The 51,638-nt window shown below is 64.7% G+C and carries 51 protein-coding genes; 21 read left to right on the top strand and 30 right to left on the bottom strand.

The features are described 5' to 3' along the window. Window positions 1-935 (bottom strand): TonB-dependent receptor (locus VIM95_RS09585; protein WP_331985014.1); only part of this gene is annotated, 935 nt, incomplete at its 3' end. Window positions 936-1,253: 318 nt separating this feature from the next. On the opposite strand from VIM95_RS09585, the gene VIM95_RS09580 reads away from it, so the two are divergent. Beyond that, a complete protein-coding gene (locus tag VIM95_RS09580) occupies window positions 1,254-2,042 on the top strand; it encodes a transporter substrate-binding domain-containing protein (protein ID WP_331985012.1) in 789 nt (262 codons plus the stop codon). Window positions 2,043-2,052: 10 nt separating this feature from the next. Here the strand turns inward: VIM95_RS09580 and VIM95_RS09575 are convergent, their stop codons facing one another. Next, the gene (locus tag VIM95_RS09575) at window positions 2,053-2,880 is read right to left on the bottom strand and encodes a transporter substrate-binding domain-containing protein (RefSeq protein ID WP_331985010.1); all 828 of its coding nucleotides are present in this window, start codon (window positions 2,878-2,880) and stop codon (window positions 2,053-2,055) included. Window positions 2,881-3,063: 183 nt separating this feature from the next. Here VIM95_RS09575 and VIM95_RS09570 point away from each other — a divergent pair, with 183 nt between their 5' ends. The 5 genes from VIM95_RS09570 to VIM95_RS09550 all read left to right on the top strand — a co-directional run bounded on the left by VIM95_RS09570 (window position 3,064) and on the right by VIM95_RS09550 (window position 6,541). After that, window positions 3,064-4,068, top strand: coding sequence for an MDR family oxidoreductase (locus VIM95_RS09570; protein WP_331985008.1), 1,005 nt, complete (start codon window positions 3,064-3,066; stop codon window positions 4,066-4,068). A gap of 54 nt (window positions 4,069-4,122) precedes the next feature. Then, entirely contained in the window at window positions 4,123-4,917 is a 795-nt protein-coding gene (locus tag VIM95_RS09565; protein WP_331985006.1) for a transporter substrate-binding domain-containing protein, read from the top strand. A gap of 241 nt (window positions 4,918-5,158) precedes the next feature. After that, window positions 5,159-5,308 (top strand): hypothetical protein, encoded by a 150-nt coding sequence (locus VIM95_RS09560; RefSeq protein ID WP_331985004.1) that lies wholly within the window; start codon window positions 5,159-5,161, stop codon window positions 5,306-5,308. An 18-nt stretch (window positions 5,309-5,326) separates the two neighbouring features. Beyond that, window positions 5,327-5,530 (top strand): hypothetical protein, encoded by a 204-nt coding sequence (locus tag VIM95_RS09555; RefSeq protein WP_331985002.1) that lies wholly within the window; start codon window positions 5,327-5,329, stop codon window positions 5,528-5,530. A 96-nt stretch (window positions 5,531-5,626) separates the two neighbouring features. Beyond that, window positions 5,627-6,541, top strand: coding sequence for a bifunctional helix-turn-helix transcriptional regulator/GNAT family N-acetyltransferase (locus tag VIM95_RS09550; protein ID WP_331985000.1), 915 nt, complete (start codon window positions 5,627-5,629; stop codon window positions 6,539-6,541). Window positions 6,542-6,577: 36 nt separating this feature from the next. Here VIM95_RS09550 and VIM95_RS09545 read toward each other — a convergent pair whose 3' ends face one another. Continuing rightward, a complete protein-coding gene (locus VIM95_RS09545; RefSeq protein ID WP_331984998.1) occupies window positions 6,578-10,294 on the bottom strand; it encodes an EAL domain-containing protein in 3,717 nt (1,238 codons plus the stop codon). A gap of 257 nt (window positions 10,295-10,551) precedes the next feature. Between VIM95_RS09545 and VIM95_RS09540 the strand changes: the two genes are divergently transcribed. Next, window positions 10,552-10,938, top strand: a complete 387-nt coding sequence (locus VIM95_RS09540) for a hypothetical protein (protein ID WP_331984996.1) — start codon at window positions 10,552-10,554, stop codon at window positions 10,936-10,938. A gap of 82 nt (window positions 10,939-11,020) precedes the next feature. Continuing rightward, entirely contained in the window at window positions 11,021-11,251 is a 231-nt protein-coding gene (locus VIM95_RS09535; RefSeq protein ID WP_331984994.1) for a hypothetical protein, read from the top strand. 28 nt (window positions 11,252-11,279) lie between these two features. Here VIM95_RS09535 and VIM95_RS09530 read toward each other — a convergent pair whose 3' ends face one another. From VIM95_RS09530 to VIM95_RS09500, 7 genes are all read right to left on the bottom strand, one after another. After that, window positions 11,280-11,438, bottom strand: a complete 159-nt coding sequence (locus VIM95_RS09530) for a hypothetical protein (RefSeq protein WP_331984992.1) — start codon at window positions 11,436-11,438, stop codon at window positions 11,280-11,282. 174 nt (window positions 11,439-11,612) lie between these two features. Further along, complete coding sequence (locus VIM95_RS09525; protein ID WP_331985018.1) at window positions 11,613-11,900, bottom strand: 3-alpha domain-containing protein; 288 nt, start codon at window positions 11,898-11,900, stop codon at window positions 11,613-11,615. Beyond that, window positions 11,842-12,540 (bottom strand): glutamine amidotransferase, encoded by a 699-nt coding sequence (locus tag VIM95_RS09520; RefSeq protein ID WP_331984990.1) that lies wholly within the window; start codon window positions 12,538-12,540, stop codon window positions 11,842-11,844. Before VIM95_RS09520 ends, VIM95_RS09525 begins: the two co-directional genes overlap by 59 nt. A gap of 80 nt (window positions 12,541-12,620) precedes the next feature. Beyond that, window positions 12,621-12,860, bottom strand: coding sequence for a hypothetical protein (locus tag VIM95_RS09515; protein WP_331984988.1), 240 nt, complete (start codon window positions 12,858-12,860; stop codon window positions 12,621-12,623). Window positions 12,861-13,057: 197 nt separating this feature from the next. After that, the gene (locus VIM95_RS09510) at window positions 13,058-13,753 is read right to left on the bottom strand and encodes a MarR family winged helix-turn-helix transcriptional regulator (RefSeq protein WP_331984986.1); all 696 of its coding nucleotides are present in this window, start codon (window positions 13,751-13,753) and stop codon (window positions 13,058-13,060) included. A 110-nt stretch (window positions 13,754-13,863) separates the two neighbouring features. Continuing rightward, window positions 13,864-15,489 carry a methyl-accepting chemotaxis protein gene (locus VIM95_RS09505; protein WP_331984984.1) on the bottom strand — a complete coding sequence of 542 codons (1,626 nt, stop codon included), beginning with the start codon at window positions 15,487-15,489 and terminating at the stop codon, window positions 13,864-13,866. Window positions 15,490-15,643: 154 nt separating this feature from the next. Then, window positions 15,644-16,834 carry an acyltransferase family protein gene (locus VIM95_RS09500; protein ID WP_331984982.1) on the bottom strand — a complete coding sequence of 397 codons (1,191 nt, stop codon included), beginning with the start codon at window positions 16,832-16,834 and terminating at the stop codon, window positions 15,644-15,646. Between the two features lie 144 nt (window positions 16,835-16,978). Between VIM95_RS09500 and VIM95_RS09495 the strand changes: the two genes are divergently transcribed. Then, window positions 16,979-17,851: a LytTR family DNA-binding domain-containing protein gene (locus VIM95_RS09495; protein WP_331984980.1), complete on the top strand. Its 873-nt coding sequence runs from the start codon at window positions 16,979-16,981 to the stop codon at window positions 17,849-17,851. A gap of 27 nt (window positions 17,852-17,878) precedes the next feature. Here VIM95_RS09495 and VIM95_RS09490 read toward each other — a convergent pair whose 3' ends face one another. After that, window positions 17,879-18,490, bottom strand: a complete 612-nt coding sequence (locus tag VIM95_RS09490; protein ID WP_331984978.1) for a LysE/ArgO family amino acid transporter — start codon at window positions 18,488-18,490, stop codon at window positions 17,879-17,881. Window positions 18,491-18,603: 113 nt separating this feature from the next. On the opposite strand from VIM95_RS09490, the gene VIM95_RS09485 reads away from it, so the two are divergent. Both VIM95_RS09485 and rhtA read left to right on the top strand, forming a co-directional pair. Then, complete coding sequence (locus tag VIM95_RS09485; protein ID WP_331984976.1) at window positions 18,604-19,503, top strand: LysR family transcriptional regulator ArgP; 900 nt, start codon at window positions 18,604-18,606, stop codon at window positions 19,501-19,503. Between the two features lie 82 nt (window positions 19,504-19,585). Further along, window positions 19,586-20,458, top strand: coding sequence for a threonine/homoserine exporter RhtA (gene rhtA, locus VIM95_RS09480; RefSeq protein WP_331984974.1), 873 nt, complete (start codon window positions 19,586-19,588; stop codon window positions 20,456-20,458). Between the two features lie 13 nt (window positions 20,459-20,471). On the opposite strand, the gene VIM95_RS09475 is transcribed toward rhtA, so the two are convergent. The 4 genes from VIM95_RS09475 to ada all read right to left on the bottom strand — a co-directional run bounded on the left by VIM95_RS09475 (window position 20,472) and on the right by ada (window position 23,480). Next, the gene (locus VIM95_RS09475) at window positions 20,472-20,885 is read right to left on the bottom strand and encodes a hypothetical protein (protein WP_331984971.1); all 414 of its coding nucleotides are present in this window, start codon (window positions 20,883-20,885) and stop codon (window positions 20,472-20,474) included. 81 nt (window positions 20,886-20,966) lie between these two features. Beyond that, complete coding sequence (gene alkB / locus VIM95_RS09470) at window positions 20,967-21,614, bottom strand: DNA oxidative demethylase AlkB (protein ID WP_331984969.1); 648 nt, start codon at window positions 21,612-21,614, stop codon at window positions 20,967-20,969. Between the two features lie 7 nt (window positions 21,615-21,621). Next, the gene (locus VIM95_RS09465) at window positions 21,622-22,395 is read right to left on the bottom strand and encodes a 2OG-Fe(II) oxygenase (protein WP_331985016.1); all 774 of its coding nucleotides are present in this window, start codon (window positions 22,393-22,395) and stop codon (window positions 21,622-21,624) included. Between the two features lie 5 nt (window positions 22,396-22,400). Then, entirely contained in the window at window positions 22,401-23,480 is a 1,080-nt protein-coding gene (ada, locus tag VIM95_RS09460) for a bifunctional DNA-binding transcriptional regulator/O6-methylguanine-DNA methyltransferase Ada (RefSeq protein ID WP_331984965.1), read from the bottom strand. Between the two features lie 182 nt (window positions 23,481-23,662). On the opposite strand from ada, the gene VIM95_RS09455 reads away from it, so the two are divergent. After that, window positions 23,663-24,337, top strand: coding sequence for a DNA-3-methyladenine glycosylase (locus VIM95_RS09455; RefSeq protein ID WP_331984963.1), 675 nt, complete (start codon window positions 23,663-23,665; stop codon window positions 24,335-24,337). Here the strand turns inward: VIM95_RS09455 and VIM95_RS09450 are convergent. Beyond that, window positions 24,334-24,759: a GNAT family N-acetyltransferase gene (locus VIM95_RS09450; RefSeq protein ID WP_331984961.1), complete on the bottom strand. Its 426-nt coding sequence runs from the start codon at window positions 24,757-24,759 to the stop codon at window positions 24,334-24,336. The genes VIM95_RS09455 and VIM95_RS09450 overlap by 4 nt on opposite strands. Window positions 24,760-25,126: 367 nt before the next feature. Here VIM95_RS09450 and VIM95_RS09445 point away from each other — a divergent pair, with 367 nt between their 5' ends. After that, the gene (locus VIM95_RS09445) at window positions 25,127-26,182 is read left to right on the top strand and encodes a diguanylate cyclase (protein WP_331984959.1); all 1,056 of its coding nucleotides are present in this window, start codon (window positions 25,127-25,129) and stop codon (window positions 26,180-26,182) included. Next, complete coding sequence (locus VIM95_RS09440; protein WP_331984957.1) at window positions 26,175-30,008, top strand: sensor histidine kinase; 3,834 nt, start codon at window positions 26,175-26,177, stop codon at window positions 30,006-30,008. The genes VIM95_RS09445 and VIM95_RS09440 overlap by 8 nt, the downstream gene beginning before the upstream one ends. On the opposite strand, the gene VIM95_RS09435 is transcribed toward VIM95_RS09440, so the two are convergent. The 4 genes from VIM95_RS09435 to VIM95_RS09420 form a co-directional block, all read right to left on the bottom strand. Beyond that, complete coding sequence (locus tag VIM95_RS09435; RefSeq protein WP_331984955.1) at window positions 29,989-30,651, bottom strand: general secretion pathway protein GspB; 663 nt, start codon at window positions 30,649-30,651, stop codon at window positions 29,989-29,991. The genes VIM95_RS09440 and VIM95_RS09435 overlap by 20 nt on opposite strands. Continuing rightward, window positions 30,651-32,324, bottom strand: coding sequence for an ExeA family protein (locus VIM95_RS09430; RefSeq protein WP_331984953.1), 1,674 nt, complete (start codon window positions 32,322-32,324; stop codon window positions 30,651-30,653). The genes VIM95_RS09435 and VIM95_RS09430 overlap by 1 nt, the downstream gene beginning before the upstream one ends. Window positions 32,325-32,628: 304 nt before the next feature. Continuing rightward, the gene (locus tag VIM95_RS09425) at window positions 32,629-33,432 is read right to left on the bottom strand and encodes an SDR family oxidoreductase (RefSeq protein WP_331984951.1); all 804 of its coding nucleotides are present in this window, start codon (window positions 33,430-33,432) and stop codon (window positions 32,629-32,631) included. A gap of 229 nt (window positions 33,433-33,661) precedes the next feature. Next, on the bottom strand, window positions 33,662-34,600 hold the full coding sequence (locus tag VIM95_RS09420) for a class I SAM-dependent methyltransferase (RefSeq protein ID WP_331984949.1): 939 nt from the start codon (window positions 34,598-34,600) through the stop codon (window positions 33,662-33,664). Between the two features lie 354 nt (window positions 34,601-34,954). Between VIM95_RS09420 and VIM95_RS09415 the strand changes: the two genes are divergently transcribed. Continuing rightward, window positions 34,955-35,923, top strand: a complete 969-nt coding sequence (locus VIM95_RS09415; protein WP_331984947.1) for a hypothetical protein — start codon at window positions 34,955-34,957, stop codon at window positions 35,921-35,923. 2 nt (window positions 35,924-35,925) lie between these two features. Here the strand turns inward: VIM95_RS09415 and VIM95_RS09410 are convergent, their stop codons facing one another. Next, window positions 35,926-36,834, bottom strand: a complete 909-nt coding sequence (locus tag VIM95_RS09410; protein ID WP_331984945.1) for a LysR family transcriptional regulator — start codon at window positions 36,832-36,834, stop codon at window positions 35,926-35,928. A 108-nt stretch (window positions 36,835-36,942) separates the two neighbouring features. Here VIM95_RS09410 and VIM95_RS09405 point away from each other — a divergent pair, with 108 nt between their 5' ends. After that, a complete protein-coding gene (locus tag VIM95_RS09405; RefSeq protein WP_331984943.1) occupies window positions 36,943-37,914 on the top strand; it encodes a bile acid:sodium symporter family protein in 972 nt (323 codons plus the stop codon). On the opposite strand, the gene VIM95_RS09400 is transcribed toward VIM95_RS09405, so the two are convergent. Further along, on the bottom strand, window positions 37,911-38,864 hold the full coding sequence (locus tag VIM95_RS09400; RefSeq protein WP_331984941.1) for a YafY family protein: 954 nt from the start codon (window positions 38,862-38,864) through the stop codon (window positions 37,911-37,913). The two genes, VIM95_RS09405 and VIM95_RS09400, sit on opposite strands and share 4 nt — an antisense overlap. Window positions 38,865-38,967: 103 nt before the next feature. Here VIM95_RS09400 and VIM95_RS09395 point away from each other — a divergent pair, with 103 nt between their 5' ends. Then, window positions 38,968-39,666, top strand: a complete 699-nt coding sequence (locus VIM95_RS09395; protein ID WP_331984939.1) for a LysE family translocator — start codon at window positions 38,968-38,970, stop codon at window positions 39,664-39,666. Then, entirely contained in the window at window positions 39,626-40,147 is a 522-nt protein-coding gene (locus VIM95_RS09390) for a hypothetical protein (RefSeq protein WP_331984937.1), read from the top strand. Before VIM95_RS09395 ends, VIM95_RS09390 begins: the two co-directional genes overlap by 41 nt. A 46-nt stretch (window positions 40,148-40,193) precedes the next feature. Here VIM95_RS09390 and VIM95_RS09385 read toward each other — a convergent pair whose 3' ends face one another. Continuing rightward, a complete protein-coding gene (locus VIM95_RS09385; RefSeq protein WP_414648507.1) occupies window positions 40,194-41,627 on the bottom strand; it encodes a catalase in 1,434 nt (477 codons plus the stop codon). A gap of 249 nt (window positions 41,628-41,876) precedes the next feature. On the opposite strand from VIM95_RS09385, the gene VIM95_RS09380 reads away from it, so the two are divergent. Further along, entirely contained in the window at window positions 41,877-44,207 is a 2,331-nt protein-coding gene (locus VIM95_RS09380; protein WP_331984935.1) for a putative bifunctional diguanylate cyclase/phosphodiesterase, read from the top strand. Here VIM95_RS09380 and VIM95_RS09375 read toward each other — a convergent pair. The 3 genes from VIM95_RS09375 to VIM95_RS09365 form a co-directional block, all read right to left on the bottom strand. Continuing rightward, window positions 44,204-44,590 (bottom strand): hypothetical protein, encoded by a 387-nt coding sequence (locus tag VIM95_RS09375; protein ID WP_331984933.1) that lies wholly within the window; start codon window positions 44,588-44,590, stop codon window positions 44,204-44,206. The two genes, VIM95_RS09380 and VIM95_RS09375, sit on opposite strands and share 4 nt — an antisense overlap. Then, window positions 44,583-45,272 (bottom strand): glutathione S-transferase, encoded by a 690-nt coding sequence (locus VIM95_RS09370; RefSeq protein ID WP_331984931.1) that lies wholly within the window; start codon window positions 45,270-45,272, stop codon window positions 44,583-44,585. Before VIM95_RS09370 ends, VIM95_RS09375 begins: the two co-directional genes overlap by 8 nt. Before the next feature lie 66 nt (window positions 45,273-45,338). Beyond that, window positions 45,339-46,199, bottom strand: coding sequence for a 1-acyl-sn-glycerol-3-phosphate acyltransferase (locus VIM95_RS09365; RefSeq protein ID WP_331984929.1), 861 nt, complete (start codon window positions 46,197-46,199; stop codon window positions 45,339-45,341). A gap of 230 nt (window positions 46,200-46,429) precedes the next feature. On the opposite strand from VIM95_RS09365, the gene soxR reads away from it, so the two are divergent. Further along, complete coding sequence (gene soxR, locus VIM95_RS09360) at window positions 46,430-46,975, top strand: redox-sensitive transcriptional activator SoxR (RefSeq protein WP_331984927.1); 546 nt, start codon at window positions 46,430-46,432, stop codon at window positions 46,973-46,975. A gap of 18 nt (window positions 46,976-46,993) precedes the next feature. Here soxR and VIM95_RS09355 read toward each other — a convergent pair whose 3' ends face one another. Continuing rightward, a complete protein-coding gene (locus VIM95_RS09355) occupies window positions 46,994-47,527 on the bottom strand; it encodes a chromate transporter (protein WP_331984925.1) in 534 nt (177 codons plus the stop codon). Further along, on the bottom strand, window positions 47,524-48,087 hold the full coding sequence (locus VIM95_RS09350) for a chromate transporter (protein ID WP_331984923.1): 564 nt from the start codon (window positions 48,085-48,087) through the stop codon (window positions 47,524-47,526). The genes VIM95_RS09355 and VIM95_RS09350 overlap by 4 nt, the downstream gene beginning before the upstream one ends. 134 nt (window positions 48,088-48,221) lie before the next feature. Here VIM95_RS09350 and VIM95_RS09345 point away from each other — a divergent pair, with 134 nt between their 5' ends. Then, window positions 48,222-49,604 carry a MipA/OmpV family protein gene (locus VIM95_RS09345; protein WP_331984921.1) on the top strand — a complete coding sequence of 461 codons (1,383 nt, stop codon included), beginning with the start codon at window positions 48,222-48,224 and terminating at the stop codon, window positions 49,602-49,604. Between the two features lie 6 nt (window positions 49,605-49,610). Here the strand turns inward: VIM95_RS09345 and VIM95_RS09340 are convergent, their stop codons facing one another. After that, window positions 49,611-49,958, bottom strand: a complete 348-nt coding sequence (locus tag VIM95_RS09340) for a nucleotide pyrophosphohydrolase (RefSeq protein ID WP_331984919.1) — start codon at window positions 49,956-49,958, stop codon at window positions 49,611-49,613. 69 nt (window positions 49,959-50,027) lie between these two features. Beyond that, window positions 50,028-51,638 (bottom strand): methyl-accepting chemotaxis protein (locus tag VIM95_RS09335; protein ID WP_331984917.1); only part of this gene is annotated, 1,611 nt, incomplete at its 5' end.

Raw genomic sequence — 51,638 nt, 5'->3', positions numbered from 1 at the left:
GCGTCCAGCGCAAAGACAAACCGGCCAACCACGTTGTCGTGCTTGGCCTTGGGCATGATGTCGATGAACTTCACATAGTCGGTGCCGCAAGAGGCCGGATCGCCGATATCGTGCAGGGCGAATTCTGGTGCCACGCAGTTCTTGTAGCGGTAGGGGTTGAGGCCGCTATAGGAATTGCCCTTGGTATCGGTGAAGTTGAGATTGGGTACCCCATTGCGGGTCGAGAACTGGTCCGCGCCCAGATCCGGACGGAAGCCCGTGGCGGCGAAGTCGCGATCCACCGCGCGCAGGCGCTGGTCATCCTCGTGGTAGGCGCTGACGAAGACATTGAAGCGGTCTTCGGCCAGATTGCCCCAACCGGCGGTCACGGTATAGGTGTGGACGTTGCCGCCACCCTTGTCCACATCGGTCTGGTAGGTCGCAGCCTCAAGGCCGGTGAAGTCCTTCTTGGTAATGAAGTTGATCACACCGGCCACGGCATCGGCACCGTAGATGGCCGAGGCACCGTCGCGCAGCACCTCGACCCGTTCGATCACCGCGAGCGGGATGGTATTGAGGTCGATCACCGAGTTACCGAAGGCATAGTCCGCAACCCTTCGGCCATTGAGCAGCACCAGGGTGTACTTGGCACCCAGGCTGCGCAGGTTGGCGGTAGATGCAGCACCTGGGTAGCCCACGTTGTTGGAGACGGTCGTGCCACCAAAGTTGGCAGGAATCAGGTTGACCAGGTCCTGGGCCGTGGTGGCACCGGTACGCTGGATGTCTTCCTTGCTGATGGTGGTCACCGGCAGCGCGCCCTCTTTTGCAAGGCGCTTGATGCTGGTACCGGTGATCTCAATCCGTTCCGACTTCTGCGGTTGATCTTCGGCATGGGCTGCCGTCATGCCCGCAATCCCGATCAAGCTGATCGCATAGGCCAGTTGCTTCACTTTCATGGTGCTTACCTCTCCAATTTCTAGTTTGAAGACGATGCGGGAATACACACAGCAGGCTGCTTTCGGGCACCTTTGTTATGACGTGATGGTGATAGGACCGCACCGGCCGGCTCTCCCCCGGGCCAGAATGCGGTCTACGACGACGATGCTTTATGATCTTTGGATATCGCCCTGCGGGCAGGCAACGTTTGTGCGACGATCTGCAACAAACTGTTAATGATTGTTGGCGGCCCGCAACACCTCTGTTGTGTTCTCCGGTTTGCCTGCCGGTGTCGCAACACCTTTAATGGGGAGCAGCCCCTAAACCGGACAGGGACCATGGCACTACCCACACCGATACGCCGCCTGCCAGCCATCCTGCTGGCGCTGAGTGCCACCGCCGCCTGGGCGCTGGACTGCCCGGCCCGCATACGCATGGCCTATATGGATGCGCCGGCAGAACCTTTCTTCCTGGGGCGAGGTACGGTCGGCGAGCCACCGGGCCTGTTCGTCGATTGGGCTTTGCAGGCCTTGGCCGCCACCGGCTGCAATAGCCGGGTGGAACTCGCACGGCTACCGGTAGCCCGGCTGGATAAGGCGCTGAGTGAGGGGGACCTCGATATCGTACTGGGCGTGGCCAGCACCTCGGAGCGCGAGCAGACGCAGGCCTTCCCCGGCCGCCATGGCAAGCGGTTGCTGTATGTCGCACGAGCCGACATCGCGCTCTACACGGCGCTGGGCGACCGCCTTGTGTGGTCGGGCCAGACTCGTGAACTCAAGGGCTACAAGGTGGGTGTGGCACGCGCCCAGATGCCGGCGAACCTGGCCGCGAGCCAAGGCTGGGCGTTGGAGCTGGCGCCGGACAACGCCAGTAATTTCCGCAAGCTGGAAAGCGGCAGGGTACAGGTACTGCTGGAAACCTCCATCCTGGCCGACCCCTACTTCCAGGCCCACCCGTTGCCAGGAATACGCAAGCTGAACCCGCCGCTGGCTACGCTGGAGTACTACGCACCTGCCAGTCGCAGCTTCCAGCGCGACTTCCCCGCCTTCACCGAGCAGTTCTGGTTACAGCTATGCCGCCAGTCTCGCACCGTGCTGCGTGAACTGCCGGCCTGTAATGCAGGCTGATGCGAACCCACTAATCCAGGACCACCCCATAGCGCCGTTGCAGCGCCTGGTAAGCCTTGCTGGCCAGCACCTTGCGCTGGGCCCGTTGCCAGCGCGCCAGTTGCTCGGGCGGGAAGTGCGGTGAAAACGCGTAGTAGTGGGCGAAACGCCCCTCCAGGCAACCGGCCTCGCGCACTGTCTCGCCAGCCTGCCCGGCCAGCCAGCGCATATTGTTGCGCTCAGCCAGCACGGCATCCACCCGACGGTTGAGCAGTTTCTGCAGATTGAGCGCACCCGGCTCCGCACCGCCGACCAGGTCCAAGCGACCTTCCGCCTTCATACGCTCGAAGGCTGCCTCCAGCGGCGAGCCGGCCTCGGCCACAGACTGATAGCCCAGCTCTCGCCCCAACCGAATGCTCGCCAACGCCGCTGGGCCATTGAAAGTCCAGTGCTCGCCAGGCAGGGTGTAGAAGCAGGCACGCAGGCTGAATACCGGCTCTGTCCCCTTGAGCGCACCCAGCCGGGTAACCAGTGGCAACATGTCATAGTGCCCCTGCTCGACATAAGCACGCCCACGCTTCAAGGGCATGGGCTCGAACCGCAGCTGCCAGCCCCCTTCCTTGGCGATCATGCGTGCCAAGGCCAGGCCAAAACCGCCTTCAGCCACCGGCTGGCAGATCATCGGACACCAGTCGTCGCTGGTGACGCGTAGCGTCTGCTGTGGCGCAGCGTGCACCGGCAAGAGCGCCAACAGGCATCCCAGGGCCAGTGACCCGCGGAACAAGATCGAGCGGAAATCCATGCGATAGACAGAATCTGGGGAACCCAGCAGGCCAGCCGCGGGGTCGAAGCGGTACATCGGACCGGCACCACCCAGGGGCGGTACCGAAATATATCAATCCCGACAGCATATGCCGTCGGGCGGATTCTACTGGCGATCAGCGGCTTGGCAAGCCAAAAACAGATATCTTCGGCCTACTCACCACAGGCCCTCGCCATGGGTCATGGCTTGCCGAAGATCGCCGTCATTCAGGAGAAGCACATGGGTTTCAAGGCCATCTGGCTGACCAAGGACGGCGATGCCGGGAGCACCGAGCTGAAAGAGCTGGACGAGTCGGCCTTTGATACTTACCCACAGGCCGCCGGTACGGTACGGGTCGCGATCAGCCACTCAACCCTCAACTACAAGGACGCCCTCGCCATCACCCATCGCAGCCCGGTGGTGCGCAGCTGGCCCATGATTCCCGGCATAGACGGCGCGGGCGTAGTCACCAGCAGCAGTGACCCGCGCTGGGGCATAGGCGACCCGGTGATGTTGAATGGTTGGGGAGCCGGGGAGCTGCACTGGGGCTGCCTGAGCCAGCGCATGCAGCTGCCAGGAGAATGGCTGCAACCGCTGCCGGCCGGCATGAGCGCCGCCCAGGCCATGGGCGTGGGTACCGCCGGCTATACCGCCATGCTCTGCGTCATGGCCCTGCAAGATGCCGGCCTGCCGCCGGGTCAGGGCGAGATCCTGGTCACCGGCGCCAGTGGCGGCGTGGGCAGCTATGCCATAGCCCTCTTGAGCAGCGCCGGTTATCGGGTGGTTGCCTCCAGCGGCAAGCCAGAAGAAGCCGACTACCTGCGTAGCCTGGGTGCCAGCGAAGTCATAGACCGCCAGGGCCTGAATGAGCCCGGTAAGCCCCTGCAGAAGGAGCGCTGGGCCGGGGTGGTGGACAGCGTAGGTTCCTACACTCTGGCCAACGCCCTGGCGCAGACCCAATATGGTGGTGCGGTTGCCGCCTGCGGGCTGGCGCAGGGCATGGAGCTGCCCGCCACGGTGGCACCGTTCATATTGCGTGGGGTCAGGCTCCTGGGCATCGATTCGGTCATGTGCCCCATGCCGCGCCGCAACGCGGCCTGGCGGAGGCTTGCGTCGGAGCTGGATCAGGCCAAGCTCGGCACCATTGCCCGCGCCATCGGCCTGGGCGACGCCATCGAAGCGGCACACTCGCTCTTGGCTAATCGCATCCGCGGCCGCCTATTGGTCGCCCTGCCGCCGGCTTGATCCGGCGGCCATGCCCCGGGACAGGGGTAGGCTAAGCAAGAGAGGGGAGGTTACATGCGGCACAGCCCGCTGCTATTGCTGGCTATCGCCAGCCTCTGGACCATCGCCAGCGACGCCGAGCCGCTCACGGCCGTTGCCTGCGGTCCGCACTACTATCCCCCCCTGGTCTGGGCCGACGGCGGCAGCCTGCGCGGTAGCTGCGTCGAGGTCGCCAAGCGCGCCTTTGCCAGTGTCGGGGTGCGTCTGCAATTCGATTACCTCGGCCCCTGGCGGCGCTGCCAGGACCTGTTGGAGCGCGGCGAGGCCCAGGTGGCAGTATGCGCCTCCCACAATCCGCAGCGAGATCGTTACCTGCAGTTCGGCAGCGTGCCGGTAGCCATGCAGCAGGTGGTGCCCTTCGTACATAAATCACAGCTGCATCGGGTGCAGTCCAGCGCCGACATCCGCGGCCTGAGGGTGGGGCTGACCCGCGGCGGCAGCTTTGGCAACGAACTGGACATGCTGTTGCAGACCGGCCGTCCCGATTACGCCTACGACGCCCGCGCCAATTTCGCCAAGCTGTACTTCCGCCGTATCGACCTGGTACCGCTGAACCGCGATACCGGGCAATTGATCATCGACAGCCTGGGCTACCGCGATACCCTGGTGCCGGCCCCCCTGGTGCTGCTGGAGTACCCGGTCTACTTCGCGGTCTCCCGCCACTCACCCGCCCTGCTTGCGCGCCTGCCCGGCGCCGAGGCCTTTCTGCAGCGGCGTGACTACCCCGCCGAGCAGGCCAGGCTGCAGGCCCAGGAGGCCGAAGCCTTTCTGCGCCCCCCGCTGCTTTCGGCCACGGGTAGCCCGCACTGAATGCCATAGCAACCCAAGTCCGCATTTCGTCGCACGCTACCGCGCTTGGTCGCCCCACCACCTGCGCTTGGCTACCGCTCCCGCACATTTCGTCGCGTAGGCCCCTGCATTTCATCGCGCAAAAACGCGATCCGCGCCGCCCGCACCGCAATCAGTCGCAATCCGGTACAAGCTGGCCAAGCGCTCCCCCATGATGGCCTCACTGCAACGCCACCCACGGCAGACAACGGAGAGGAAGATCATGAAAAAGCAAATCAACGAACTGTTCGAAGGCGCCCTGGTCATCGGTCTGGCCGCTTTCTTCGCCGCCGCCCTGATAAGCGCCGGCCAGCCGCAACAAGCCCAGGCGACACAATTGGCACAAGCCGGCCACACCGGCCAACACGCTTGATAGAACGGTGGACTGATCGTGTTCTCCTTATTCGTGATCGGCATCAAGACCGGCGGCAAGACCGCCACCCGCAGCGACAGCCCGGCCCCCACTGCCAACACGGTACGTGCCCAGGCAGCCTGTCCGGCCAACCTCGTCGACGTGGCGGTAGCCCGCATTCCCGTACCGGAACGCGCCCCCGCTGCCGCGCGCAAGGAAGCGCTCGCGGCACTGGCCCCCTGAACACCTGCTCCCTTGGTGGGCAGCCTGATGGTTGTCGTTGACAACCAAGAAGACGGGCGGTAGTTTTAGTTGTCACTGACAACCAGAATCCGCACCATGTCTGTCACCACACCGTCGGCCGGCGAGTTGCTACGCGAAGTCGCCCGTATCTACGTCCGCGCGCAACGCACCCAGGCGGCCTGCCGCGACGGCGCCTCTACGGTGCAGTGCCATGTGATGACCGAGCTGTTGCGGCAGGAACGGATGAGCCAGCAGGCCCTCTGCAGCCAGCTTGATCTCGACAAGGGTTGGATCAGCCGGGCGGTCGATGCCTTGGTCAGCGACGGCACAATCTGCAAGACCCCCAATGCCGACGATAAACGCAGCGCCTGGCTGAGCCTGAGCCCGACCGGTGTAGAACGTGCCCGTCGACTCAATGAAGACCTGAACACCCACGCCGACCAGGTACTGGCCAAGCTGCCGGCCGCCCAGCACGGCGTGATCCGCGAATCGCTGGCCCTGCTGCTGCAGAGCCTGCAATCGAGCCCGGCCGAGCAGCAGCCCCAGTCCCGCCCCTTTGACCCTCGCAAGGCCTTGCGCCTGCGTCCCGCACGCCCTGCAGACCAGGCCGCACTGACCGCCTTGCTGGCGGAGGCGGGTTTGGCGCCTCTCGATCTGACCAGTGGCACCGGCCTTTGCCTGCTCGCCAGCCAGGGCAAGACCTTGCTCGCCGCCGGCCAGCTTGCGCCTTGTGGTCCGGTAGGCCTGCTGGGCGCACTGGTGGTGGCGCCAAGCGCCACCGGCCAGGGTGTGGGTCAGCGCCTGCTGGAAGCCCTGCAAGTTCAGGCCGAGAACCTGGGTCTGAACAAACTCTACTTGCTCACTGACCGCGCCGATGGCTACTTTGCCCGCCATGGCTACACGGCCGTACCGGTCAAGGCGGTACCGGCAGGCGTCCGTGCGGCTGCCGCCTTTCATGCCAAGGGCACGCCGGCCGCGACCGCCATGGTCAAGGCTCTGCCCAGCCGATAGCTGGCCTGGTCAACATCACCGCACCCCACGCCTGCGCTAAACCCTTAGCGCCTCGGCAGGGACAGGCCGACCAAACAAATACCCCTGGAACTGGCGACAACCGCTGGCCAGCAGGAATTGCCGCTGCTCCTCCGTTTCCACGCCCTCGGCGATCACCGCTAGCCCCAGACTTTGGCCCAGGGTGACCACCGCCTGCACGATGGCCAGGTCATTGGCGTCGACGAAGATGTCGCGCACGAAAGACTGGTCGATCTTGAGCTGGGCCAGCGGCAAGCGCTTGAGGTAGGCCAGGGAGGAGTAGCCGGTCCCAAAGTCATCCAGCGAGAAGCTCACCCCGTCGGCCCGCAGCTGGTTCATCTTGTCGATCACACTGTCCAGGTCCTTGAGCAGCAGGCTCTCGGTCAGCTCCAGCTTGAGCCGGCGTGGGTCTGCGCCGCTCTGCGCCAGCGCTGAACGGACCTGCTCGACAAAGTGCACATCATGGAACTGGCGGGCCGAGATATTGACCGCCAGCGTCCAGCCCGCCCGGACCGGTTCGCCCGCCCAATCCTTGAGCTGTGCACAGGCCGCTTCCAGCACCCACTGCCCAAGCGGCAGGATCAAGCCAGTCTCTTCGGCCAGTGGAATAAAACTGGCCGGCGATACCATGCCGCGTTGCGGATGCTGCCAACGCACCAGCGCCTCGGCCCCCACGGCGCCCCCCTCTGCATCGACCTGCATCTGGTAGTGCAGCACAAACTGCCCTTCCGCCAAGGCGGTACGGATGTCGGCCTCCAGTGCGGCATGGGCGCTGACGGCGGCCTGCATGGCCGGGTCGAAGAAGCGGATGGTGTTACGCCCGGCAGCCTTGGCCTGGTACATGGCGAGGTCGGCCTGCTTGAGCAGCTCATCCACCGTCACCTCCTGCCCACGGAAAAAGCACACCCCTATGCTGGGCGTACTGTGATGGGCCATGCCGTCCAGGAGATAGGGTTGGTTGAGGGTGGTCAGGATCTTCTTGGCCACGCCCTCCACCTTGTCGATCGCCTCCTGCATCAGGTCCCCCACCTCTTCCAGCAACACCACGAACTCATCGCCCCCCAGACGGGCCACCGTGTCACCCTCACGCAGGCAACCGGCTATGCGCTGGGCCACCTGTTCCAGCAGCAGGTCGCCAATATCATGGCCACGGGTGTCATTGAGTTTCTTGAAGTTATCGAGGTCCACGAACAGCAGTGCACCACCGCTGTCGCTGCGCGCGCTCTTGGCCAGCGCCTGGCGCAGACGGTCCATCAAGAGGCGTCGGTTGGGCAGGTTGGTGAGCGGATCGTAGAAGGCCAGACTGCGAATTTCATCCTCGGCCAGCTTGCGCTCGGTAATGTCCACCAGTGCATAGACATAGTGGGTCACCTCGCCGGCGTCGGAGCGAACTGCACTGACCGCCAGCCAGAGCGGAAAATGATCGCCGTCCTTGCGGCGGGTCCAGATCTCGCCCTGCCACGTCCCCCCATTGGCAATGGCGGCATCGATAAACGTGGCCTGGTCCGCATCGTTGCGGCTGGACTGGAACATGGTCGGCAGCTCGCCCACCACTTCCTCGGCGCTATAGCCCGTGATCTTGGTAAAGGCGCTGTTGACGCGCAGGATGATGCGGGCGGCATCGGTGATCAGCATGCCCTCTTGCGACTCGAAAGCCGCCGCCGCCACCCGGAGCTCCTGCTCCTGGCTCGCGGTACGCGCCCGAGCCGCCTCCACCGCGCCGTAGGCGGCGGCATTGTCGAGCGCAATCGCGCCATAGGCGCACAGGGTGCGGAAGATCGAGCACTCCCGCTCGCCATAGGCGTGGGAACGCTGGGCCTGGATGGTCATGACCCCGAGCAGCCGTTTGCCGACCTCCAACGGCGCAAACAGCATACTCATGGTCTGGATGGTACCCGGCACCATCTTGACGTTGTATTGGGCCGAAGGCTGGTCGATCACAATCTCGCGCCGCTCGCGGGCGCAGCGGGCGGTCATGGCCGTGGTGCTGCTCAGCGGTACCCGGTTGTAGGGATGGGATTGCCCGTTTTCCAGGCCAAAGGCGGTGACCAGTTCGGTCCCTGCTTCGTCAAGCAGATAGATCACGAAGGAATCGTTGTCGAGCAGGCGATCCACATGCCGGTACAGCGCCTCGAACACGGCATTGGCGTCAAGGCTGGCGGTGATCTCCCGCCCGATCAGGCCCAGAGTCTCCAGTGTGGCATTGGTCTCCTGCAGCGCAGCGGCCAATTGTCGGTGGCGCTCGGTATCGGCACGAGCCCGGTCTATCTCCTGGCGGATCTGCATGGCCAGCGCGCGCTTCTGGGCCTCTTCGATACGGGTACGGTTACGGGCCGCGGTGGCGGCCAGATTGGTTTCATAGGCAGCGCGATAATCGCCCTGGCTCGCGTAGGCGCTGGCCAGCTGGTTCAGTACCTCGGCCGGCACCGCATAGCCACTCACTCCTTCGGCAATGCGGATGGCTTCCTGCAGATAGTGCAAGCTGGCCGCGGCTGGGGCCAGTCCGCTCGGTGTGGCCAGCACATGGTCGCGGTGCAGCTCGGCCAGCACGCCCAGCGTCTTGATCTGTTCATCGGCATTGGCCTTGCTGTGTGCCAGTTCCAACGCCTGATGGGCCTTGCGGCTGGCCTGCGCGGGCCGGCCGAGCCGCGACAACGCAGTAGCCTGGCCGCGCAAGGCCTTCATCAGGAGGTCAGGCTCGCTACGCGCCGAAAGACCATTCTCCAACTGCTCGAACCAGGCCAGCGACTCTTCATCGTCGCCCATATCACTGGCCAACTGGCCCAGGTTGCCGATCACCTGCTCCTGGTTGCGCGAGCCGGCCAAGGCCTCCATCACCACCAACGCCTCGCGCAGAAAGGTACGGGCCTCATCATGGCGGGCCAGCTGGCGCAGCACGTCACCCGCCTGCATCAGGCATACGCCCACCCCGCCCGGCCAACCGGTGGCACGAGCCAGCGACAATGCCCGCTCGCTCCACTCCAGCGCGGCATCGAGGTCGCCCAAGGTACCGAAACCCTCGGCCGCGTTGACAGCGCAGACCAGTGCCTGGCGGATCTGCCCGGTATTGGAGGCTGCCTGGTAGGCCTTGAGATCGTACTTGATCGCCTCGCCGGGGTCGTTGGTCAGGCCGGCCACATTGGCATAGGCAACCGCCACCCAGGTGGAGATCGCCTCATGCCGGTTCATGGTCTGTGGAAATTCGCGCACCAGCCCCGCCGCGGCCTGGGGCGCATCGCTAAAGGCCAGGCTGGAGAGCTGGCGGGCCAGCGCCATCTCCTCGCGCAGGCGATCATCCGCCTCGCGATAGTGCGCCAGCGCATGTTCAAGATGCAGGTCGAACTGCCGCCTATCGCCCCGGTCCAGCCAGATCGACACCATCAACCAATGACCATCCCCCTGCCCAATAGGGTCACCCAGGCGAGCAAACTCGGCGATCGCCGCTTCCACCAACCGCTCTGCCTGGTCAAAATCGGCAAACAGCGCCCGCACCTCGGCTCGTACCAGTTGCAACCGCGCGCGGGCAGCACGGGCCGCCCCTGCCCCGATGGCGCGCATGTCGGCATCCTGCAACAAGGCCTCAGCCGATTGCGCCAGCGTAAGCGCCCGAGCGCAGTCCCGCTGGCGCAACTGCCAAGCCAGCTGCACCAGGATATCCAGGCGCACAGCGCCCGCCGAGGCCGGCAACAAGGCTTCCAGCGCGCCCAGGTCAGCCTCCAGCGCAAACAACTCCATATCGCCCCGTATCTTTGTTCTGTGGTTGCCAATCTGACCTTACTGCACCGCGCGCAAAAACACTAACAGCGCGGCCAGGCGCTGCAGCAGGTTCTGGCTGAAGACCGGTCGCTGCGAAGCATGTTGCGCAGCAGCACGCTTCCTGTATCTTTGCCGGTTCGCATCGCGCGGCCCAAGAGGCCAGCGCGGCGCCAAGACTGCCAGTCAAGAGCGGTCCGCAATAGGCTCGTGATCAACCAAGCATCGGGTACCAAGCCATGAAGAAACGTTGCCATCTGATCGAGATACAACCGGAGAAACTGCCTCAGCAGGCGCTGGATGAACTGCAGGCTCTGGCCTTCGAACACAACCACGGAGAAACGCTGACTGACCGCCACATTGGCGTACTGGCCTGCACCGGTACCCCGGTCGAGCTGGCACTCTCCATCGCAGAGTGGACCAACTACGTCACCCTGTTCTGCCATACCCTGAACCTGAGCGAAACCGACCTGCAGGCCTTGGCTGCGCAGGAAATCCGACTGGAAAAACGCCCCGTGGACCGGCTCCTGGGCGAGCCAGGCCGGCTGGAGGGGGTGCTGCTGGAAGACGGTGACGTGGTGGTAGTGGACGCGCTGTTCGCCCGCGCTGGTGGCGAAGCCGGCTGAGTCCTACCCATCCTGGCCGATCCAGCGTAAGCTGGATCGGCTTTCTCCAACCGGGCGTACGCGCCGCAAGCAGGGTAAAACCATGTCCCTCTCCGCCATTGGCGCCGGCCTTGCCGGCATGCAGCGCTACCAGAGTGCGCTGGATGTCTCTGCTTCGCGCATTGCCAATATGAACAACTGGACCGCTGACGGCAGCGATCCGACCGGCGATATCGTCAACCAAGTGGTCGACAAGGTCGGCTTTCAGGCCTCGGCCCAGGTCATCAAGACGGCCGACGACGTACTGGGCACGCTGATCGACGTCCGCGCCTAGCCCACTACAGTCCGGCTCAGCGGGCCATTCAGGCCCGTGCAGACAATGCCAGGCTCGCCAGCCTGGCATTGTGCTTTTCAGCGTGCGACTTTACACCGGTCGGGTCTTTCAGCTGCACCAGTACCATCACGGTGGCCAGGGCAACGATCAGGATGCTGTTGAATACGGTATCGAGTCGGCTGTACATGGTCTTCCTCCTGCGGGTCGTTTTTGAGTGACGCCATAATGCGGAAGAAAAACCCATCTGTTCAGTCACTTGCGATGGAATGCGGAAGCTCCGGGGTGAACGGCGGGCCAGACGGATGAAATGCATCACCCTGTCTCCAGCAGTTACTTCCCCTCCAAACACCGCGACCAATCCTCAACGGCGCGCTTGCAGCCTTTGCTGGGCCAACTGCCGCGCTTTGGGCGCCAAACCGGCCAGTTGGCTCAGGGTCTGCAGCTCCTCGTCGGACAGGGTGCGCCTATGCAATACGTCCAGCACCCGCCCCACGCTCCAATCCGGCGCAGGCCTGGCTAGTAGCTGTAGTGCATCGCCGGGCCTGATCCAGCCCGGCTGCAAGACGCGGTAGTACGGTCGGCCTGCATCTTCACGACAATCCCGCCAGCCAGTCCCGCAATAGCTGCCGGCCTTGCCGGCGCAGGGCATCGCCATGCTGCGCCGCTCCCTCGCGCAAACCCTGCAACGCTACGCCTGCGGCTGCCAGTTCGGCGGCGTGGCCTTGCAGCCATTCTTCGATACGGTCCGGCTCCAGCTCCGGATGGCACTGCAGGGCTAAACCATGCCGCCCCACCGCAAAGGCCTGGTGCGGATAGCGCTCGCTGCCGGCCAAGAGGGTCGCGCCTTCAGGCAAATCAAAGGTATCGCCGTGCCAGTGGAACATCTGGCAGTGCTCGCCCGCCACCCTTGCCACCGGGCTCGCCTTGCCTGCCGCGGTGAGCCTGAGCGGGTAAAAGCCGATCTCCTTGCCGGCCCTGCCCGGATAGACAGGTGCGCCCAGGGCCGCGGCCATCTGCTGAGCGCCAAAGCAGACGCCCAGCGTAGCCTGGCCCGCCGCCAGACGAGCGCGGATCAGGCCTTGTTCAGCCGGTATCCAAGGGTACAGGGCGGTCTCATAGACACCCATGGGACCGCCGAGTACCACCAGCAGATCGGCCTCATGGGCCAGCGCGACGGATTGGCCGCGCTCCAGATAGTGAATCCGGTAACCCGCTTCTTCCAGCGGCGCTGCAAAGCTGCCCAGGTCTTCAAAATCGATATGGCGTATCGCCACGACAAGCTTGCTCAAGGCTGATGCCCTCCTGTTGCTGGTTTCAATTTCGTCCGAGCGGCCCGGTGGCAGAGGCGCCGCCGGGCCGACATTACAGATCAGCCTTTCACATCAGCCATCGAAGCCCCGAAATTGATATGGAAGGGCAGGCCGCCCAGTACCAGGGCGGGGACCGACTTCACGCCGGCGGCCTCCGCCTCGGCAATCCGGCCTCGTTGCTCGCCCAGATGCACGACCTCCACCCGGTACTGGCTCGGGTCCAGGGCGTCGACGAACTGCCGTTCGGCAGCGATGCAGACGGGGCAACCGGCGTGGTAGAAAACGGCTTTGCTGGTCATAATAGAGATGCTCCTGATTAGCACTGTTTCGGTTGGGAGTAGGGATGCTTTGGCCGTCGCCAAACTACCAAGGCATCCCCTTTCATTCGCCTTGCCCCGGTGCATGACTGCGCCGGTTCAGGTCGAACTCCTTCGTGCCCGTCGACCATGCCGACCGGCCGTCATCTTCAAGTCTTCAATCCCTCACCTGCGTCACCCTACCCGCCGCGGCCCGGCAAGGTCAGCGGGATCACCCGTGCATAGGCGGCCCAGTTGTGCTGGGCCAGGTCCGGCTCGGCCACCTCATGCTCGGCACAATCGAGCCGCAGATGGCGCTGCCCGAAGGGTGCGTCCACCAGCCCACAATGGTGCGGCCGCTCGCCGTCCGGGTGCCGATAAGGCTGGAAATGCCGGCAGCTCACGCACATACGGGTCACCGGTATCTGGTCGCGCTCCTGCAAGGTACGGATCAGGCCTATCACCGCCTGCAGGAAGGCCAGCTGTTCCGTCTCGGGCAGCGACTGCGCAGCTTCTGCCAGGAAGTGGCTCCAATCACCGGCCTGCTTCGCCACGGCCGCGCCGGCCTCGGTCAGGCTGATCGCCACGGCCCGTTTGTCGTCCTCTACCTTGCCCTTCTGCAGCAGGCCCTTGGCCGCCAATGCCTTGACCGCGTCGCTGACCGTCGCAGTCGTCAGCGCCGTCTGCTCCACCAAGGCCTTCAGCATCTGCGGCCGTGGACGATGCTGCAGCAGGATCAGAATCTCCATCTGGGTCGGGGTAATGCCAAGCTCCGTGGCACGGCGCCAGGACTGAGAACGCAAGGCCGTACCCAGCCGCAGCAGGCCCTCGGTCAGGCGTTGTGGCAACGGTTCGGTGATGTCGTCAAAGTCGGTCACGGCCAGTCCTCCCGTCATAAATGTTAGGAATCCTAAATTTATTTGTCAAGGAGTCCTAAATAGCTCCGTGATGGATGAAAAAAAGCACGGCCGAGGCCGTGCTTTGGGTGGCTAACAGGCAGACACGGTTACACGCGATAGCGCGCCATGGCCGCATGCATATCGGCCGCCAGTCCATCGAGCTGCTCGGCAGAATCGGCGGAATGACCGGCTGCCGCGCTGTTCTCCTCCGAGATCTGCGCGATCCGCTCCACCTGCTGGGCAATGGCCGTGCTGGCACTGACCTGCTCCTGGATGGCGTTGGCGATCTCGCCCACCAGTTGCACCGTCTCCTCGGAGTGCTGGCGGATGATGGCAATGGTGTGGCCGGCGTCATTGGCCCGGTCCGCGCTCTCATGCACCTCGTCCACCACGCCGGCAATACGCTGGGCGGCATCTAGCGCCCCATCCTGCACGGCCTGCACCATGGTCTCGATCTCGACCGTGGCCTGCGCGGTACGCTCCGCGAGCTTGCGTACTTCGTCCGCCACCACCGAGAAGCCACGCCCCTGTTCGCCGGCGCGGGCTGCTTCAATCGCCGCATTGAGCGCCAAGAGATTGGTCTGGTCGGCAATCTCCTTGATCACATTGGTCACGACGCCGATCTCGGCTGCCTTGCCGCGCAAGGTCTCTACCTGGCTGGAAGCCACCCGCACCACGTCGACTGCGCCCTGGATGCGCGACACGGCATCCAGGATCACCTTCTCGCCTTCGCTGGCCTTACGGCCGCCATCCTGAGCCAGCTTGTTGGCCTCCTGGGCCCGGCTGCCGACATGGGCAATGCTGACCGTCATCTGTTCAATGGTTGCCGCCATGCTGGCCGAAGCCTCCGAAGCAAAACTGGAGCTGCGTGCCATCTCGCCAGCCGTACCGCGCATGCCACGCGAGGAGGCCGCCACAGTGGCGACCGCACCACCAAGCTGCTGGAAGCTCTGCTGCAAGGTATCAAGCAGGTGGTTGAGCGATTGGCCGTTCTCGGTGAACTCGTCCTGGCCCGCCAGGTGCAGCCGCTGGGTAAAGTCCAGCTCATTGGCCGCCACATGCAGGGAACGCCGCATACGGGCCAGGGGACCAGTCACCGACTGGCGCAACCAAACGCCCATGGCAGCCAGCAGCACCGCGCCGATCACGATCACCGCCAGCACCAGGTTGCGGGCCGAGCTGTAACTGGCTTCCGCCTGCTCACGCGCCGCCTTGGCATGCTCATGGCTGATCTTGACCATGTCGTTGACGGTATCGCCGATCTGCTTGGCAATCCCTATCGCCTTGGGGTCCACCATGGCCGGCGGATGCTCGGGGTCCATCTTGCGCGAAGCAGCCAGGATCGGCGCCACCGCCTCCTGGTACTGGGCGACCAGGCTGCGCAGCTCGGCGGCACGGTGCTTGTCCTCAGGCGCCAGCGGCAGGGCTTCGAATTGCGTGGCGAGCTGGTTGATCGCCTCGGCGTGGACACGCAGCTCCTCCTCCGACTTCTGCTTCACGGCCGGGTCGGTGGCGCCGATATGGCGCACCACCATCAGCCGGATGGAGACAAACTCCATGTGCAGGTTGCGCGAGATATCGACCGAGTTGAGCGATACCTCGTCGATAAAGCGCAGCTGTCGCTGGGTATTGCTAAGGCTACTGAGGCCGATGACCCCCAGCAGGATGAAGGCAAGAATGGAGAGCACGATCACGCAGGCGGTGCGTGTCGCCACGGTAAGACGAAGAGGCATCTGTTGTTCCCTGTTGTTATGGATGGGTGGTGCCAGGGTTTGGATCGGGAAACCCTGGCGACCGGCCCACAGCCGCCAGATGGATTGGACGACCGTACAACAGCTATCTAACAACATCAGCAATTGCTTATCAAAATGTCTGTCCGGATTTTGTTCACGCCGTGGCGGCTTCCTGCCCTGCACATCGCCCGGCAGGCAGGGAACGACGTAGCGGCGCGAGGCCAAAGCAGGCACGCAAGCAGGCTACACGGCGCAGCAGGCCGTCGTTGAGCAGCCAGCAGCCCAGCACTGTCCCACCAATGACCAATAGCGGCTCCAGCAACGGACCAAGGTGATACGGCAACAGCCAATAGGCGATAAGAATGATCAGGCTCTGGTGTAGCACATACCAGGGGTAGACCGATTCCTTGCCCCAGCGGAGCCAGGCGAAGGGTTTGTTGAGCAAGGCATAAGCCCAGCCCAGAATGGCCGCCAGCATGCACCAGACATAGAGCGAGCGCAGCAGCCAGGCCAGCAGCAACATCCATTCCGGTGGGTTCTCCGGTACCCAGGTCAACATGGCGTAGTAAGCGCCGAACAGCAGCAGCGCCGCCGCCACCGCCGGCTTGCGCAGGCGCAGCAATTCGGCCCAGAGAGTAGCGCTACGCCCCAGCCAGTAGCCGTAGACAAAGATGCTGAAGTACATCGCATGGTTGTACCAGTCATCCAGCAAGGCATGGGTCTCGGGGTAGTCACGCTTGAGCGCCCAGCAGTAGAACAGCAGTGGTAGGGCGGGCAGTGCCAGCAGGGACCAGCTGCGCAGCCTGTCCACCAGGGCTTGCAGGCGGTCCAGCAAGGGCCGCAGCAGCGGCAGCAGCAGGGAGTAGCACCACAGGTAGGCGATATACCAGAGGTGATTCCAGGTAAAACCGTGCTCCCAGCCATCAAATGCGCCGGCTGGCCAGGCATGGCCGCTGTAGTAGTCGAGCAGGAACTGGCCAAAGCCGGGCGCGACCAGGCCGTTGCTGACGCCCTGCACATAGGGCTGGACGGGCACCACCACCAGCATGCCGAAAGTCAGCGGCAACAGCAGCCGCCAGCTGCGTTGCCGGACAAAGCGCCAAGCAGTGTTGTTACGCAGCAGGAAAGCGGTTGCTACCCCGGAGAGTAGAAAGATCAGGTCCATGCGCCAGCGATTCATGAACAGCATGGGCAGTTGCAGCCACTCGGCCGTATAGGGGCTCTTGATGTGGTAGCCCCAGTCGGCCACATACACCATGCCGGTGTGATAGAGAATCAGCAGGCCAAAGGCGATGATGCGCAGGGCATCGATATCGTGGCGGCGGGTATCCGGGCGGGTATCCATGGGAGGCTCGTGGTGAAGTGACGCACCAGCATGGCCACCGCCACCCGCCCCAGGCCCGGCTTTGTGTCAGAACGTAGCAACGCGGGGACGAAACGCGGGCTGCGGGGACGAATTTCGGCCCGGTTTGCCCCTAGAATGCGGCCCATGCCCCAAGACCCACGCGACCTGCTTACCCGCTACCAGCCCTGGCGCCGGACCTTCGAGATCGGCTTCTGGATCGTGCTCCTCTGCAGCCAGGCGGCGCTCAACAGCGTCATCGTGCTGCTCGACGTCGACCGTGCCCACCTCGACTTTGCCGCCTGGGAACCCATCAGTTGGGAGTGGACCAGCAACCTGGTGGTACTGGCGCTGATCCCCGCCATCCTGGCCTTCGAGCGGCGCTTTCCGCTCCAGTTCAGCAACCTGCGCCGTCAGTTGCCCTACCATCTGCTCGCCAGCGTGGTCTTCAGCCTCGTGCATGTGCTGGCCATGGTCGGCCTGCGCAAGCTGATCTACCTGAGCCAAGGCGCCCACTACGACTTCGGCAATTGGCCGCGCGAGCTCACTTACGAGTACCTCAAGGACGCGCGCAGCTACGCCTTCATCCTGCTGGCGGTCGGCTGCTACCGCCTGCTGCTGTTACGTTTGCAAGGCGAGGCCAGCCTCCTGGCGGCGCCGGATAACGGCCCGGCAGTCGAACCGGTGGAGCGGCCCAACCGCTTTCTGGTGAAAAAGCTGGGCAAGGAATTCCTGCTGCCGGCGCAGGAGATCGAATGGCTGCAGGCCTGGGGGAACTATGTGAACCTGCGCGTACGCGGCCATGACTACCCCTTGCGCAGCACCATGACCGCCATCGAAGCAAGGCTCGATCCCGAGCGTTTTGTGCGGGTACACCGCAGCCATATCGTCAATATCCACGAGGTGGCGGAGATCGAGCCCCTGGAGAGCGGCGACGCCCGCATCCGGCTGCGCGATGGCAGCATGGTGCCCTGCAGCCGCACCTATCGCGATGCCCTCAAGGCCGGCGTCGCCGCCTGAGCCTTGCATGGGCTTGTTAACACTCCCCTACCCCCAGGCCACCAAGCCGGCCAGCACCAGCATGGTCGAACCAGTCAGCATGTCGATACCACGCCAGGCAGCCGGCCGGGCAAACCAGGGTGACAAGAGTTGGGCGCCAAAGCCCAGGCCGAAGAACCACAGCACCGAAGCACTGACCGCGCCGAGGATAAAGTCCGGCCGCTCCGTTGCCGCCAGTTGGCCGCCAATGGAACCGATCAAGACCACGGTATCGAGGTAGACATGTGGGTTGAGCAGGGACATGGCCAGTACCGTCAGGAGCGCCCCCTGCCAACCCAGCTTGCGGGCCTCGGCGCCGACTTCCAGGGCTTCGCTGCTGAAGGCGGCGCGCCAACTGCGCAGGCCGTACCACAGCAAAAAAGCGGCGCCGCCCCAGCGAGCGACAAACAGCAAGGTGGGTGAGGACTGCACCAGCACCCCCATGCCGGCGACGCCCAGGGTGATCAGCAAGGCGTCGATCAGTACGCAGGCTGCCACCGTCAAGAGCACATGCTGGCGCTTGAGGCCCATGCGCAGCACGTGGGCGTTCTGGGCACCGATGGCCATGATCAGGCCGGCGCTGAGACCCAGACCCTTGAGGTAGGCGGTGGAAGCAAGCATGCGGGACTCCTGTTTACGAATGCCGCCATTGTTCCGGGCCTGAGAAGAAAGATGAAATTCCTTGAGTATTTTGCTGCAATACTTAATTTCTCTTCATTTCAAACCGCTACGCCATGCTTTATGACTACCGCAAGAGTGAAGCCCTGCTGGCCGTGCTGGAGGCGGGCAGCTTTGAACAAGCAGCCAGGCAGCTGCACCTGACCCCTTCGGCCGTCTCGCAACGCGTGCGGACGCTGGAGGATGAACTCGGTACGCCGCTCCTGGTACGTACCCGTCCGGTACGCGCCACCCGTGCCGGCCAGAAGCTGGCCCAGTACCTGCGCCGCAGCCGGCTGCTGCAGGATGAATTCGCCGGAGAATGGGCCGAACAAGCGGGCCAGGCGCTCAGCATCCCGGTTGTGGTGAACAACGACACCCTGGCTACCTGGCTCTTGCCGGCACTGGCGGGTTTTCTGGCCGATGAACAATTGCTGCTCGACATCATGGTGGACGACCAGGACCACACCTATACCTGGCTGGAGGCCGGCCATGCCCTGGCCGGCGTATCGAGCGAGCCCGCCCCCATGCGCGGCTGCGCCGCCGAGGCGCTGGGCGTAATGCGCTACCGTATGATGGCCTCGCCGGCCTTTGCCGCACGCTGGCTGCCGCAAGGGCTCGATCGGGAGTCGGCCCGGCGTGCGCCCCTGGTGGTGTTCGACCGCAAGGATGGGCTGCAGGCGGATTTTCTATTGCGCGAATTCGGGCTGCCACGCGACAGCTACCCGCGCCACTATGTGCCGGCCAGCGACGCCTTCACCCTCGCGGTCCGGTTGGGCCTGGGCTATGGCATGGTGCCCGAGCAGCAGGCGGAGTCCTTTGTGGCCCGCGGCGAGCTGATCGACCTGTGCCCCGGTCGCACCAGCGACGTGGCGCTCTATTGGCATCATTGGCGGGTGCAGTCGCCCAAACTCGAAAAGCTCAGCACCGAAGTGCTCAGGCAGGCCAGGCAGGTACTGCGGCCACTTGCCGATTAGGGCCTGTCGCCATCTGTGACTGCCTAGCATGATGGCGTCTACACCTATCCGGCGGGCCGCTCGTTCGCCTACCATGCCGCCCATGTCCAGCCACCGCTCCCTGCTTTTGCCCATCGCCTGTCTGATCGGCGCCATGGCCTCACTCTCTACCGGCTCCTCTATCGCCAAGCACCTGTTCCCCTTGATAGGCGCACAGGGTACCACCGCCCTACGGGTGGGCCTGGCGGCGCTTATGCTGCTGGCCTTCTGGCGGCCCTGGCGGCTGCACCTCGCCGTCAAGGACAAGCTGGTGATCCTGCGCTACGGGCTGGTGCTCGGCTTTATGAACCTGCTGTTCTATCTCTCGCTCAAGACCATCCCCATCGGCATTGCGGTGGCGCTGGAATTCACCGGCCCATTGGCGGTGGTGATCTATGCCTCGCGGCGGGGGCTCGATTTTGTCTGGGTGGTCTGTGCGGTGGTTGGCCTCTTGCTGCTGTTACCGCTGGGGCTGGGCCAGACCGCGCTGGATACCGCCGGAGTGCTGTATGCGTTTGGGGCGGGGGTCTGCTGGGCGCTCTATATCGTCTTCGGTCAGCGGGCCGGCCATCTGCACGGTGGCCAGGTGGCCGCCCTGGGCATGAGCACCGCCGCGCTGGTGGTGCTGCCCTTCGGCCTGGCGCAAGCTGGCAGCGCCTTGTTCAACCCGGCCATCCTGCCCTTGGCGCTGGTGGTGGCGGTGCTCTCCAGCGCACTGCCCTATTCACTGGAGGTGATCGCGCTCAAGCATCTGCCCAAGAAGACGTTTGGCATCCTCCTGAGCCTCGAGCCCGCCATGAGCGCGCTGGCCGGCTTCACCCTGCTGGGCGAGACGCTGACCGCCACCCAATGGCTAGCCATGCTGGCTATCATCACCGCTTCGGTCGGCAGCGCTGCGACCGCCAGACCGAACAGCCCGACGGCACTACTCGAGTAAGAGTGGCCGGCGATCAGTGACCGGGCGTGGATTGCTTGGCGGCCCGCTTGCCACCAGCCAGCAGTAGCGCAGCAAAGCCCAGCACCGGCAGGCTCAGCGCAGCTGCAGCCATATTGCTGGCCCAGCACATCAGCAGGTAGACCAGCAGCAACAGCGCCGCCAGCACACGTGCTTGCCAGACTCCGGCTGGCGAGGGCGCCATACCCGCCCTGCCCCGCAGCAGCACCAGGCCACCGTGCAGCAATAGCGCGGTCAGCATGACCAGCATGGCGGTCGACAGATAGGCTTGCTCCGGCATGTGCCAGAGCGACCAGGCCGCGAGACCCACGAATACGGCGAAGCCCAGGCAGGCGAGGCCTGCCAGGCGCAGGAACCATACGACCAGGGGCGCCGCCGGCACGGGAGATTTGGAATGCTCATTCGTCATGCTTGCTCCAGACCGCAGGTTTGCGGGAGCGGCGACTGTAGGACGAGGGACTTCACCGGGTCAATGCGACATTACCCACACTTAGCGTGCTTTACGGAAAGTGAGGTTGATCCGCTGCGCGCCCAGCAGTGGGTGGGTACCCGCCTTGAGTGCCAATACACCGTGGTAACGCAGCCGCGCCGGACCGCCCCAGACCACGACGTCGCCATGCGCCAGGGCTACCCGTTGTTGCGGGTCGCTACGGCGCAGGCCACCAAACAGAAAAACTGCCGGCAGGCCTAGCGAGACCGACACGATGGGTGCGCCATAGTCACGTTCGTCCTTGTCCTGGTGCAAGGAAAGGCGCGCGCCGACCTCGTAGCGGTTGATCAGGCAAGCGTCCGGTTCAAAGCCTTTGAAACCAGCGCGTTCGGCTGCTTCGCGGGCAAGTTGGCGGAACACCTCGGGCATGGCTGGCCAGCGCCGCCCGCTCAAGGGGTCCTGCGCATCGTAGCGATAGCCGGTCTCATCGCTGACCCAGCCATACAGGCCGCAATTGCTCATGGCCACCGACATGCGGTAGCCGCCTGGGGTGATCAGATGGCGCCATGGGGCCGCAGCAACCACCGTCTCCACTGCAGCCAGCAAGGACTCCACCTGTGGCAGCGCCTGTCCGCGCAATACCAGGGCACCGGGACAGAGTGTCTCCTCCCAGCAGGGTACCTCGTCGGCAAACAGATCGTGGTTCATGCCGGCCTCAAGTCGCGTCGTGCAGGATCACGCCTAGCACATGGCGGCGACCGCTGCGCACGCGGCTCACGCCATGACGCAGCTGCACCCGGTAGGCGCCGCGCGCGCCTTGCTGCGGTCGGGCTTGGACGGCAAAGCAAACCGCATCCCCCTGCTGCAGCGGCACGACCTCCACGCGCGACTGCATGCGCGGCCGCTGCTCGGTGAGTACAAATTCGCCGCCGCTGAAGTCCTTCCCCGGTGCCGACAACAAGACTGCCAGCTGCAGCGGAAAGACTTCCTCTCCATAGAGATCCTGGTGCAGGCAGTTGTAATCCCCCGCACCATACTGCAGCAGCAAGGACGTGGGCCTGAGCTGCCCCGCCGCCTGGCAGCGGGCCAGGTAGTCGGCATAGTCCGGCGGGTAGTGCTTGTCCTCGCCCAGCGCTGCCGCCCAGCGTTGGGCGGTAGGTCGCAGCAACTGATAGGCTGCATGGCGCAGTTCGGCCACCGGCGTGGGCAAGGGATAGGCAAAGTACTGGTATTCGCCGCTGCCAAAGCCATGCCGGGCCATCACCACCCGACTGCGAAAGTGCGCGGGTTCGGCATACAACGCAGCCAAGGCGGCGCACTCCGCCGCGGTGAGCAATGCCGGTAGCACCGCGCAACCATGACGGTCCAGTTCCTGCCCCAGCCAAGCCCCGTTGACTGTAGCCAGGCGCTCGCCCAGGCCGCCATGTGGTGCCAGTGGCGCGGGCGCTGCGGGTGGCTCGACGGCAAGGTCGAACAGATCCTGCGCCATACCGCTCAAGACTGCGACTCCCGCTCCAGCAGGCTACGCTTGCGTTCCACCCCCCAGCGGTAGCCGGAGAGACTACCGTCGCTACGCACCACCCGGTGGCAGGGTATGGCCACCGCCAGCGCGTTGGCGGCACAGGCGCCGGCCACTGCCCGCACAGCGTTGGGCGAGCCGATGCGCGCAGCAATTTCGGCGTAGCTGGCAGTACGGCCCGGCGGGATGTCACGCAGGGCCTGCCAGACGCGCTGCTGGAAGGCGGTACCGCGCACGTCCAGCGGCAGATCCAGCCCCAAGGCTGGCGCTTCGACAAAGCCCACCACCTGCGCCACCAGATCGGCGTAGCCGGCGTCGTCGCCAATCAGCTCGGCACGCGGGAATTGATCCTGCAGGTCCCGCGCCAGTCGCTCCGGGTCATCGCCCAAGAGAATGGCACAGACACCACGCTCGCTCTGCGCCACCAGGATGGCACCCAGCGAACACTGGCCGATGGCGAAATGGATGCGCGCATCCCGCCCACCGGCACGGTAGCGGCTGGGGGTCATGCCCAGAAGCGCCGTGGATTCCTCGTAAAACCGGCCGCCGGAGTTGTAGCCGGCATCGTAGATGACCTCGGTCACCGAACCCCCACGCGCCAGCCCCGCCCGTACCCGCTGGGCACGGTGGGCCACGGCATATTCGCGCGGCGTCAGGCCAGTCACCGTCTTGAAAACCCGGTGGAAGTGGTAGCTGCTGACACCCACCTGCTCAGCCAACCAGGCGAGGCTGGGCAAGGTCTCGGCCGCCTCGATCAGCCGGCAGGCCTCGGTCACCTTGGCGGCATACTGTTCGGTCAGGCTGGGCTGGTCCGGCTTGCAGCGCTTGCAGGGACGAAAACCCGCTGCCTCGGCCTCGGCGCGGGTGCTATGGAAGCGCACATTCTCCGGTCGCGCAGCACGTGCGGCACAAGAGGGGCGACAGTAAACACCGGTGGTCCTGACCGAGTAATAGAAGCTGCCGTCGGCCTTGGCGTCGCGCGCCTGCACCTGCGCCCAGCGCGGGTCGGCCACGGTGGCGGCAGCAAGTTGTTCGGCTTGTGCGGAGGCATTCATGGCATGGATCCTTTCACAACGATGGCGATGGGTGCACTGTAGTGCCCGCTCGCATCGTCCTCACTCCGTCCCTTGCGCTCAAATTCGCGCCCGGGGCAACATGGCGCCAGCAAGATCCGGAGTGCGGCATCGCCCGATTCCGGTTGCGATGAAAACTGATCTTAACGCCAAGTAGTCCAGGCATGCCCGTGATACAACACGCCCATCATCCTTTCGACCCCAGGGCAGCCAGCCAATTCCTGGCCAATCTCGACACCGACTGGGCCCGCCTGGTCGCCCAGGTCGGTCCCTGCCGGCACCAGACCCAGCCCGGCCAGGAACCCTATGAAGCGCTGATGCGCGCAGTCGCCCACCAGCAGCTGCATGGCAAGGCGGCCGAGGCCATTCTGGGCCGCTTGTTGGCCATGCAGCCGGGACAGACCTTCCCGAGCCCGGCTCAGCTGCTGGGCACGGAACCCGAGCAACTGCGTGCCTGCGGCTTCTCACAACGCAAGGTCGAGACGTTGCGCGCCATAGCCATGGGAGCACAAAGCGGATTGATACCCAGCCGCGCCGAGGCGGCCACGCTGGATGACGAGACGCTGATCGAGCGCCTGACCACGCTGCCGGGCATAGGCCGCTGGACCGTTGAGATCCTGCTTATCTACAGCCTGGAGCGGCCCGACATCCTGCCGGTGGACGACTTTGGCGTGCGTGAGGGCTACCGGCATCTCAAGTCCCTGCCCAAGCAGCCCGGCCCACGTGCGCTAGCGCGCATCGCCGAAGCCTGGTCGCCTTACCGCACCGCGGCGGCCTGGTATCTGTGGCGTGTGGTGGAGCAGCCGGACTACCGCCGCGCACCCAAACCAGCGACCTAAACAGGCCCCAGCGGCTTGAGCAAGATCCAGCGGTTGAAACCCGGCACGTAGTCGGGCACCTGGGCCAGCACGGCATAGCCGCGTCGTTGGTAGAGCGCAGCGGTATCGTCCAGCAGGGTATCGAGCAAGGCGGAGTTGGCGCCCGCCTCCTTCGCCGCCTCTTCCAGAGCCGCCAGCAACCGGCTGCCCAAGCCCTGGCCACGCCGGCGCTCTTCGACCCACAGATATTCCACGAACAAGCGTCCCCGCTCCAGGCGCCCGATGGCACCACCCAACAACCGCCCCGCCTGCCGCGCAAAACAGGCCACGGGCCGCGCGTCGTTCCCCGCCAGCGCACGGCCATGGTTGGTCACGCCGGCCTTCACCACCTGCAGCTCCGCCTCGGCCGGCTGCCAGGTCAGTACCAGTGTTGCTTCAGACAAAACCATCCTCCCACCGCCTGCAGGTGCCCAAACACGGCAACAACTGCCAAAAAACCACAGTCACTGACAATTTTTGCGCCATGCCATCAACATAAGCCAAGTGATGGGTTAGGCTTGCGCATTTGCTCGAAAGCCGCCTGCCGTCAAGCCTAGCAGGCTATCGGGACAATATCGCTGTCATACGTACGGGGTATAAACCTCGCGGCGGTGTGCAAACCCATCCCCCAGACGGGGGATGACGCCGTCTGCCGACCAAATATAAGCTTTTGCCTATTAAATAACAGGCAGCATCAGGCCGTCACAAACGGCCGTCACCGTGGCATCTGCCGCAACAGGCGGTGGATAGGGATGCAAAGCAGGGGGCCATTTGAACATTGCACAGGAAGCAGACGAGATAGCCTGGATGCCGGAGGGCGAGCGAGCGGAAGATACCGCGGCCATCCGGCCTTGGAAGATCCTGATCGTCGACGATGACGAGCAGATTCATACGGTTACCCGTCTCAATCTGCGCTCGGTCACCTTCCGCGGTCGGCCGCTGCAGCTCCTGAGTGCCACCACCAGCGCCATGGCCTGCCGCCTGCTGCGTACCGAGCGAGACATCGCGCTGGCGCTGATCGACGTGGTCATGGAAGACGAGCACAGCGGCCTGGAACTCGCCCGCTATGTGCGCGAGACCCTGCAGAACCGCGAGATCCGCCTGGTGCTGCGTACCGGCCAGCCGGGTCAGGCACCCGAGCAGGACGTGATCGTTCAGTTTGAGGTCGACGGCTACCGCGACAAGACCGAGCTGACCGCCAGCAAGCTCTTCAGCTGCGTGATCACCGCACTGCGCACCTATGAGTATGTGACTGCGCTCAACCACCTCAATACCGAGCTGGAAGCACGCGTGGCCATGCGTACCGCCGAGCTGGAACGACTGGCCATGATCGACCCGCTCACCGGCGCCGGCAACCGTCGTCACCTGGAGGCTCGCGCCGAAGCAGAGTGCGCCAACGCACAGCGCAACGGCACCGCGCTGGCGCTGATCACCTTCGATATCGACCATTTCAAACGCATCAACGACACCTGGGGCCACAGTGCCGGTGACGAGGTACTCAAGGCCGTGGTGGAGCTGGCCCGCCAGTACCTGCGCCCGCATGATTTCCTGGCCCGCATCGGTGGCGAGGAGTTCGTTATCCTGCTGCCCGGCGCCGACCTCGCCGCCGCCACCCAGGTAGCCGAGCGTTTGCAGGCAGGCACCGCCAGCATGCAGGTTGCCACCAGCCAGGGAGTGATCCAGCTCACCTCGAGCTTTGGCGTTACCCTCTACCTCGCCGGTGAGCCGCTGCTGGAGGCGCTGGAGCGGGCCGACACCGCGCTCTACCAGGCCAAGCGCAACGGTCGCAACCAGGTCATCAGTACCCTAGACCTGGCCTATGGTTGAGCGCCGGCCGCGGCTGGAAGCCGCGCTACTGGCAACGCTGTTGCTGGCCAGCCCGGTTTGGGCCAAGCCGGTTGACTACCACGCGCTGATCACCCCGGTCTTTACCCATGCCGCGCCTGGTGAGCTGCCCTCACCCAGTGTCATGAGCATGGCGCAGGACACGCAGGGCTTTCTGTGGGTGGGCACGCAGGGTGGGCTGGCCCGCTACGATGGCTACCGCTTCAAATCCTTTCTGGCCCAGCCCGGCGACCCCGACTCGCTCCCGGACGGCAATATCGGCAAGCTGATGGTCGACAGCCGTGGCGTACTCTGGCTGGGAATGATGGCCGGCGGCCTGGTCCGCTACGATGCCCAGACCGAGCGCTTTCACACTTGGCGGCCAGATCAGCTGGGCCGCTACGGCCCCTATAGCGCCACCATCAATGCCCTGCTCGAAACCGATGGCAACCGGCTCTGGCTGGGTGGCAATGCCGGGCTGGAACGATTCATACCCCAGCTGGGCAAGAGCGCACTGGTCGCACTGAAACCGGGCGCACCCCACCAGCCCGAAGTCTATGCACTGCTGCGTGATCGACAGGGCGATCTGTGGGTCGGCGGTACCGACGGCCTCTACCACCAACGCGTCGGCCAGCCCCATTTCGAACGGGTAGTACTTGGCGCCACGGCACAGCGCCCCGCCAACGATAGCGTGTACTCACTCTACCAAGACAATGCCGGCCGGCTCTGGGTGGGCATGCTCGACGCCGTACTGGTCTTGGACACGCACCACCGCCTGCAGGCCGCCTTTGTCTATGGCACGGACGATATGGACAGCCTGGCGCCCGGGCCGCAGCAATCGCTGATCGAAGTACGTCCCGGCGTGATCTGGGCAGGCTCGCGGCAGGCCGGCATGTCCGAGATCGACCTTGAGCAGCAGCGGATACGACGCTTCTCTCCCAACCCCGATGGTGGCGCTGCACCGACAGCCAGTACCGTAACCGGCCTTTTGCGTGACCGCTCCGGTCTGATCTGGGTATCGGGCTTCAATGGCGAGCTGGCTTGGCATAACCCGAAAAGCCAGGGCATACAGACCCTGCCGCTGAACCAACGCAACCTGGGTGTACAGGATGGCAACGCCCTGGCGCTCGCCAGCGAGGCTGACGGTAAGCTGTGGGTGGGCCTCAAGGATGGCAGCCTGCTGAGCATCGCGCCCGGCGGCGCCCTGCCACGGATCAGCCGCAGCCTGCCCAACGGCTCCACCCTCTTCCACCTGGCCCCAGCCGCAGACGGCGGGCTTTGGGTTGGCACTCGCAACGGGCTGTGCAAAGAAGCGCCTGGCACTACCGCGGTCCGCTGCCCGGACAAGCACAGCGTGGCGATGAGTCGGGTGGTCAGGCGTACCGCCGAATCGGCCGACACACTCTGGCTGGGCACTACCGACGGCCTGATCGCCCAGGACAAGCACAGCGGACAGGAACATCTCTACAGCCAGGGCGACGGCGCGGCGGCCATCTCGCACAAGCTGGTACTGGCGCTATTGTTGGATCGCAAAGGCCGGCTCTGGGTAGGCAGTCCGGGGGGGCTGGACTTGATAGACCCTGATGGCAAGGTCAGCGCGCACTACCGGCATGATCCCAGCCTGCCCGACAGCCTGGGGCCCGGCAGCGTGGTCAGCCTGCTGGAAGACAAGCAGGGTCGGCTGTGGGTGGGCGCCACCGGCGGTTCGCTAAACGTGCTGGAGGAAGAATCCGATGGCACGGTGCACATACGCCGCGTGACCGAACAGGACGGCCTGCCGCACAACAATATCTGCGGCCTGGCCCAGGACCCGCAAGGCCAGGTCTGGGCCAGCACGCCCAAGGGGGTGGCGGTAATCGACCCGCGGACCTTCCAGACCACCGGTCTGGGCCGGGCCGACGGCGTGGCCCTCCAGGACTGCTGGGCCGGCTCGGTCACCCAAACCGCGGACGGCACCATCCTGTTCGGCGGAGGGGGTGGGCTGGCGGTGATCAGCCCCGAAGCGAGTTCTCATTGGGACTACGTACCGCCCTTGGCGATCAGTGCCATGACCATCAACCGCCAACCGGTGCCGGAATGGCAGCTGCGCCGCGGCAGCATCGATCTGCCCTCGGGCGGACGGGATCTGTCGGTGGAGTTTGCTGCGCTGGACTTCTCGGCCCCGGAAACACTGCGCTATGCCTATAGGCTGGATGGCTACGACAACGACTGGGTAGAGACCGATGCCTCGCATCGACTCGCCACCTATACCAACCTGGCGCCCCGCAACTACACCCTTTACCTGCGCAGCACCAACCGGCGCGGGGTATGGGGCGAGAGCGTGCAGCTACTGCAGATACGTGCCCTGCCCGCCTGGTACGAAACCTATTGGTTCCGGGGCTTGATGGGTGCCGCTGCGCTGCTGGCCATCCTGCTCGCCGTACAGCTGCGCACCGCCCTCTTGCGGCGGCGCCAGCGGGCTACCGAGGCCATCGTGGCCATACGCACCCGCGAGCTGTCCGAGTCTGCCGCCGTGCTGGAGCAGTTGGGCGCCATCGGCCAGGAAATCACCGCCAGCCTCGACCCGCAGGCAGTATTCAATATCCTTGAGCAGCACATCGGTCAGATGCTGGACGTGAAGGTGCTGACCATCTATCGCATCGAGCCCGGCGAGGCACGCTTGCACCGCATCTACGGCAAGGATGGCAACGAGGCACTGCTCAAGCCTGAATACATAGACCTCGCCGACCCGCACGCCAACAGCGCCCGGGCAGTACGCGAACGGCGCGAGATCCTGATCGAACGACCCGAAGGCACCTTGGCGGCCTCGCACATACCGGGTACCCGTCCCATGTACAGCCTCCTGTTCGCGCCACTCACGGTCGGCGAACATACGCTGGGCGTCATGTCTATCCAGACCGATACCGTCGCGGCTTACGGCGAACGGGAACGACTGATCTTCCGCAGCCTGTGCGCCTTTGGCGCGGTAGCGCTGGATAACGCCAGCGCCTACCACGACCTGGACCAGACCGTGGCCACGCTGCGCGAGACCCAAGCCAAGCTCCTGCAGCAGGAAAAGCTGGCTTCGCTGGGGCAACTGGTGGCTGGGGTGGCGCATGAGATCAATACCCCGCTGGGCGTGGCCGTCGCAGCGGCCTCGCAGCTCGACGGGGAGACCCGCCGCATGCATGCGCTGGCAAGCGAGGGAAAGCTGAAGCGCTCCGAGCTGGACAGTTTTCTGGGCTTGACGCACGAGCTGGCCAACCTGCTGCTCAGTAGCAGCCAGCGGGCCAGTTCCTTGATCCGCAGTTTCAAACAGGTCTCGGCCGACCAGGCCAGCGATGCCCTGCGTGACATCGACCTGCCGCAGTATGTGCGCGAGGTGCTGCGCACCCTGGAGCCCATGCTGCGCCGCTCGGGGGTAAGCGTGCAGGTGGAAGGCATACAGAGCCTCCCTATGCAGTCCTACCCCGGGCCTATCGCCCAAGTGCTGACCAACTTGATCCAGAACGCTCTGCTGCACGCGTTCGAAGGGGTGAACGACCCCTGCCTGACCCTGCGGGTCGAAGCCGGTGCAGCCAACGAGGCGCGGCTGACGGTCAGCGACAACGGCAACGGCATGCCGCCCGAAGTGCGCGACAAGGTCTTTGAACCCTTCTTCACCACCAAGCGCAACCAGGGCGGCACCGGCCTGGGTATGCACATCATCCATAACCTGGTCACCGGCCCTCTGGGCGGCGAAATCCAGGTCGACAGCCGGCTTGGCGAAGGCAGCACGGTACGCATCGTGCTGGCCCGCCAACCCTTGGCCAGCACCCAGCCACTGGCGGCTAGCGCACTCCCGTCCTGAAGCGGTAGCCCTGGTAGCTGAAGATCATGCCTTCGGTAGTGATTTCTTCCAGCCGCAAACCGGCCACCAGACTATCGCCTTCGTGCAGCGGCTTGTTGTTGACGATCACCAGCCTATCCTTGCGCTGGCTTGAATAGCTGTGCACCAGCACCGTCATGGCGGGGATGCCCTGACGGACCGAGGCCGGCAGCGACTCCAGCGGCTGGGCCTCTTCCAAGGCCGGCTTGCTGACAGGTGCCGCCACGACAGGCGCAGGGCTGGTCACGACACTGGGCGGTGGTGCGGCAGGCAAGGGCCGGGCTGGCGCCGGCAGCGGCGCAGCCAAGGATGGTGCGAGCGGAGGCGACGGCTGTGGCGTAGCCGATACGGGCACAGGTGCAGTCGGCACAGCAGCGGCTACCACGGGCGCCGGTGCAGGTTCAGGGGCTACCGCGACGGGCTGCGGCTTGGCAGGGCTGCGCCAGGGCTGCCACCACCCGATCAAGACCCCGGCCACGAGCAGCGACAGCGCCAGCACGCCGTACAGCCAATAGGACGGCCGCGCTGCAGGCGCCGCACTGGCGGCCGGCGTCTGCAAGCCGGGTACCGCGCCACGACGCCGCTCCTGTTCTGCCTTCTGCAGCGCATCGAGGATATAGGACATTACCTGCCCTCCCGCGCCAGACGCGGCGCCGTGTTGTCGCCCAGGCCGGCCAGCCGGACCAGGGTCTGCACTCCAACCTGACCATCCGGCGCCAGGCCCTGTTGCAGCTGGTACTGCTTGAGCCGGCCGCGCAGCACTTCGTCGAACTCCGCCGCCTGGCCAGCGGCCAGGGCCTGACCATCGGCAAACTGCAACTGGCGCGCCAGCCAGTTCACCGCGGCGCCATGGTCGCCCGGGCGCACCTTCTCCACCGCCGCCTCGGGTGCACGCCAGAGCAGGGTATAGCGGCCAGACCAGTGGCTGGCGAGCACGGCCGGCGATACCCGCAGCCGCTCGCCACCGATATCCAGGGTGGCGCCCTGCGTATCCAGCGCCAGCAAGGTGGCCAGAAATTCCTCACCGTCCGAGAGATAGAGCACCACCGGGCGGTCGATCTGTCGCAATTCATCCAGACCACCACGCGCGGTGCGGCAGCGCAAGGACGTGCCGCCACCGCAGGGCGTACCGGCGGTGTAGCTCAGGCCCCATGCCTGGTAGAGGCCAGCATAGGCATAGTCGGCACTTTGCTCACGCGGCAGGCTGGCCGGCCAGGCCAGCGCAGGGGAAGCCGGCATTGCGGTAGCGGATGTCCCGGCAGCGGGCACGGCGGCCGATGGAACGGGCGCCGCCGCTTTGGGCTGCGGCTTGCTCGGTGCGGGCGTCTCCGCTTGGGTGGCGGCAGTCACCTTGCTGGGGTTTTCTTCCACGCGCGGCCACCAGGCCGCCGTCAAGGCCAGCGCCACCACGGCGCTCAGGGCCAGGGTGACGGGCGCCAGCCGGCGCCCCACCGGCTGCGGCTGGCTGCGGCGGACAGGCAGCACTTCACGCGCAGCGCGTTGCAGGGTACGGCGGCTGACCGTCTCGCGGCCTTCGGTGTAGGTACCGAGCAGGGCGCGGTCGCACAACAGGTTCAACAGACGCGGCACACCACCGCTCAGGCGGTACAGGGCGCCGATCAGCCGATCCGGAAAGAGCTTGCGATGGCAACCGGCCACCGCCAGGCGGTGCCGCACATAGCTGGCCACCTCGTCACGGCTCAGGGCGTCCAGGTGGTAGCGGGCCACCACCCGTTGCGCCAGTTGGCGCAAGGAAGGCTGGGCCAGCATCTCGTCCAGCTCGGGTTGGCCGACCAGGATGATCTGCAGGAGCTTGCGGGTATTGGTCTCGAGGTTGGTCAAGAGACGCATCTGCTCGAGCACGTCAGCCGAGAGGTTCTGCGCCTCGTCGATGATCACCACCGCATGGCGCCCCTCGGCATGACCGGCCAGCAGGAAGGCGTTGAGCGCATCCACCAGCACCTTGATGCTATGTGGGCCCGCCGGCAGGGCAATGCGGAACTCGCTACACAGGGTAGCCAGCAGCTCCTCGGCACTGAGCTTGGGGTTGAAGACGTAGGCCAGGTCGCAATTGGCCGGTATCTGCTCCAAAAGGCAGCGGCAGACCGTGGTCTTGCCAGCACCCACCTCGCCGCTCAACAGCACAAAACCGCCTTCGCCACCCAGGCCGTACAGCAGGTGGGCCAGCGCCTCCTGATGGCGCTGGCTCATAAAGAGGTAGCGCGGGTCCGGCGCGATCGAGAAGGGAGCTTCGCTGAGAGCAAAGTGGCTCAGGTACATGAGGGCCCAGTGCGGCACAAAAGGCCTGCATTATCGCCCAATCGCCGCCCGCGTGTAGCACCCTGCCCCGCGATGTGTGCAAAGCAAAACGGCCGGGGGTACCCACTCCCCCGGCCGTTCGCCAACACCGCCCTACCATAGCTGCGATGAACCTGATTGCAGCAAGAACTGTTGGTCGTTCAATGCGCTGACGAGCGCAGCGAGGTTCCCCGCCGGCGGGCGGGGCGGAGGGGCAGGGACTCAATCAGGCGTAAGCCGCTGCCTCAGTACTCGCCAACCGTGAGCGCACGGGTTTCCCGGGCGCCCGAACTACCCCTTCACATTACGCTTTCGTATATCGAGCGGCAGGCTTGCTCACCGACAGCTTGGGTGCCAGTGCCAGGCGCGCTTGCAGGTAGTTGTCCCAGTCGGCGATCTCCTGCAGCGGCGGGATGGTGATGACTTCACCTTGATCGAGGCCGACCAGGGCGGCGTTCACCATATCGTCCACGCCCATCACCATGCCGGCCGGCAGGGTGTCCACATCGGTACCCGAGCGTTCCCAGATCTCGGTGCGGGTGGCGCCCGGCAGCACGGCCTGTACGCGCACGCCCAGCGGCGAGAGATCGCGCTGCAGCGCGTGGGTCATATTGAGCACAAAGGCCTTGGTGCCGCTGTAAACGCCGTCGAACAGCTCGGGCGCCAAGGCCAGCACCGAGGCGACATTGATCAGGGTGCCCTGCTTCTTGGCGGCAAACGTGGCCGCAGCGGCACTGGCGAGACGCATCACCGCCACGATGTTCAGCTGCAGCATGGTGTCGTACTGCTCCACATCGCCACCCACAAAGCTACCGCCCACACTCATGCCGGCATTGTTGAGCAGAAGGCTGATGCCGGCGTCCTCACGCAGGCGGCTCTCTACCTTGGCCAGGTCGGCGCGCTTGGTCAGATCGGCCTTGATCACTTCAATTTGCACGCCGGTCTCGGCGCGCAGGCGCTGGGCCAGGGCCTGCAGGCGGTTTTCGTCGCGGGCCACCAGGATCAGGTCGTAGCCACGCTTGGCGAGGCGGTCTGCGTAGACGGCACCGATGCCGGTGGATGCGCCGGTGATCAGTGCCTTGCCGAGGTTCTGGGTTTGCGTCGTCATGGTCATGCTCCTTGATAGAGGTGTGGTTTCGATCCGGCCGCTGCAGCCTGGGAGGGCTGACTGCTATCCGATCAATTAGATTACGTTCGTAATGCTTGAGTAAATTATATGATGATCGTAATTTAATAGGTCAAGCGATTTCCTGAACCATCGACGAAGTGGCGACGAACGGTAGGTGGTAAGCGAGGCAGCAGGGCGGGCCAGCTACAAGGCTGGCCCGCCCTGGGGCTTAGCGCTGAGCAGAGACGAGGTAGGTCAGGCTGGCGCCGCCATCCCAGTAACCATCGGTAGCGAGCAGCGCCGCCAAGCGGGCATGCCGCTCCGGTCGCTCGTCGGTATAGCGGCGGACGAAGTCGGCGTCCTCGACGCCGAGGTACGGCAGCCAGCGTGCCACCTGGCTATCCCATAGCGCATTGCGCTCGGGCGTCAGCCAATCGTGCAGCTCCATACGGTTGGCTTGCGACTCGGGGTCGCTTGTACCCGGTAAAAGCGGTCCGGCCTTGTCCGAGAGATGGCTGTGAATCTGGTCAAAGCCCGCCCTACTAAAGAGCCAGGCCAATTGATCGCCGAGCGAGGAGTCGCCCTCCCCAGCCAGCCGTTTGCCGGCCTCACACAAAAGGCGGTAGCGGAAGGCATCCAGCCGTTCAGCCGGGCTCAGGTCGAACTCTGCCGCGGTAAAGGCTGCGGCATTGGCCAGATTGCTCGGTTCAGCACAGATCACCCAGCCGCCGGGCCGTACTACGCGGCGCATCTCGCGCAGCGCAGCCAGCGGGTCGGGCAGATGGATCAGTACCGTCTGGCAGGTCACCACATCAAAGCTCGCGTCCGCATAGGGCAGCGCCGTGGCCTCCCCCTGCGCCAGCGTGAGGGTGGCGCCATAGGCGGCGAAGTAACGAAACAGGCCGGGCTCGCCGGCCGCCCACTTGGGGTCGCGATCAAGGCCGGTGACGGCCATCCCCGCGGGCAAGTGAGGTAGCAGCGCGCGGCTCCAGTGGCACTGGCCACAGCCCACATCGAGCAGGCTGCGACAGTCAGCCAGACTCCAGCGGCGGGCCATCAGGGCAAGGAAGTCAGCGTTCCACCAATAGTCGCGGTAGGCGCCGAAGTATTCCTCGGAATGGGCAAGGTCGGTATGCGCCGCGGGCTGCGGCGTTGGCAGATAGGTCATGTCGATATCCTGTTGCGTAACAAGCAAGCGTGAAAAGACAAACCCTCCCAGGCGGGAGCGGTCGGTCGGACGTTTACGTGTCGAACAGGGTTTACATCGGCATGGCCAACTCAATTGATGGAGCGGCCATCTTAGCGGCTCGTCATCGACTTGCAAACCGCTCGCTTGCTGAGGGTTTGTACGGCGCGGGCCGGCTGCCGAGCTGTAGTAGAATGATGCTTGTACGGTCGTCCAATACCCGTACCCGCCGAGCCACGGCAGCCTGCTTACATTTGTTTACCAAACGAATACCGCGCAGTTACAGGGGCGTGCTTATATCGCGCCTCGCCACCCGCCGTACCTGGACTACATGCCTTGAACTGCACCACCCTGGAATCGCTGCGCCGTGTTGTCGAAGAGGCGCCTACTACCCGCTTTGTCGAAGTCAGCCCCGAGCTCTACGCCACCCTGCAAGATGCCGACCTGCTCGATGACACCAGCCACGGTGGCGTGACCACCCTGCTGCGTGACACCGGCATCGAGATCGTGGTGGCCGGCGCCCTGCCCGGTACCGATCCGCTGGGCTTGCCCAGCCATGTGCCGACCTTTCCTGAGTGGCTGGTCTACCGCCCCCGCGCCATGGCCACCGCCTGCCTCCTGGAGGCCGGCCTTGCTGCCGCCGCCATACGCCACGGCTATGCGCCCGACCATATCGGCGTCGATGGCATGTACGGTCAATACCGTGGCAATTCCCGCCTGCGGCATGAGAGCACGCATCGTCGCGACATCGCCTGCGCCACCCTGGCCATGGCCATGTACTGGCAGCAGCACCATGGTCTTTACGATGAGCACGGCCGGGCACTGGACAAGGATTTTCTGCACGCCGCCGTGCTGGGCGGCGAACATCTGCGCGAGCAGGAGATCTTCTGGGAAGGCGACCCCATGGGGCAGTACTTCTCGCCGCTGATGCGCGACACCATCCTGCTGGCCCACGCCGAGAAGCTGAGCGAGCAGTTGGCCGAGCGCATGCCCATGGTCCAGGCGCTCACCCGTGCCTTGTGGCAAAGCCAGACCCCGCTGCTGCCGCCGCGACTGGCGCGCGAAGCCATCATCGAGGCCGTGCGCCCCTTGCTGGCGCAGGATCATCCGCTAATCAAGCAGAGCGAGCCCGATGTCTTTGACCTTTGGGCAGCACAAAGCGCAGCCGAGACCTGGGCGGCACCCGCCCAGGATGTGGTACCCGAACAGCCAGCCGCCATCGCGGTACGGCCGGAGGAAGTCGCCTCCGGAGCCACCGCCAGCAGCGGCCTGCTGGCCCGGTTGCGTAAAGCGCTAGGTCGTTAGGCCTACCGGCCGCGCGCCCGCTCGAACTCGGCGGCCCGCTCACGTATCAGCCGCCAGACCGTCTCGGCCGCCGCTGAGAGCGAGCGGTTCTTGCGCTTGACCAGCATCACGGTGCGATTGACCGCCGGCACCAGAGGCCGCGCCACCAGGGCCTCATGGTCCGGTAGCGGCAGGGCCAGTGCCGGCAGCACACTCACCCCTACCCCGGCTGCAACCATCTTGAAAGCGGTCGTGGAGTGCCCCACCTCCTGCGCCACCCTGTATTGCACCCCTTGCGCCGCCAAGGCTCGGTCGATCAAGGGCCGGCTGCCCGAGGCATAGTCCAGTAGTACCAGGGCCTCACCACTCAGTGCCTGCCAATCGACCGTCGCCCGCCGGGCCAGTGGATGATCTGCGGCACACACCAACAAGAAGGGCTCGACCAGGATAGGTTCGCACTCAAGCTCGCTAGGCGCCATCGGCTCGATGATCACGCCGAAGTCCACTTCACCGCCCTGTACCCCAGCCAACACCAAGCGCTGTACCTGATCATGCAGCGCAATCTCGATCTCGGGGTACTGCTGGCCGCACTGCACAATGCATTGCGGCATCAGGTTGGCCGATATGGTCGGGCTGGTCGCGATCCTTACCCTGCCACGTAAACCTTCATTGAGATGCAGTGAGTCGAACAGTGCCTGTTCGAGTTCCGAAAGACTGCGGCCGACCGAGGCCGCCACCCGCTTGCCAGCCTCGGTCAGCACCACCTCGCGGGTGGTACGGTCCAGGAGCTTGAAGCCCAGTTCCGCTTCCAGCTGCCGTACGCTGCGGCTGACGGCGGGCTGGGTCAGCGCCAGCGCCTCGGCCGCCCGGCTGAAGTGCCGGTGCTGCGCCACCGCCAGAAAGGCCTTGAGCTGCTGGAAGGTGATATTCATAACAAATTCACATAGATTGATAATACCGATGAATTTGTATTCTATATGAGCCTGGGGTTCAATCCAGTCCAAAGGGTAGTCACAGCCAGCCCATCCATCGGACCTACCATGCCCCGCTCCCGCCTGCTTCCCGACAACTTCACCCTGGCCCTCCTGGCCACCGTGCTGCTGGCCAGCCTGCTGCCCTGCCATGGCTGGGGTGCCAGCGCCTTCAATGTGATCACCAATCTCGCGGTGGGGGTGCTGTTCTTTCTGCACGGCGCCAAGCTCTCGCGCGAGGCTGTCATAGCTGGCGCCACCCACTGGCGCCTGCACCTGACCGTGCTGGCCGCCACTTTCGCCCTGTTCCCCCTGCTGGGACTGGCACTACGGCCGCTGCTTACACCGCTGGTCACGCCCGACCTCTACCTGGGCATTCTGTTCCTGTGCGTACTGCCCTCCACGGTGCAGTCCTCCATCGCCTTCACCGCCATGGCACGCGGCAATGTACCGGCCGCCATCTGCAGTGCGTCGGCTTCAAACCTCTTGGGCATCTTTCTCACCCCGCTCCTGGTGGGCCTGCTGTTCCGCGCCAATGGCGGAGCTGGCGACAACCAAGGGGCGGTGCTGAATATCGTGCTGCAGCTGCTGCTGCCCTTTGTGGCCGGCCAGATCGCCCGCCGCTGGATAGGTGGCTGGGTAGACAAGCACCTGGCCCTGCTCAAATTCGTGGACCAGGGTTCCATCCTCCTGGTGGTCTACACCGCCTTCAGCGCGGCGGTCATGCAGGGCCTGTGGCAGCAACTGGGTGCGGGTGCCTTGCTGGGCCTGCTGCTGGTCAATGCCATCCTGCTGGGCTTGATCCTGCTGCTCACCCGCTCGGCCAGCCACTGGCTGGGCTTTAACCGTGAGGACGAGATCACCATCGTGTTCTGTGGCTCCAAGAAGAGCCTGGCGAGCGGTGTACCCATGGCCAAGGTGATCTTCGCCGGCCACCCCATAGGTATGATCGTGCTGCCCCTGATGCTCTTCCACCAGCTACAGCTCATGGTCTGCGCCGTGCTCGCACAGCGGTATGCGCGTAACCAACAAGCCCGCTAGTTAGTCCCGGCCTGCATGAGCAGCCGCTGGGCATGCTCGCGTAGCGCTTCATTCAACGCAGGTGGCGATAGCACGGTGACCGGGAAGGGCAACTGCGCCAGCTGCCGCGCCATCCAGCTGAGCGTCTCGGCCTGGCTATGCAGCACCACGCCAGCCTCGGTCGCTTCCAGCAGGCCCAACGCGCTGTAGACCTCCCGCCGTGCCTCATCCAGGGTGGCGTGCAGCAGCACCTTGATCGCATGGGCGCGCGGCAAGGTCGCTTCCGATTCTGCCAGGTAAGCCAGGGCGTCAAAGTCCTGCGGGCGCAGAAAGCTCGCGGGTACCGGCTTGACCGAGACGATGCGATCGAGCCGGAAGGAGCGCAGGTCACGCCGCAGGTGGCAATGGCCGACCACATACCAACGGCCACTGCGGAACACCAGCCCATAGGGATCGAAGTCCCGCTCGCTGTCGGCCTGCCCGGCCGCACGGTAGTGCAGGTGCACCCTTTGCTGTGCCTGCGCTGCCGCGCTCAACACCACCAGGGCCTCATTGTCCTCGCTAGGTCCGGCTTGCGAGAGATCCAGCCGCACCGTCTCCCCCACCGCCCTGACCTGGGCTCTTAACTGGGGCGGCAATACCCGTTCCAGCTTGGCGGCGGCGCTGCTCACCGCCGGCGCCGCCTCCGCCAGGCCCAGACTACGGGCCGCCAGCAGGCCCAGCGCCAGAGCCAGCGCTTCTTCATTGCTGAACAGCATGGGCGGCAGCTTGTAGCCGTGCATCAAGCGGTAGCCACCATCCCGCCCCCGCTCGGCCACGACCGGTATGCCCATTTCCTCCAGTTGCGCCATGTCCCGCCGCAGGGTGCGCGGGTCTATCTCCAGGCGGCGCGCCAGTTCACTGCCGGCGACCAGTCCGTGGGTCTGCAGGATCTCGAGCAAGGCCAGTAAGCGGTGGGTCGGTTTTGCCATGCCGTCACTGTAATACCAAATCAGGGCGGTTTCTGCCCTATATGCACCGTAGATTGCTCCCAACCGCCGCGGAACGGCACAGACCACACAGAGGAGCAAGACCATGGACCAGGCCAATCTCTGGCTTTATTTCGTACTGGTATTCGGCGTGATCGTGCTACCCGGCATGGACATGGCCTTTGTCATGGGTAGCGCCATGACCGGCGGGCGCCGCACCGGCCTCGCCGCAGTGGCCGGCATCATGGCCGGCGGGGTCTGCCATATGGTCATGGGCGCGCTCGGCGTAGGCCTCTTGCTGAGCCTGCTACCCGGAGCCTTCGTGCTCATGCTGTGCCTGGGTGCCGGTTATATGGCCTGGATAGGCTGGTCGCTGATCCAGAGCGCCAGCGTGGTGCTACCGGTCGCCGCCAACGCTGCCCGCACCCCCTTGGCAAGCTTTCGCCGCGCCGTCCTGACCAGCCTGCTCAACCCCAAGGCCTACCTCTTCATGCTGGCCATCTTTCCGCAGTTCATCCGGCCCCATGGGGCGCCGGTCTGGGCGCAGGCCTCGGTACTCAGCGTCATCACCGCCGCCACCCAGTTCGCCGTCTACGGTGCCCTCGCCATCCTCGCCGCCCAGGTACGCGGCTGGCTGCAGACCGCGCCGCGCGCCAATACCGCCATCGCCCGCATGGTCGGGGCGGTACTTATCCTCGCTGCCGGCTGGACGGTCTGCGATGGCCTGCAACGATTCACCCCACCCCAACAAGGAGCAGCACATCATGAATGGCAAGACACTCCCCGACGGCTCGCGCGACTTTGATTTCCTGATGGGCGAATGGCGTATCCGCAACCGCAAGCGCAAGAACTACTGGACCGATGAGGCCGAGTGGGAAGAATTCGAGGCCAGCATGGCGGCCCACCCGCTGCCGGGCGGCATAGGCAATTACGACAGTTTCGAATCGCCCGGCTGGCGACCCGGCTTCACCGGCATGTCGCTCAGGGTCTACAGCCCCGTCACCCGGCTGTGGAGCATCTACTGGCTCAGCAACCGCGATGGCGGGCTGGACCCGCAGACCGGCTCGCTCCTGCCGCCCGTGGTTGGCAGCTTTATCGACGGGGTCGGTATTTTCGAGGGCGACGACGAACTGGAAGGCCACGCCATCCGGGTCCGCTATACCTGGACCCAGTCCGGCCCAGGCAGCGCCAGCTGGCAGCAAGCCTTCTCGCGCGATGGCGGCCAGAGCTGGGCCACCAACTGGCGCATGGACATGCAGCGGGTCAAAGCCGCGGTCGAAGTCTGAAACAAAGTGGCCCCGCCTGGGGCCACCTGTTTCAGCGCAACGGTGCTTACTTCCCGACCAAGGCAGCCAGCGCCGCCTTTACCCCGTTACCGTAGGCCGGGTCGGCCTTGCCGCAGGCAAGGATATGCCGCTCCTGTACCTCGCGCGAGGCGCCGCCCAGCGAGCGGGCCGTATTATCGAACAGTACCTGCTGCTGCGCCGGTGTCATCAGACGGAACAGCGCACCGGGTTGCGAGTAGTGGTCGTCGTCCTGTGGGTGATTGGTCGCCAGCCCCTCTAGCGCCAGCGGCGGTTCGCGGAAGTCCGGCTGGTCGGCCCATTCGCCCTGGCCGTTGGGCTGGTAGCCGATGGTGGCGCCGGCATTGCCGTCCACCCGCATGGCACCGTCACGGTGATAGCTATGGAAGGGGCAGCGCGGGGCATTCACCGGAATGGATGCATGGTTCACGCCCAGGCGGTAGCGCTGCGCATCGCCATAGGAGAACAGCCGTCCCTGCAGCATCTTGTCCGGCGAGAAGCCGATGCCGGGCACGATATTGGCCGGGTTGAAGGCCACCTGCTCAGTCTCGGCAAAGTAGTTGTCCGGGTTGCGGTTGAGCTCCAGCACACCCACTTCGATCAGCGGGTAATCCTGGTGCGGCCAGACCTTGGAGAGGTCGAAGGGGTTGTAGCGGTAGCCGGCCGCCTCCCGCTCCGGCATGACCTGTATGAACAGCTTCCAGCGCGGAAAGTCGCCGCGTTCGATGCTCTCAAAGAGGTCGCGCAGATCGCTCTCGCGATCCTTGCCGATCACCGCCTCGGCCTCGGCATCGCTGAGGTTGGCAATACCCTGCTGGGTCTTGAGGTGGAACTTGACCCAGAAGCGCTCATTGGCGGCATTGATAAAGCTGAAGGTATGGCTGCCAAAGCCGTGCATATGGCGGTAACTGCGCGGAATACCGCGCTCGCTCATCACGATGGTGATCTGATGCAGCGCCTCGGGCAGCAGAGTCCAGAAGTCCCAGTTGCTCTGCGCGCTGCGCAGGCCGCTGCGTGGATCGCGCTTGACCGCATGGTTGAGATCCGGGAAGCGCAGCGAGTCACGCAGGAAGAACACCGGGGTGTTGTTGCCTACTAGGTCCCAGTTGCCTTCCTCGGTATAGAACTTGACCGCAAAGCCGCGGATATCGCGCTCGGCATCGGCCGCGCCACGCTCACCGGCCACGGTCGAGAAACGCACGAACAGATCGGTCTGCTTACCAATCTGCGAGAACAGCTTGGCGCGGGTATAGCGTGTGATGTCGTGGGTGACCGTGAACTTGCCGTAGGCACCGGCTCCCTTGGCGTGCATGCGCCGCTCGGGGATCACCTCGCGGTCGAAGTGGGCCAGCTTTTCCAGGAACCAGACGTCCTGCAGCAGTACCGGGCCGCGCGGGCCGGCTGTCTGGATATTGGTATTGTCGGCGACGGGTGCGCCAAAGGCGGTAGTCAGTTGTTTCATACGGGGCTCCTGGGACGGGAAGGTCTTGTTGGTATTGGTCACGCTGGATGTTCCAGCGGCACCCCAGCAGCCTACGTCGGCGCAGGACAAACCGAATCCCGCCATCTGGCAGCTTGCCACTCACTCTTTGGAGGTAGCCGACCTACCCCGCACGCAGCCGACAGCCGCAGCCCCTCTCGCCGAAAGCCCTGTCTATAGTTCACTGACCGGTCGGACAATGCGCCGACCTCTGAGGGCTCGGGCAGGCCTATGCTGCGGCGTATCCGTCAACAGCTGTTCGCTACACGAAACGTGCCGGTCAGCCTGGACCAGTGGCGCGAACGGGTGCTGTCCAACGTCCTGCTCACCGTGTTGGTGCTTGGCACCGGCGCAGCGCTGCCCAATATCGTCTACGCGCTGCAGCAAGGGCTGTGGTCCTTGCTGCTGACCGATGTCATTGCCCTGGCCTGGATTGGAGTACTGTGGCGCCGCCGTACCCTGGCCTACCGCACCCGCGCAGCCCACTTCCTGGCCGTGCTGTACCTGATCGGGCTAAGCCTTTTGTTCAGCGTCGGCCCGGTCAGCCAGATCTACCTCCTGGCCAGCCCGGTCATGGCCGCCCTGTTGCTGGGTCTGCGGGCCGGCTGGGTCACTTTGGCCCTGACCTGCCTCACCCTGCCACTGGTCGGCTACCTGGCCGACCTGCCGCTGCACGTTGGTGGCTTTAATGGCAGTCCGGCGCTCAAGTGGCTGGCGGTGGCCATCAACTTCGGCTTGGTCAGCGTCATCCTCACCGTCTCGGCCGCCGTGTTGCTGGAGGGGCTACGGCTGACCCTGGCCGGACGCGATGCCGCAGCCCGTTCGCTGGAAGCCGAGCAGGCCTTGCTGCACCAGGCCAACGAGGCCCTGCGGCTGACCGATGCTGCGGTATCCCACCTCAACGACATCGTGGTCATCACCGCCGCCGAGCCGGTGGACGAGCCAGGCCCAACCATCGTCTTCGTCAACCACGCCTTCGAGCAGCGTACCGGCTACCAGCGTGAAGAAGCCTTGGGCCAGACCCTAAAGCTCCTGGAGGGGCCGCTGACCAACCGCGAGGAGATCGAGCGCATCCGGAGCCAGCTGCGCTTGCCAGTCCCGGTACGGGCTGAGGTGGTCGCCTATCGCAAGGATGGCAGCGCTTTCTGGCTGGAGCTGGACATCACCCCCATCTTTGGAGCCGATGGCCGTTGCAGCAACTTCGTGATGATCCAGCGCGACATTACCGAACGTAAAAAGGCCGAGGAGGATATCCACCGCCTGGCCTACTACGACGTGCTGACCGGCCTCCCCAACCGTCGCCTGCTGATGGACAGGTTGGCGCAGGCCTTGGCCGCCGGGCGCCGCAAACGCTGCGTCGGTGCCGTCATGTATCTGGACCTGGACCACTTCAAGCACGTCAACGACGCGCGTGGCCACGGCGTGGGCGACAGCCTCTTGCGGGCGGTGGCGGAGCGGCTGGCCGAGCTTCTGCGTACCGAAGATACGGTGGCCCGCCTGGGTGGCGACGAATTCGTGGTTCTGGTCCCCCAGCTGGCCGAGGAGTTGGAGCAAGCCGCGGTCGCCGCCATGGCCATCGCCGAGAAGATCCGCACCGCCCTGACCCGCCCCTTCCAGATCCACGGCCAGCGCCACCACACTGGCGCCAGCATAGGCATCACCCTGTTCCCGCGCGAGGGGCAGACCGGCGAGCAACTATTGGGCGAGGCCGACATGGCCATGTACCGGGCCAAGGTGGGCGGTCGCAACCGCATCGCCTACTTCGAGGCAGCCATGCAGACCGAGATCGAGGAGCGGCTGGGCATACAGCACCAATTGGAGCGGGCACTGGGCGGGCACGAACTGCAGATGTATCTGCAGCCCCAGGTCGACCGTGGCGGACGTACCATCGGCGCCGAGATGCTGATGCGCTGGCACCACCCGGAACGGGGCTTTATCTCCCCGGCGACCTTTATCCCCATTGCCGAAGATACCGGTTTGATCCTGCGTCTGGGCCACTGGGCGCTACAGGAGGGCTGCCGCAGCATCGTGCGGCTGGTCGAGCGGGGGCACGCCTTGCCGCTGTCGGTCAATGTCAGCCCGCAGCAATTCCACGAACCGGACTTTGTCGAGCGGCTGCGCGGCGTGCTGGCAGAGACCGGGGCGCCTGCCAGCCTGCTGGTGCTCGAGGTGACTGAGGGTCTCTTGATCCGTGACCTGCACGACACCATACGCAAGATGTGCACGCTGGCCGAGCTGGGCATACGCTTTTCGATCGACGACTTCGGTACCGGTTACTCCAGCCTCGCCTATCTCAAGCGCCTGCCACTGCAGGAGCTCAAGATAGATCGCAGCTTTGTGCAGGACACACCGGGCAATGCTTCGGACACCGCCATCGTGGAGCTGATCATCGCCACCGCCAAGCACCTGGGCCTACGGGTGGTGGCGGAAGGCGTGGAGAGACCGGAACAGGCAGATTTCCTGGCCCAGCATGGTTGCGATGCCATGCAGGGCTTTCTGTTTGCCCGCCCCATGCCGGTGGAGGAGTGGCTGCGAGCCTGTACACAGGGAACAGGTGCTTAGTTCGAGAGCAGCCTGAAAGAGAGCCGAGGCGCAGTCCGCTTGGGCACGGCGGCCGGCGGCGCGGGTGCAGCGGCCGGCTCGGCAGCGGGTGGCGACGGCACATCCGACGACTGCCAGCCGCCGATACGCTTACGTGCCGCGCCCGGCAACAAGGCCATGCCTTCTTCCTGGCTGATCAAGCGCGGGTCGCGCAAGGGCGCGGCCTTGCAACCCGCCAATGGCTTATTGGGGCCGCTGACCAGCTCCGCACCGGCAGGACAGGCACCGCACTCGGCCAGGAAAGTGCGCTCGAAGGCATAGCAAACCGTCTGCTCAGCCCAGGCCGATTGCGCCACCGCCAGCAGCAAGCCGGCACAGGGCCAAACCTTAGACAACTTAAGCATTGATCACCACCGGGCCACCCTTGGTCAACGCCCGCTGGTAGCCCGGACGGGCGGCCATGCGGTCACGATAGGCTTGCAGCCTGGGGTAGGCTGTCGCCCCATCGGCTCGCGACAGGGCTGCTTCGATGGCGAAACTCATCTGGAAGTCGGCCAGGCTCAGTTGCTCACCGGCAAACCAATGGTGGCTGGCAAGGTGCTGCTCGATAAAGGCCAGCGCGGTACTGAGATTGGGATCGACCAGCTTGGCCTGCACCTGGGCGCACAGCTTGCGGGCAATGGGTCGGACAAAGAAGGGCATGGGCTGGCGCGGAATACTCTGGAATACGAGCTTGAGCAGCAGCCAGTTCATCAGCGAGCCCTCAGCATAGTGCAGCCAGAATCGGCACTGCCGGTAGGCGGCCGAACCGCGCTCTGGCAGCAGCTGCGCCAAATCGCCCTGGGCGCGGTCGCCATAGGTTTCGGCTAGGTACTCCAGGATCGCGCCGGATTCGGCCACGGTAACCGCACCGTCGGTGATCACCGGCGATTTGCCCAGCGGATGGATCGCCTTCAGTTCGGGCGGAGCCAGCATGGTCCGCTTGTCGCGCTTGTAATGGACGATCTCGTAAGGCACATCCAGCTCTTCCAGCAGCCAGAGCACGCGCTGCGAGCGGGAGGTATCGAGATGGTGGACCTGAAGCATGGCTTGGACCTGGCTTGAGTATGAACAATCGCCCATTTACCGCCAGGCCCTGCCTAATTGCAAGTGCTATTGCACTATACGCAGCTTACCCAGCGCCGCCTGGTTCAAGAGCGCGCGGCGCTTGCGGCGGTTGGGTCGCAACCGGTAGATATGCCGCCGCAGCTGGGCCGCCGCAGCCGGCTGGCTGAGCTGCCAGCTTTCCACTTCTTCCCAAGGGATAGGTCGGTCTATGGTGATAGGAAGGCGGATCGAATGATTGCCGAAGATTTCGCGCGCCAGCAGCAGCATGGCCATGGGCTTGTAGAGCATGGACCAGGCATAGAAGCCCAGCGAATTGCGCCCGTCGATATGCACCGGCAGGATAGGTGCGCGGGCGCGGGCAGCAACGCGCAGAAAGCCGGTGCGCCACATGCCGTCGCGTATACCGCGCGGCGTAGCGCGCGAGACCTCGCCACTGGGAAAGATGATGACCACCTCGCCACGAGCCAATGCAGCATCAATACCGTCGACATTGCTGCGATTGGAACGGCCGCTCAGATTATCGACCGGCAGGAGGATGTCGCGTGCCGGACCGAACTGCAGCAGCACGTCGCTGACCACCATGCGCACGTCGGGCCGCACCTGGCTGACCAGCTGGATCAGGGCGGAACCATCCAGCGCACCCAGGGGGTGGTTGGCGACGATCACCACCGGCCCGTTGGCTGGAATGTGCTCATGACCCAATACGCCGTAGCGGACATTGAGGTATTCGATGATGCAGTCGTTGAAGTCCAGCCCACTATGCCCATCGGCAAAGCGCATAAAGTCGTTGATGCGGCGTTCGCACAACAAGAGCCGCAGCAAACCGACCACCGCCTTCCTGAACAAGAGCGGCTTGCGGTCGAAGGCAGGAAAGCGCTCGCTGAGCATTTGGGCCACGGAGATCATATCGGGCTCGTTCCGGATACAGGGTGGCGGATGGTCATGGCGCCCTACTCTAGCCACCGAAAAAGACCGGAATATTTCAACTACAAGGCGGCGACGGACGGTGATTTACGCAACCGGATCGGCCGCTTTGGTGAAGATGGCTTGCCAACTTGCCCGCCATCCGGAAAATCGCCCGCTAAGAAAAGTTCAAGCCAGCTTAAAACTAAGTAGCGCCTTACATGGAGACCATCATGGCTGAAACCCTGTTGACCATCGGCAACTTCGCCAAGCGCGCCGGCGTGGCGGCCAGTGCCCTACGCTTCTACGAGGACGAAGGCCTGATACGCAGCACCCGCACCGCTGGCGGACAACGCCAGTACGCGCAAGAGACGCTACGCCGGGTAGGCTTTATCCGCGTGGCGCAGGGACTGGGGCTCAGCCTTGCCGACATCCGCGCCGCACTCGACACCCTGCCCGAACAGCGCACACCGACCAAGTCCGACTGGGAAAAGCTGTCGCGCTCCTGGCGGCCATTGATCCAGGCCCGCATCGATGCGCTGACCGCCCTGCGCGATCAGCTCAATTCCTGTATTGGTTGCGGCTGCCTTTCGCTGAAGACCTGCAAGCTCTATAACCCTGGCGATATTGCCCAGCAATACGGCAGCGGCCCACGCTACCTGCTGGGGGACCGCCCCGATGGCCCGGTCAGCGTCGAAGCGGCTCCGCCGGCCACGCCAGCCGCCGAACCCAAGGCTACAGCGCCCGCCAAGGGCAAGGCGCACCGCATCTGGCCCTGAGGTAGGTGACGGGCCGGGCTAGACCTGGCCCACGCCCAAGCAACCCACCACGGCGCCGCCCGCCAACAACCAGAGGGGGTGCAGACTGCTGCGCCAGGCGAGCACCGCGCAGGCGGCGGTAATGCCCCAGAGCACCGGCTGCAGCCCATTGGCAGCCTGGCAGATCAGGATGGCACTGGATGCCACGAGGCCAGCGGTCACCGGTACCAAGGCTGCCTGCACTTTGCGCCGCCAGGGGCGATCCTTGAAACGCTCCCAGCCATGCATCACCAGCATGGTGAGCAGGGAGGAAGGGCCGAACTTGGCCAAGGAACTGACCAACACGCCCGGCCAGCCGGCCACATGCCAGCCCACCAGGGTAACCACCATCATATTGGGGCCAGGCGCCGCCTGAGCCAGCGCGAACAGCGCGCTGAACTCGGCCGAGCTCATCCAGTGGTGTACTTCCACCACCTGCCGGTGCATCTCGGGCAAGATGGTGTTGCCGCCGCCAAAGGCCAGTAGCGAGAGCTGCCCGAACAAAAGGGCCATGGTCCACAAGGTGTCGGTCATGGCTCGCTCCGGTAGGCAATAAAGACACTGAGGCCAGTCAGCGCCAGCATGGCCGGCAGCAGTGGTACTCGCAGTACCGCGATCAATACGCAGCCCAGCGCCGCTACCAGCATGGCGGCAGGCCGGCCACGCAGTGGCAGTATCATCTTCAGCGCCATGGCCACCAAAAGGCCGGCCGCGGCGGCAGCGAGGCCGGTGAACAGATGTCTGACCCGGGGGTCCTCATGAGTGTGCTGGTACAGCACGCCCAGGCCGATCACCACCAAGGAAGGGCCACCGATCAGGCCCAGCAACGCTGCCAAGGCACCCAAGGGGCCGCGAAAGCGCATGCCGACCGCCACCGAGAGGTTGATCACATTGCCGCCGGGCAGGAACTGGCAAAGCCCAAGCAACTCAGAGAACTCCTCTGCACTCAGCCAACGCCGCTGCTCCACCAGGCTACGGCGAACCAGCGGCAACACCCCTCCGAAGGCCGACAGCCCGAGGACCAGAAAGCCAAGGAAGAGTTGACGCAGGGAAGGCGCTGCGGGCGAGGGTGGCGTGGCGCTAGATTCGGACATGGCAACGATCCGGCAGGAGGCAGGCTGGTATTGTACGCCGCCACCGTGCCCCAGGGTTTGTGCGGTCTAGTATGGAACAGACGTCGCAGCGCGATGCGCGCGACCGGAACAGGTCGTTTGCAGGAGGAATATGCATGTCATGTCACAAGAGAAACTGGTGGTTGCCCTGTCTGAGTACGCTAGCCGCCGTAACGGCACAGGCCGGGCCGGACCTGCTGACCGGGGTGCTCGACACTCCCGGTAGTGCCGGCCTGGGGTTGGTTGCAAGAGTCGAACAGACCCCCTATGTGGGCAGCGGTGTGCGCTACGACCTGGTGCCGCTCTACCTCTACGAAGGCAGTCGGTTCTTCGTGCACGCCAGCCGTTTCGGCATGAAACTACAGGCCAGCGACAAGGAGCGGCTGGATTTCTTTATCGAGCGGCGCTTCGACGGCCTGCTGGAGGACGATATCCCACCCGAGCTGGCAGGCCTCTCGCCGCGTAGTGCCGGCTTCGACGCCGGACTCTCATACCGGATGCGCGGCGACTGGGGCGGGCTACAGTTGGCCGTGCAGCGCGATATCAGCAATGCCTCGAAAGGTAATGAACTGAGCCTGAGCTACAACTATGATTGGCGCTCAGGCCGCTTGGCGCTCCGCCCCAGCCTGAGCCTGAGCTGGCGTGATGCCCGCCTGAACAACTACTACTATGGCGTACGCCCCGAAGAAGCCACCGCCACCCGCCCGGCCTACGAGCCGGGTGCCGGCCTCAATACCACCGTGGGCCTCTACGGCAGTTATGACCTGACCGAGAACTGGCGCCTCTTGGGCGGCATCGCCACCACTCGCCAGGACAGCAAGGTCAGGCGCAGCAGCATCGTGCGGCAAGGTTCAGACCCAACGATCTCCCTGGGTGCGGTCTACGACTTTGGCAGTTACCGCGACGGCTGGGCCGGCGAGCGCACACCCACCTATGTGCGGGTCTTCCACGGCAAGGCCTCGGCCGAAGGCTGTCACCTGGCGCGCATCATGACCTTCAAGTGCCACGACACCAACAAGGAACACCCTACCAGTATCACCGGCCTTTACCTGGGTAAGTCCTTCGTCGAAGGTTTCAATGGCTGGCCGCTGGATTTCATCGGTTATGGTGGCGTGGTCTACCACGACGACAAGGGCCTGCAGCGCAACGGTCTGCAGTTCGATCTGTTCATGAAGGGCTATTACTACGGCTTCCCCTGGCGGGACTGGGTACGCACGCGCGTAGGCATGGGCTTCGGCCTATCCATTGCCGAGCGGGTGCCCTACGACGAGGTCTCCAGCCAGGCAGCTCGCAACCGCTCCACCTCGCGGCTGCTCAACTACCTGGATCCGACCATAGACGTGAACGTCGGTGACATCTTCCGCGCCCGCTCGCTCAAGACCACCTGGTTGGGGGTCGGCGTCTCGCACCGCTCGGGCATCTTTGCCTCTTCGCAGCTCTTGGGCAACGTCAACGGTGGCTCCAACTTTATCTACAGCTACTTGGAAACCAGTTTCTAGCGGGGTTCAGCGGTTGTACTTGCGAGCCGAGCCCTTGAAGGCGTCGACCGGGTACTTCTCGGCATTCTTGGCCATCTTGTCGAGCAAGGCGGCTTCCAGGTCCACACCCAGTTTGTCCGCGATGCGCAGAAGGTAGGCCGTCACGTCGGCCAGTTCTTCGCGTATCCGCTGGGCACGCTCGGGGTGGGCCATGGCATCCGCCGCCTCGGCCTCGCTCAGCCACTGGAACTCCTCGACCAGCTCGGCGCACTCGACCGAGAGCGCCATGACGAGGTTCTTGGGGTTGTGGAATTGCTCCCAGTCCCGCTCCGCCGCAAAAGCGGCGAGGCGGGACTGCAGGCCTTTGCTATCCATGGCTAGCTTTCATCAGCACGATCCGAACGGCCTAGCCTAGCAGGCCAACCGCTGGTCAGCCAGCCCGGCTCAGCCACCCAGGCGGAAGCGCTGTACCAGACTGGAGAGCTCGCTCGATATCTGGTTCACCTGGCGGGTGAGCTTGAGGGTGCGCTGGGTCGAGACGCCGGTATCTTCGGCCATATGGGTGATCTTTTCGACCGACTGGGCCACCAGGGTGGAGGCGGTGGTCTGCTCCTTGGTGGCATTGGCGACTTCCTTGATGCTGACCAGGATATGGTCGGCGTTCTGGCGCATGCTCTCCAGCGCATCCACTGTCTGCGCAGATGCTTCGACCCCTTTGGCCACGCGGGGCAGAACGTTCTGCATGGCCGCCGCCGCGTCCGATGCCTCGGTCCGCACCGCCGAGAGCTGGGTCTCGATCTCCACCGTTGCGGTGGCGGTCCGCTCCGCCAGCTTGCGCACCTCGTCCGCCACGACCGCAAAGCCGCGCCCAGCCTCGCCGGCCCGGGCTGCCTCAATGGCGGCATTGAGCGCAAGAAGGTTGGTCTGCTCGGCGATGTCCTTGATCGAGGCCGCGATGGTGCCGATCTGGCTGGCGCTGTTTTCCAGGTGGCTCATACGGTGCGATACATCGTTCACCGCATCGGCTACCCCTCGGATATCGTCGCTGACCTGGCGGACATGGCCACTCTGCTGCCTGGCCTGGTTGGCGGAGTCCTCGGCGGTATGGCTGGTATCGCTGGCCGAGGTCGAGACATGGCCGATGCTGACCGCCAATTGCTCGATCGCAGCCGCCACGGCCGAGGTATTGTCGGTCTGCATGGCGGCCTTGCCCGCTACCAGCTCAGCCTCGGCACTGACCTCCTTGATGGTGCCGTCGAGCTGCAGGGTACGGCCCTGTATGCCCTGTACCACGTCACGTATGGCCGCCACCATGATGCCGAAGGAAGACATCATGCTGCCCTCCTCTGCCGCCCGCATCTGGATGGACAGATCCCCTTGCGCCGCCGCGTTCATCAGCTTGATCGCCTCCGTCGGCTCACCCCCGACCTGGCGCAGGATATTGCGGGCCAGCACCAGGCCAAAGGCGGTGATCAAGATCAACAGCACCACGATAAAGGCAGCCGAGGTACGGGCCACGGAATAGAACTCCTGGTCCACATCGTCGAGGTAGACCCCGCTGCCTATGGCCCACTCCCACTCCTTGAGCAGCATCACGAACTGCAGCTTGGGTACCTGTAAGGTGGACCCGGGTTTGGCGGTAATGCCGTAGACCTCGCCCGATACGCCATCCTTGGGCGCGTTGACGATGTCGCGCACGGTGTAGTTGCCTTCCTTGTCCTTGATGTCCCAGCGATTGCTGCCGTCGTTCTCCGGCTTGCCCCCGCTCATCACCTGCACGCCCCGCACGTCGAAGATATAGAAATACCCTTCGCGGCCATCCTTGCCGCCGTAGCGCATCTGCTTGATCGCGGCCATGGCCCGCTTCTTGGCCTCATCCGCCGGCAACTTGCCCGCCGCCGCCTGCTGCTGGAAGTCCCGCGCCACGTTGTAGGCCGCGTTCACCACCGAATGCAGCTCCCCCCGCCGCCCGTCCAGCAGCACGCTCTTGAGGTGAACCAGGGCATAGGCCTCGGTGGCAAGCAAGCTCGCCAACATCACACCTATGGTCAGAAA

Origin of the sequence: Chitinimonas sp. (assembly GCF_036568685.1) — a bacterium.
Taxonomy (GTDB): Bacteria; Pseudomonadota; Gammaproteobacteria; order Burkholderiales; family Chitinimonadaceae; genus Chitinimonas.
The sequence above is the reverse complement of the archived record's forward strand: the minus strand, read 5'-3'. Positions and strand labels throughout refer to the sequence as shown.

Coding starts and splice junctions, on each gene's coding strand:
- VIM95_RS09580 (WP_331985012.1), top strand. CDS start 1,254: ATGGCACTACCCACACCGATACGCCGCCTGCCAGCCATCCTGCTGGCG.
- VIM95_RS09505 (WP_331984984.1), bottom strand. CDS start 15,489: ATGCCTCTTCGTCTTACCGTGGCGACACGCACCGCCTGCGTGATCGTG.
- VIM95_RS09465 (WP_331985016.1), bottom strand. CDS start 22,395: ATGGCGCAGGATCTGTTCGACCTTGCCGTCGAGCCACCCGCAGCGCCC.
- VIM95_RS09565 (WP_331985006.1), top strand. CDS start 4,123: ATGCGGCACAGCCCGCTGCTATTGCTGGCTATCGCCAGCCTCTGGACC.
- VIM95_RS09500 (WP_331984982.1), bottom strand. CDS start 16,834: ATGGATACCCGCCCGGATACCCGCCGCCACGATATCGATGCCCTGCGC.
- rhtA (WP_331984974.1), top strand. CDS start 19,586: ATGTCCAGCCACCGCTCCCTGCTTTTGCCCATCGCCTGTCTGATCGGC.
- VIM95_RS09435 (WP_331984955.1), bottom strand. CDS start 30,651: ATGTCCTATATCCTCGATGCGCTGCAGAAGGCAGAACAGGAGCGGCGT.
- VIM95_RS09475 (WP_331984971.1), bottom strand. CDS start 20,885: ATGACGAATGAGCATTCCAAATCTCCCGTGCCGGCGGCGCCCCTGGTC.
- VIM95_RS09540 (WP_331984996.1), top strand. CDS start 10,552: ATGAAGAAACGTTGCCATCTGATCGAGATACAACCGGAGAAACTGCCT.
- VIM95_RS09440 (WP_331984957.1), top strand. CDS start 26,175: ATGGTTGAGCGCCGGCCGCGGCTGGAAGCCGCGCTACTGGCAACGCTG.
- VIM95_RS09560 (WP_331985004.1), top strand. CDS start 5,159: ATGAAAAAGCAAATCAACGAACTGTTCGAAGGCGCCCTGGTCATCGGT.
- VIM95_RS09400 (WP_331984941.1), bottom strand. CDS start 38,864: ATGGCAAAACCGACCCACCGCTTACTGGCCTTGCTCGAGATCCTGCAG.
- VIM95_RS09575 (WP_331985010.1), bottom strand. CDS start 2,880: ATGTACCGCTTCGACCCCGCGGCTGGCCTGCTGGGTTCCCCAGATTCT.
- VIM95_RS09370 (WP_331984931.1), bottom strand. CDS start 45,272: ATGCTTCAGGTCCACCATCTCGATACCTCCCGCTCGCAGCGCGTGCTC.
- VIM95_RS09545 (WP_331984998.1), bottom strand. CDS start 10,294: ATGGAGTTGTTTGCGCTGGAGGCTGACCTGGGCGCGCTGGAAGCCTTG.
- VIM95_RS09510 (WP_331984986.1), bottom strand. CDS start 13,753: ATGACGGGAGGACTGGCCGTGACCGACTTTGACGACATCACCGAACCG.
- VIM95_RS09355 (WP_331984925.1), bottom strand. CDS start 47,527: ATGACCGACACCTTGTGGACCATGGCCCTTTTGTTCGGGCAGCTCTCG.
- VIM95_RS09530 (WP_331984992.1), bottom strand. CDS start 11,438: ATGTACAGCCGACTCGATACCGTATTCAACAGCATCCTGATCGTTGCC.
- VIM95_RS09525 (WP_331985018.1), bottom strand. CDS start 11,900: ATGCCCTGCGCCGGCAAGGCCGGCAGCTATTGCGGGACTGGCTGGCGG.
- VIM95_RS09550 (WP_331985000.1), top strand. CDS start 5,627: ATGTCTGTCACCACACCGTCGGCCGGCGAGTTGCTACGCGAAGTCGCC.
- VIM95_RS09490 (WP_331984978.1), bottom strand. CDS start 18,490: ATGCTTGCTTCCACCGCCTACCTCAAGGGTCTGGGTCTCAGCGCCGGC.
- VIM95_RS09425 (WP_331984951.1), bottom strand. CDS start 33,432: ATGACGACGCAAACCCAGAACCTCGGCAAGGCACTGATCACCGGCGCA.
- ada (WP_331984965.1), bottom strand. CDS start 23,480: ATGAATGCCTCCGCACAAGCCGAACAACTTGCTGCCGCCACCGTGGCC.
- VIM95_RS09395 (WP_331984939.1), top strand. CDS start 38,968: ATGGACCAGGCCAATCTCTGGCTTTATTTCGTACTGGTATTCGGCGTG.
- alkB (WP_331984969.1), bottom strand. CDS start 21,614: ATGAACCACGATCTGTTTGCCGACGAGGTACCCTGCTGGGAGGAGACA.
- VIM95_RS09570 (WP_331985008.1), top strand. CDS start 3,064: ATGGGTTTCAAGGCCATCTGGCTGACCAAGGACGGCGATGCCGGGAGC.
- VIM95_RS09350 (WP_331984923.1), bottom strand. CDS start 48,087: ATGTCCGAATCTAGCGCCACGCCACCCTCGCCCGCAGCGCCTTCCCTG.
- VIM95_RS09420 (WP_331984949.1), bottom strand. CDS start 34,600: ATGACCTATCTGCCAACGCCGCAGCCCGCGGCGCATACCGACCTTGCC.
- VIM95_RS09380 (WP_331984935.1), top strand. CDS start 41,877: ATGCTGCGGCGTATCCGTCAACAGCTGTTCGCTACACGAAACGTGCCG.
- VIM95_RS09485 (WP_331984976.1), top strand. CDS start 18,604: ATGCTTTATGACTACCGCAAGAGTGAAGCCCTGCTGGCCGTGCTGGAG.
- VIM95_RS09385 (WP_414648507.1), bottom strand. CDS start 41,627: ATGAAACAACTGACTACCGCCTTTGGCGCACCCGTCGCCGACAATACC.
- VIM95_RS09365 (WP_331984929.1), bottom strand. CDS start 46,199: ATGATCTCCGTGGCCCAAATGCTCAGCGAGCGCTTTCCTGCCTTCGAC.
- VIM95_RS09345 (WP_331984921.1), top strand. CDS start 48,222: ATGTCATGTCACAAGAGAAACTGGTGGTTGCCCTGTCTGAGTACGCTA.
- VIM95_RS09390 (WP_331984937.1), top strand. CDS start 39,626: ATGAATGGCAAGACACTCCCCGACGGCTCGCGCGACTTTGATTTCCTG.
- VIM95_RS09340 (WP_331984919.1), bottom strand. CDS start 49,958: ATGGATAGCAAAGGCCTGCAGTCCCGCCTCGCCGCTTTTGCGGCGGAG.
- VIM95_RS09495 (WP_331984980.1), top strand. CDS start 16,979: ATGCCCCAAGACCCACGCGACCTGCTTACCCGCTACCAGCCCTGGCGC.
- VIM95_RS09405 (WP_331984943.1), top strand. CDS start 36,943: ATGCCCCGCTCCCGCCTGCTTCCCGACAACTTCACCCTGGCCCTCCTG.
- VIM95_RS09515 (WP_331984988.1), bottom strand. CDS start 12,860: ATGACCAGCAAAGCCGTTTTCTACCACGCCGGTTGCCCCGTCTGCATC.
- VIM95_RS09455 (WP_331984963.1), top strand. CDS start 23,663: ATGCCCGTGATACAACACGCCCATCATCCTTTCGACCCCAGGGCAGCC.
- soxR (WP_331984927.1), top strand. CDS start 46,430: ATGGCTGAAACCCTGTTGACCATCGGCAACTTCGCCAAGCGCGCCGGC.
- VIM95_RS09410 (WP_331984945.1), bottom strand. CDS start 36,834: ATGAATATCACCTTCCAGCAGCTCAAGGCCTTTCTGGCGGTGGCGCAG.
- VIM95_RS09375 (WP_331984933.1), bottom strand. CDS start 44,590: ATGCTTAAGTTGTCTAAGGTTTGGCCCTGTGCCGGCTTGCTGCTGGCG.
- VIM95_RS09535 (WP_331984994.1), top strand. CDS start 11,021: ATGTCCCTCTCCGCCATTGGCGCCGGCCTTGCCGGCATGCAGCGCTAC.